Here is a 57,671-nt window from a genome sequence, read left to right on the forward strand (position 1 = left end):
GGGTCCGATCGGGACATATCCCGATTGGCGCGGGCTAAGTGCCGGCCGACTATGCACTTCTCCGACGGCGGCGATTCCCCTTGGTTCTGGTCGAGCATGGGATTCGGAGCCAGGCGCCGCCGCCGGGGGTCTCAAAGGGGACGTTGGGCTGGCTCGGCGGCGTATCGGCCGGGCCAGCCCTTTGCGCATCAGGGTCCGCCCCGCCGAGCGCCGCGGGTTTGTCAGGATAACCCGTCCCGGCTGCGCAAGGCAGATTCGCGCGGCACCACAGACGGGATCCGCCCCTTGCGCCATGTCCAGCTGCCCGCGATCGCCCTTGCCCTGCTCGTCGCGGCGCCGCGGCCGGCCGCGGCACAGCAGGCCCGCGCCGGCGCCCAGCGGGAAGCGGACGCGGCGCTCCAGGCGGAACGGGCGCGCGACCGCCGCTGGCAGAAGCTGCTGCCCTTCCGGGCCGAGGCGGCGCGCCGGCGCGGCTATGACCTGCCGCTGCCCTTCGGGGTGAGCGCGATGTACGTCCACAATGTCGAGGATCTCGCCTCGAGCGACCTGGCCGTGGCCTTCGCCAAGGGCGGGGCGGTGCCGGCGGGCACGACGCTGACCCCGGTGCCCTTCGTCACCACCGACGGGCTGCGCGGGCGCAGCGGCGGCGTGCAGTTCCGCGCCGACGCCTGGCTGCTGCCCAACCTCAACCTGTTCGTGAATGTCGGGCGCATGCAGGGGAGTGTCGATGTGGGAGTGGACATCGACCTGTCGCAGATCGCCCCCGCGGTGCTGTGTCGCAACGGGCGCTGCCAGCAGCATCTCGATTTCAAGGCGACGGTGGACAATGTGACGGTCACCACCGGCGCGATCGCGGTCTATGGCGGGCAGCACTGGTTCGGATCGGTGATGGCCTCGCACACCGAGAGCTTCGCCTCGAAGGAGCGGTCGGACATACGGACCAGCACCGCCGGCGTGCGCGTCGGGCCGCGCTTCCATCCCGGGCGCGGCACCGAGCTGACCGTCTATGGCGGCGGGCAATATCTCGATATCGATACCGTGATCGAGGGCGCGCTGGAGGCCGACGATCTGTTCGCCGACGGCGACGCGCTGGGGCTGCGCTATCGCACCCGGGCGTGGAACCCGACCAAATGGGCGGCGGTGTTCGGCTTCAACCTGCAGATCGCCAAGCGCTGGGCGCTGCAGGCCGAATATCAGGGAAGCAAGGGCAACAGCCGCGCGATCCTGGGCGCGGGCTTCCGCTTCTAGAAAGCCTCGGCGATGCCGAAATAGAGGCCGGGGCCGTGCAGCCCCATCGCGACGTCGAGCCGCAGATTGACGTCGTTGTCGCGGAACGGCCGGTAGCGCACGCCGGCGCCGATGCTCGGCAGCGCGTCGCCCTTGTCGAGGATATGGCCGAGCGACGGCGCGATGCCGCCCAGCCCGGCAAAGGCGACCGCGCCGAAGCGGCGATTGAACCGGTGGCGCACCTCGCCCTGCACCGCCCAGTCGACCCGGTCGCGGTAGCGCCCCGCCTCATAGCCACGCAGGTCGATGCCGGCGCCGAAGCTGCACAGGTCGTAGAAGGGCACATGACCGGTCACGCCGCAGGTGACGCCGCGCACCGCCAGCGTCGTGTTGCGGCCGGCGGGCATATAGGCATTGCCGGTGAGCTGCAGCTTGGTGTGGCCGAAGCTGTCGCCGAACGCGCGGGCGCCGAACATCCAGTTGGCCGAGAGGAACAGGCCGTGCGCCGGCAGCGTCTGGTTGTCGCGCGTGTCGTAGGACAGGAAGGGCCCGAGCATCGACAGCGCGCTCTTCAGCTCCGCCGCCGGCGGCAGGACGAAGCCGGGCGGCAGCGGATCCTCGGGATCCTTCGCGTCATAGTGCGAATATTTGTAGCGCAGCCCGACATAGCCGTGCGGGAAGGCGCGGACCTGGGCCTGGACCTGCACCGACAGGTTCTTGTTGGGCAGGTCGACCGAGGTGCCGGCGAAGCCCGCGGTATCGCCGGTGCCGAAATATTTGAGCGGCCCGTCGGTATAGGCGAGGATCGCGCGCAGGCGGAACCTGTCCTGCCCCAGCGTCATGTTGTGAAACGCGCCGATGCCCTTGGTGCCGCGATTGGTGTAGAGGATGCCGCCGCCCGACACCCAGTTCTGCGGCTCGTGCCTGGGATTGTAGAAGACGATCCCGCCGACCGCGAGGCCCGATCCCGAGCTGGGGTTGGAGATCGGCACCGGCACGATCAGCATGTCGCGCTTCTTCTCCTTCTTCTCCGCCGCCGGCGTGTCCGGATGCTCCACCGCCTCGGCCACCTGGGCGGCCTCGGTCGCCTTGGCCTCCGGCGCGTCCTGCGCAGCCGCGTGCGGCGGCGTGGCAAGCAGCGCGAGCGGGGCGGTCAGGCAGGCGTGGATGCAGTGGCGGCCCATAAGCGCGTGTCCCGTCGATCGAGGGAAGTCGCTGGAGGATAAGGGGCGGGCCGGGCCCCGCTATCGGGCAAAGCCACTAGGGGCGGGCGCGGCATTTGCTGGGATGGGGTGCTAGCGCAGCATGTGCGCGACCGCCCGCTGCGAGCGATGCGATGCGCGCCGCAACGCCGCGCCGGCGCCGGGCCGGCTTCGGCGCGCCTGCGCCGAGGCTGTCTCGACATAGGGGACGAGATCGTCGTCATCGGCACAGGGCCAGGCATCCTGCAGCGTGTCGAGCAGCGAGACGCCAGCATATTGGGTGCGCCGATCGGGCTCGGCGAGCATCAGCGTGAGGAAGGCTTCGCGCACCTCGGTGAGCGTCACGCCGACATCGGGAAGGCAGAAGCTGGTGCCGCCGCCATCGGTCATGCTCGCCTGGCCGATCATCAGCCCCTCGAACGAGCCGCGCAGATAGCTGGCGCAGAGCTGCGAGGGCTGGCCCTGTCCGCGGCACAGGTCCTCCAGCGCGCCACCGAGCATCGGGCCGCCGGCGCCGCGCTCGCGGGCCAGGTCCTGCGCCTGGGCGGGAAGGGCGGCGGCGCCTGCCAGCGCGAGCGCGAAAAGCCAGGTGCAACGCCGCGGTTCGGGACGCATCGGGACGGCCTCCTTCGATCTGGCTGGCGGATAAGCGTACCCGCCCCGCAATGTCGGTAGCCCGGTTATGGCCAAAGGCGGGCCGGCGGCTATCGGGATGGCTGCGGATATCCGGCCGGCGGAAATCCCGATTTTGCCTTGGGCCGGGCCGCGACTCACGCTTGCACGACCTGCGCTGCGAGCCTTCCGACGGGCGCCGTTTTGCGTCTCCTAGGGGTTTGTCCCATTTGCCCAGGGTACGAAATTTGGATGCTATCGTGGGGCGATTGCATGATTTTGTATGCACCCCGCTCCGCAGTAAAAGGTTATCTTAACGTTAACTATATCGAGTTATAATTATGTTTCGTCAGTACTTTAACCGATTGAAATAATCGGGACATACAATATTATCGCTGCGGGATTGTCTCTTCTTTCTTTAGGGGGAGGGAGGAAGGCAAATCCCTGTGTTTCGAACTTGTGAATCGGGGCAGCACATGTCGTATCTTCCGGGACAACCCGAAGACGCTGGTAATTCCGAGACCAGACGCGAAGCCGACCACGGGAAACGGCCGCCTGCGGGCGCTGCCGCCCTCACCGTGCGCTGCGACGCACGAAACCAGGTCTATGGCGCGCCGGCGCAGGTCGCGGTGGTCGATGGCTGGTGGAACATCCTGACCGTCAATGGCTCCTGGCTGGAGCAAGCGATGCTGCTGGGTCATGGCGAGCTGGTGAAGATCGGCGCCAACTTCAAACGCTATATCGAGGAGCTCGCCAGCCGGCAGGGGGAGACCAGCCGGGCGCTGCTCCAAGGGCTGCAGGCAGTGGAATCGCGCGCGCAGAACCACTTCGTCCATCTCTACCGTTCGACCACGGACGGGGTCTATTATCAGTTCTCGGTCGACTGCTTCGAAGTCGGCGGGCGGCGCTATGCGACGATCTCGCGTGTCAACGTCACCGAGCTGCACGACCTGCGCCAGCAGACGATCAAGCTGAGCTCGAACCTGATGCAGGCACAGGCGAGCCTGGTGCGCGCGCAGGACGACGAGCGCCGGCGCGTCGCCGCAGCACTGCACGACACTGCCGCGCAGCACTTGGTCGGCGTCAATCTCGGCCTCGCCCGGCTGCGCGAATTGAGCAAGGACCCGATCGTGGTCGCGATGGCCGAGGAGCTCAGCGGGCTGCTCGAGGAGTTCCACCGCGAGATCCGCGGCGTCACCTATGTGATGCATCCGCCCGAGGTGCGCCGCAGCGGGCTGCACGAGGCGGTGCGGCTGCTCTGCAGGGGCTTTGCCGATCGCAGCGGGCTGGACGTCGCGCTGCGCGTCTATGGCGAGGACCGGCGGCGGGGCACCGCGGTGGAATCGGCGATCTACCGGCTCGTCCAGGAAGCGCTGACCAATGTGCAGAAGCATGCCGGCGCCCACCAGGTGCGGATCCGCCTGATCAGCCGGGTGCGCGCCTTCTTCATCGTGGTCTGCGATGACGGCGTCGGCCTGCCCAAGGACCGCAGCCGCGCCCGGCTGGGCATCGGCCTGCCGGCGATGCGGCGGCGCGTGGAGGATCTGGGCGGCTGCCTGCACCTCAAGCCCGGCCTCGGCGCGCAGGGCACGACGCTGGCGGCGATGATCCCGCGCGACGGCGGCGCGGACTTCCTCCCTGCGCCGATGCTCGGGGTGCCGCTGGGCGCGAGCTGATCGCGCTGCCTGCCGCCTGGTGCGGCGGGTGCGGGGCTTTCCTAGGCCTGGATGATGTTGTTGCGCACCGCGAAGCGCACCAGTTCGGCAGTGGTGCGCAGCTTCAGCTTGTGCATGCACGAGGCGCGGTGAGTCTCGACCGTTTTCACGCTTATGCCCAGGATGTGGCTGATTTCCTTGTTGATCTTGCCCTCGGCGATCAGCTGGACGACCTCGCGCTCGCGGTGGGTGAGCGTGGCGTGCGCGGACGGCGAGGATTCCAGGAACCGTTCGAGCAGCGTCTCGGAGATCACCCCCGAGAAATAGGGCCGGTGGATCGACAGCGCGTCGACCGCGGCGAGCAGGTGCTTCTCGGTATCGGACTTGAGCACATAGCCGCGTGCGCCGGCGCGCAGCACGTCGAGCACCAGGTTCTCGCGATCGTGCATCGTGTAGACGAGCACTTCGACGCGCGGGTTCTCGCGCTTCAGCGCCGCGGTAAGATCGAGTCCGTTCAGCTCGGGCAGCGAATAGTCGATGATCGCGATGTCGGGCTTGGACGAGCGCGCCTCCTCCAGCGCGGCGCGGCCATTGGCGGCCTCGCCGACGATCACCAGGTTGGGCCGCGTCTCGAGCAAGGTGCGGACGCCGCGCCGCACGACGTCGTGATCGTCCGCGATCAGCACGCGCCGTGTTGCGCTGCTCATTTCGGTGCCGCGATGGGCGGGAGTGGATGTGTCATTACCGTGCCCCTGTTCGTGTCACAGTCTCGTCCGATTCCCGGCCCCTGCCTATCATGAAAAACCCTGACTAGCTGCGGGCTGTGGATAAGTGCGCGGGATGCGGCCGCTGGCTCTCCACCGTATCGGTACTGATACCGATGCCCGATCCGGGCATCCCCCAATATTAGCGCGTTCGAATATCGCGCAATTTCTGTCGGTCGTACCAAGGGAGACCGACCGATGAATGCCCATGACTTTGCACGAAGGACCGGCAGCGCGCTTATAGTCGGTCTTGCCCTCATGACGGCAGGGTGCACCGATACGCCCACCGTCAAGACCGACTATGACCAGACGGTCGATTACGCCAAATACCACCAGTATAGCTGGGTCTATACCGGCGTGCCCCAGGGCATGAACCCGCTGCTGTTCGACCGGGTGCGCGGTTCGATCGACCGCTCGCTGGCGGCGCGCGGCTATCAGCCAGTGGAGAAGGGCGATTTCGCGATCGCCTTCACGCTCGGCCGGCGCGACCGGGTCGAGGTGACCGATTTCGGCCCCTATGGTCCCTATTATCGCGGCTGGGGCTGGGGTGCCGGCTATCGCAACGTCGATGTGCGCAACGTGACCGACGGCACGCTGGTGATCGACCTGTACGATGTCGCCACCCGCAAGCCGATCTGGCACGGCGTCGCCACGCAGGAGATCGATCCCGGCAAGGTCGACCAGGCGAAGATCGACACTGCGATCGACGCCGTCCTCGCCAAGTTCCCGCCCCAGCCCGGGGCCCAATAACCCGCGCAGCGCGACCGCGCGGCCATGGGGCGGAGGGGGCAACCCGTCCGCCCCTCTTTTCGTGCGCCAGGGACGGGCATGCGAAAAGGGGCCGCGGTGTGAACGCGGCCCCTTCGTGCCTCCGGGTCCTATGGGGAGGAAGAGCGCCGGAGAGAGATAGCGCATGCCCCTCCACAAGCCGTGGAGCGCCAGGACATGGCGGCGGAGCTGCCCAGTTCCGCCGCCACGCCTCGGGCCGAGGAGAACGGGTGTCCGGGGGGGTGGGTCCGGTCTCGCTCAGCCCTGTGCACTACGCGCCTGTTGAGAGCGGGTTCGCTCGCAGTGCGTTGCCAATGTCGGCCTCCGGGGCTTGCGCAACAATCGGGCGGAACCCTCATATCGACAGGGAAATACCCTGAGCGCCGCGCGCCTCACGGTTGCCCGGCGGCAGCGGCGGGGCGGCGCGCCAAATGGCGTTTGAGCCAGGCAACATAGAGCGAGACGATGATCACGCCGTTGAGCAGGAACAGGATGATCGCCGCCTTCGCTCCCGGGCCGGCGCCGCTGGCATTGGCGATGGCAAAGGCGATGCCGGGATGGCGGATCGCCGCCGCGATCGCCAGCGCGCCGCGGTTCTCCGGATCCTTGCCGCCGAGCAGATGCCCCGCGACGATCCCCGAAGCGACGGTCAGCCCGAAGGCGAGGATCGTGAAGTTGCCGATCATGTGCAGATAGACCCGCCCCTGCAGCCAGAGCAGCAGCAGGACGAACAGCGCGAGGACAAGGGTCGAGACCAAGGTGATCGGCCCGGCCGCGCGCGCCGCGAAGCGCGGGGCGAGGGCGGCGAGCAGCAGGCCGATCGCGATCGGCAGCAGCGCCGAGATGAAGGCGATCATCGCGATCGTCGCCGCCGGCACCGTTGCCTCGACCCCGAAGACCCTGTCGATCAGCTTGAGCGACAGCGGCACCACGGGAATGGCGATGACGATCAGCAGCAGATAGGTCGCCAGGATATAGGAGCGTTGCGCCCCGGTCTTGAGTGCGTTGCCGGGAACGAGCGGGGCGAGCGGCGACACCGCCATCAGGATCAGCCCCGCCGCGATCGGCTGCGGCAGGTCGAGCGCCAGCGCGAGCAGCACGGCCGTTACCGGCACGACGACGTTCACCGCGAGGAAGGCGCGAACGGGCAGCCTGGGGTGGCGGATCTGCTCGACGACCTCGCGCCACGGGCATTGCATCGCCACCGCCATGATCATCAGGAACATGCTTCCCTGGACGAGCAGGGGCACGAGCTGCTTGGCATTCTCCATCGGGCGGGCTCCTGGTTGCGTGCGGGCAGCCTAGGGGAAACGGCGCGGATGCGGGCTCGGGGGAAATGCGCAGGGCGGCATGGGGTTTTTGCCGATGCGGCTCAGAACGCCTCGCCGATGCCGAAATAGACGGCATGCCCGTCGCGCCCGAAGGCAAGATCGAGCCGCAGGTTCACATTGTTGCTCTTCGACGCCTGGAAGCGCAGCCCCGCGCCGACCGAGGGCAGGATGTCGCTACGGCCGACGTCCTGCAGGCTCGAGGCGACGCCGCCCAGGCCGCCGAACGCCACGGCGCCGAACTTGCCGAACAGATGCTGGCGGAACTCACCCTGCACCGCCCAGCTCGCGCGATCGCGATAGCGGCCGGTCTCGTAGCCGCGCAGGTCGCCGCCCTGGCCGTACATGCACAGGTCGTAGAAGGGTACGCGCTTGGTGACGCTGCAGGTCGAACCGCGGACGGCGACCGTCGTGCCCCTGGCGAGCGCGCCATAGAGGCTGGCGCCGAGCTGCAGCTTGGCATGATCGAAGTCGCTGCCGAGGAACCTGGCATCGAACATCCAGGTGCCGGTGATGTAGGCGCCGCTGCGCGGATTGAGCGAACTGTCGCGGCTGTCATAGGTCAGCGAGGGGCCGATCGTCGCCAGCGTGCTCTTGAGCTCGAGCGGCGGCAGCGCGAGATCGGGATAGTTCGGGTGCGGGACCTCGGCCTTGGAATCGAGGTCGAGATACTGGATCCGCACGCCACCGTAGAAATATCGGGCGACGCGGACCTGCGCCTGGACGAGGCCGAGGATCGCCTTGTCCTCGAGGTCGACATGCGCGCCGCGGTTTCCCGCCGCGCTGCCGATGCCGTAGAATTTGAGCTTGGCGTCGCCATAGCCGCCGAACATCATGAAGCGGACGCTGTCATGGCCCAGCGACATGGTGTGGAAGGCGCCGATCGCCTTGGTGCCGGTGCTCGTCGCCATCGCGCCGATGCCGCTGATCCAGGGCTGGGGCGCGTGGTTGGGATTGTAGAACAGCACCGCGGCCACCGTTGCGCCGGTGCCGAGCGACGGGCTCGACAGCGGGATCGGCACGATCAGCAGATCGGCTTTTTTCTTCTTCTCGGGCTTGTCCGGCGCTGCCTGCGCCTGCGCGCTGGTCAGCGTCATCGCCTGGTCGTGGATCTGCTCCTGCGGGCGATCCTGCGCGGTTGCCGGGGTGGCAGCGAGCAGACAGGCGGGGAGGGCGGCCCGGGCCCGCAAGCTGCTCCATCCGCTCGTGCCGCGCATCTGGCCGTCCTTCGCTCGGGGGATTTCCGGAGCAAAGGATAGCCGGGGGCGGGGCGGCACCTATCGGGACAACCCCGCACGCCTGCGCCGGGCAAACCCGGCCTAGAAGATCCGCCGCACCGAGAGCAGTAGCGTCCGCCCGTCCGGATCGAGATAGGCGCCCTGATAGGCCAGCGGCGTGGCGCCGCTCGCGTCGCGCACCACTTGCCGCGTGTTCAGCAGGTTGGCGATCGACAGGCTCACCCGCGTGCCGCGTGCCCAGTCCTGGCCGCGGAAGCGATTGGCGAGATTGGCGAAGACGCGCAGCTCGAAGGTGGCGAGCGACCCGAAATGCAGGTCGCCGGCCGGACCGCTGCCGTCGACTTCCGCCGCGCTCTTCCAGTTGCCCGACAGCCGGATGCCGACGCCATTGTCGATCACGCCAGTGGCGAGCTGGACCTGGTGCCGCGCGCGCGGGGTGCCGCCCAGCGTGCCGCCGCGCATCAGGTCGATCGGTGCCATGCCGTCGCGCAGCGTGACCTGGTCGCGCAGGATCACGCTATGGTAGAGCGAGAGCTGGAAGCGCGCGCCATTGTCGCTGCCGCCGCCCGGGCCGCCGCGGAAACCGCCGGGCGGTGGGCCAAACCCGCCGGGGCCGTCGGGGCCTCCGCCGGGCGGCGAACCGAACCCTTCGGGCGGCAGTCCGCCCGGGGGCGGGCCGAAGCCGTCGGGCGGGCCATCGAAGCCGCCACCGGGGCGGCCGGGTCCGGAAGGATCGCGCAGCTCGCGGCCATTGACCACGATATCGCCCTCCTCGCCCGGCGGCGGGTGACCTTCGGCCCCCTCGGGCGGCCGGTCGGAGCGGGGTTCCCCGTTCGGCCGATCGCCCTCGGGCCGATCGCGCATCCAGGGCGGCCGGAAGCCCGGCGGGGGCGTCGGCCGCTTGGGTGCGCGCAGCACCTGCGTGAAGTTGATCCCCCAGCGCAGCTGCTCGCGATCCTCGCGCGCAATGTTCACCGCGCGCGTATCGATGCCGACGAGCTGGCCGGCCGCATCGCGCTCGAACCGGTCGGGGAAGGCCGCTTCGAGCGCGGCCGAGCCATCGGCGATGCTGACGATCACATTCTCGGTGCGGCTGTTGTTGTAATTGGCAGTGAAGCTGAGGTTGAGCTTGCTCCACGGCTTGGCGGTGAGGCCGAGCTTGAACACGTGGCGGTCGTCGGCCTTGAGCAGCGGATTGCCGCCCGCGATGCTGCGGATCGTCACCGTCTGGCCGGTCGCATAGTCATAGGCGCGGACATTTTCGGTGATCACCACGGCATCGCCGCGCTGGGCGAGAGTGGGGGCGACGCGATCCTCGTTCACCGCGGCGATCAGGCTGACGCCGGTCACCGGCGTCCAGTTCAGCCCATAGCCGAAGGTGCCGAGCGTGCCGTAGTCGGAAACGCGGGTGACCGCCGCGTTGAGGTTGGCGGTGAGCTTGCCGAGAAAGGGCAGCGCGCCCTTGGCCCGGCTGGCGATCGGCAGGTCGAGGCTGACCTGGCCGCCGGCATTGGTGCGCTGCGAATTCCCCGCCGACTGCATGCCGCCGAGCGTGGTGCGCGTATCGAGCGTGGCGAAATCGCCGCCGAGGCGCAGGCTCACCGACGCGTCGCCGGCGGGCAGCGCGAGCAGCTTGCCGTTGGCGAGCAGGCTGGCATTGCCGCTGTCGCTCTGCGACGTCGCCCGGTCGCGCGAGATCGTGCCGGCAGTGTCGCCGCGATCGGTGTCGCGGGTCGTGTCGCTGTGGGTGTAGCCCGCCACGGCCGAGAGCCGCCAATGCTTCGACAGGTCGGTGTTGAGCGTCACGCCGCCGCCCAGGCTGGCGGCGCGGCTGTTCTGCTCGAGCGGATCGGTGGAGGCGAAGCGCGTGACCGGGCCGCCTGGCGTGTCCTCGGTTACCGTGGCGAGGCCGTCCAGCGCGTCGCTGGTCGCGTAATTGCCCTGCACATTGACCGAGAGATTGGTCCTGGCGCCGAGCTGGTGCGCCATAGTGGCGTTGATGCCGTAGCTGCGCGTCGCCGGCTTGAGCGTGCGGGTGCCGCGGTCGTCCGCGGGGCCATCGGCACCCGGCGTCGCGGGGGTGGCGGGCACCAGGTTGCGCTCGCTTTCGAGCAGCGAGGCAGTGGACTTGGCGCGTGCCGCGACATTGACCCGGTCGTTGTCGCGGATGCGCGTATAGCTGAAGTCGCCGCTCTCGTTCTGGCCCTGGCCCTCGGTCGCCATGCCGCCGGCAAGGTTCGCCACCCGGCCCTCGAAACGGCGGCGCAGGATGATGTTCACCACCTTGCGCTGCGCGTCATAGCCATATTTGAGCGCGACTTCTTCGGGCAGGATATCGACGCGGACGATCGATTCCGTCGGCAGGTCGGCGACTTCGTTGACCCCCGAGATGCGCTTGCCGTTGACCAGCACCACCGGGCCGTCGTCCGAACGGCCCTGCGCGCTCGACGTCTGCTCGGCGATCGCATCGAGCAGCTCGCTCACCGTGCCGACGCCGTAGCCGTCGATATCGGCGCGGCCGAGCTGGTTCTCGGGCGGAATGTCGCCGATCACCGATCCCGGCGGCGCCTTGCCGGTGACGACGATCTCGTCTTCCTTCTGGGGCGCGGGCCTGTCCTGCGCCTGCGCGGCCGGAGCGAGCAGCACCAGCGCTGCGCCGGCGAGCAGGCGCGTGCGTCGATCGGTCATGACGCTCAGTCTTCGTCGCGGGGCGGGCGCCCCATCGGTCCGCCGCCGGGGCCGCCTTCAGGCCCGCCCGGGCCGCGGCGGTCGCGCGGTTCGAGAGCGCGCAGCTCGTCCATGGTCAGCGTGCCGTCATGATCGATGTCGGCGGCGTCGAACTTCTTGCGCTCATAGGCGAGCAGCTCGTCGAGCGAGACGCCATTATCGTAGTTGGTGTTGGCGTTGACGATCACCATTGCGCTCAATGGCTCGATCAGCCGGTGCAGCGCCCTCTCGTCGCCGTCGAGCTCGGGCGAGATCGTCTCGGAGACCGGCCCGCCGATATCGGCGACCGACTGGTTCTCGCTCGAGGCGACCGAGCCGAGGTCATGCTGCCAGGCGAAGAATTCCGCCGCGCTGATCGTGCCGTTGTGATCGGTGTCGATCCGCTCGAACCGCGCCTTGATGCGCGCATCGCGGCGCGCCTCGATCACCGACTTGAGCTCCTCGAAGGTGACCAGCCCGTCGCCATTCTTGTCGGCGATGCGGAACATCGCGGTCACGGCCTTGTCGAGCGCCTCCCGCTTGATCGGCTTCATCTGGCGCGGGCGCTCGCCGCCGGGGCCGCCGCCACCGGGAGGACCGCCACGGCCACGGCCGCCGCCCGGGCCACCTCCGCCGGGACCGCCACCGCCCGGGCCCATCTGGGCGTGGGCCGGCGCCGCAATCAGGGTCGCGCCCAGCAACAGGGCGCAGGTCAACAAGGGCGCGCGAACCGCGCCCGGCTTCGAATTCCGCATATTGTCCCCCGCGTCTCGAAAAATGTGCCGGGGCGCTTTTCGAAGGGCGGGTTCACGTGGGAATTTCGGTTTGTTGCAACGTCGAGAAGGAGTGGGCGGAGGAGCGCACTGCATGCCCTCCGCCCAAGGGCGTCATTTCTTCTGGAGCGCCTTGTAGTCGTCGATCCAGGCATAGTTGAACGCAGCGCTGCCGTCCGGATTGGTCTTCACCGTGCGGCCGGCGAACACGCTGTTGAGCAGCCAGGGCGTCGAATCCGGGCCGAAATTGTTGACCATCGACTGGCCCTGCTTGAAGCCATAGGTGGCCACCGCCAGCTTGCCGGTGTCGCGGAACATCTTCATCTGGTTGGCGAGGAAGTGCTTGCGGCTCTCGAACCAGGGGCTCTGCGCCAGGAACTCGTCCCATTGCTGCTTCGAGAAGGGCGTCTCCAGCGCGGCCTTGATGATCTGCCACACCTGGGCATTGGCCGGCGCGCCATATTTGGCGGCGAAGGCGGCGGGGATCGGGTCCTTCAGGTGCGACTTCCACCACCAGACCAGCGAGAATTCGAGCACCAGGAACTTCTGGTCGGCGCGCATCCGCGGCAGGATATAGTCGAGAAACGCCTTGGACTGCTCGATCATCATGTTGTGCGGGTGGATGTCGAGCCCCTCGAGCTCGGGCGTGCCCTTGACGAACTGCAGCCAGCGGTCGGTGGTCGGGTTGCGCCACTTCGGGTTCTCGGTCTGGTTGAGCGCGCCCATGTAGAGATGCGTCTTGCAGGCGCTGGCGCCGCAATGCTCGGCGCGGTACGCGATCGCCGCCTTGGCGAGCGCCTCGTAATAGGCGTTGAAGTTGGGATTCCAGTCCTGCATCCGGCTCTCGATGAAGGGCTCGTTGCCGATCACCAGGATATCCACCTTGCCCATCACTTCGGGCAGCACCGCCTCGAGCCGGGCGAGATCCTTCTTGAAGGTGTCGCTGTCCGCCTTGGGGAACTCGACGCGGTTGTAGGGGAATTTGAGCGTCAGCACGGTCTTGTAGCCGTGCTTCGACACGTCGAGGATCGTCTTGACTGCGCCATGCTCGGCGGCGGGACCGCGATCGAGCTGGAACATCGGCAGGAAGATGCGCACCCATTGGGTGTCGCTCTTCTGGAGGTCGCGATAGTCGACGTCCTCGAAATGCTCGTTGTAGTTGGCGCCGAGCGCACCCTGGGCCAGCGCCGCGCCGGGCAGGCTCAGCAGCGCCGCCGCGCCGATTGCCAGAAGCTTCCGCATCAAATCTCTCTCCCTTTCTGAAGGCGCTCGAACGGCGCTGCCGGTTCGGGCTGCTACCCTGCCGATCTGATTCGTATAAATCATATAATATGTTGATTAAGGCAAGGGCGTTCGAGAGATTGCCTTGAAGACGCGGCGCCTCACGGCCGGCTGCGGCCCGCCTTCTCGATCTTGTCCAGCCATGCCGCCATCTGCGCCGTCCGCGCCGGTTGCTTCTGGGCCAGGTCGACCTTCTCCGCCGGATCGAGCGCGACATTGTAGAGCTGGTGGACGGGCTGGGTGCCGATCGCGTTGCCGTGGAATTCGTGCGGCTCCACGCTGGCGCGGATCAGCTTCCAGTCGCCCGCGCGGATCGCCAGGATGCGCGCGCCGCTGCTTGCCACCTTGGTGCCGGTGGTGACCATCAGCTTGGTATCCTCGATCACATAGTCGCGGCCGTGGCTGGCGGTGCCCATCAGCGGCGCGAGCATATCGAAGCTGTCCACCGCGGCGTCGTCCGGGAAGCTGCCGCCGACCAGCCTAGCCATCGAGGCGAGGAAATCGACATGGTCGACGATCGCGGTGGAGACCTGGCCCGCCTGGACATGGCCCGGCCAGCAGGTGATCAGCGGCACGCGGGTGCCGCCCTCGTAGATGCTGTACTTGCCGCTGCTGAACGGCCCCGCCGGGCGGTGCTTGCCGGCCAGCTCGACCGCCTTGTCCTGATAACCGTCGAACAGGATCGGGCCATTGTCGCTGCTGAAGATCACCAGCGTGTCATTGGCCTTGCCGAGCGCCTCGAGCTTGCGCATCAGCTCGCCCACCGTCCAGTCGAGCTGCAGGATCGCATCGCCGCGCGGGCCCATGCCAGACTTGCCGACGAAGCGCGCATTGGGCGCGCGGGGCACGTGGGGCTCGTTGACCGCATAGTAGAGGAAGAAGGGCTTGTCCTTCTGGCCGGCGATGAAGTCGACTGCCTTGCCGAGCAGCACATCGCTCAGCTCCTCGTCCTTCCAGCGCGCCTTCTTGCCGCCGGTCATGTAGCCGATGCGGCTGATGCCGTTGACGATCGTGTTGGAATGCTCGGGATCGGCGCCGAACTTGAGCATCTCGGGATGATCGAAGCCGGTCGGCTCGTCGCCGATCTTGTCGTGATAGTCGACGCGGATCGGGTCGGCGGGATCGAGGTTCACCACGCGCCGGTTCTCGATCAGCACCGTCGGCACGCGGTCGAGCGTCGCGGGCATGAAGAAGCCATAGTCGAAGCCGATGTCGAGCGGGCCGGGGGCGATGTCCTGGTTCCAGTCGACCTTGCCGTCGCCGAGGCCCAGGTGCCACTTGCCGACCAGGCCGGTGGCGTAGCCGGCGTTGCGCAGCATCGTCGGCAGCGTGAACTTACCCGGGCGGATCAGCGCGGGCGCGTCGCCCGGCAGGATCTGCACGCCCGAGGCGCGCCAGGCATAGTCGCCAGTGAGCAGCGCGTAGCGCGACGGGGTGCAGGTCGCCGAAGGGGCGTGGCCGTTGACGAAGCGGGTGCCGCGCGCGGCCAGCCGGTCGATGTTCGGCGTGTGGATTGTCTTCGATCCGTAGCAGCTGAGATCGCCATAGCCGAGATCGTCGGCGTAGAGGATCAGGATGTTGGGCTTGCGCGCAGCCGCGGCGCGCGCCACGCTTCCCGGCAGGACCAGCGCCGCGGCACTTGCCAGCAACATCCCGCGGCGTGTCATCGCTGCCTTCACACATTCTCTCCCTTGCTGCCCATTTTGGCGAACTCGATACGATTTATCGTACATAGAGAAATTATCATACCACAAGCAAAGCCTTCTTTGGGCGCGCGCGCGGCTTCCCGCACAGTCGGGTCCTTCGCGTTCATATCGGACGCGGAGCGCATCGTCTCTTGCTCGCGGGGGCAAGGGAAAATATCGGGTTCCGTATCTTTTCGATAGGGATCAAAGGCTTGCGCGCGCGCACGCCGCCTGGTTGCGATGGGGATTTCGCCTGACAAGGGCGATGCCGGCCGGCCAACGCACCTTCCTGGAATCGCATCCGGATATCCATCCGGAATGGCTCATCTTGCCAGAGGTGTTTTAGTATGATAATTACGATAGATAAGTTCCAAAGAATAAGAATGGGGGAGGCTAAGTGACTAAGCGCAATTGGGTTTTTCTGCTCGCGACCAGCTCGGCTTTGGGTCTGGCTGTGATTCCGGGCGTGGCGTCCGCACAGGATGCCGAGCCGAATACCGCCGAAGTCGGCGTGCAGGAGCAGGATGCGCCGACGACAAACCAGATCGTTGTCAGCGGCATTCGCCGCAGCCTGGAATCGGCGCAGTCGATCAAGCAGGATTCGGATCAGATCATCGACTCGGTCGTCGCCGAGGACATCGGCAAGCTGCCCGACGTCACGGCATCGGAGTCGCTCGCCCGCATCACCGGCGTGACCGTGACGCGCGACGCCGGCGTGGCGCAGGGCGTCCGCATCCGCGGCCTGCCGGACCTCGCCACCACCTATAACGGCCGCGAAGTGTTCACCGCGGAAGGCCGCTTCGTCCAGCTGCAGGACTTCCCGTCGAACAGCATCGCGCGGATCGACGTCTACAAGTCCGCCAGCGCCGACCTGCTCGAGGCGGGCCTGGCCGGCCTGGTCGACGTCAAGTCGCGCAAGCCGTTCGATTTCAAGGGCACGCGCATCACCGGCTATATGGGCGGCGTGCACTGGTACCAGTCGCAGCGGCTCGGCGTCGAGGCGAACGGGCTGTTCAGCACGCGCTGGAAGACCGGCCTTGGCGAGATGGGCTTCCTGATCGAAGGCTCCTACGCCGACACCAAGTACATCGATTCCTCGCGCGCGGTGGCGCAGGACATCCGCAACCGCACCAACATCACCGGCATTCCGCAGCTGCGCTATCCGAACTTCGTCAACACCGACTATGGCTCGGCCACGCGCTGGCGCCCGAATGTCGACGCGGCGTTCCAGTGGCGGCCCAGCTCGACGCTCGAGATCTACCTCGACGGCCTGTTCCAGGGCTATCGCGCACGCGGTGACAGCCACAATCTCCAGGTCGTCTCGGGCGATCTCGCGACGCTGAGCAACATCGTGCTGATCCCGGGCACCAACCAGGCGGCGAGCTTCGACGCGGCGGCGAACACCGGCGCGGCGCCGACCGGCGCGATGAACGTCCAGACCCAGTCGACCGACACCTACCAGGCCGGCGGCGGCTTCATCTGGCGCAACGGCCGGCTGAAGATCACCGGGGACGCGGCCTATACCGAGTCGACCTTCATCAACCGCAACGTCGCGTTCAACTACACGCTGACCTCGACGCCGGCGCGCCACTTCGAGTTCGACACGGCGCAGGGCGTGGGCGGCGGCACCGTCACGCTGACCAACTACGACCTGTTCAATTCCGCCAACTACCGCTGGACCGGCCTGACCCAGACCGGCAACCGCGGCCACGGCGCAAGCTGGCAGGGCCGCCTGGACCTCGACTACAAGCTCGACCAGTTCGGCATCACCAACCTGCAGGCCGGCATTCGCTTCTCGAGCCGCGACGCGGACTCGTACAGCTATTCGCAGGCGACTGCGGCAGCCCCGGCCGGGCAGACCTATGCGGTGCTGTCGTCGCTGCTCGATATCGAGACGGCAGGGCGCGGCTTCCGCAACGACGATGCCAACTCGATCGTCACCTGGCTGGCGCCGACGCGCCAGAGCCTGGCCGACAATCTCGACACGCTGCGCACCCGCGTAGGCCTCGCCACCGGCGATCCGGTCTGGGGCTCGCCGGTGTTCACCAGCAACGAGAAGCTCTACACGGGCTATGTCCAGGCGCGGTACGCCTTCGAGATCGCCGGCGTGCCGATCGACGGCCTGTTCGGCGTGCGTGCGACCAAGGCGGATGTCTCGATCAACGGCCTGCGCCGCTCGACCACCGGCACCGGCGCGGCGGCAGTGACCACGGTCACGCCGATCTCGATCGCGTCGAGCAACGACGATTACCTGCCCAACATCAGCATGCGCATCAAGCTCGATCCCAAGCTGCAGCTGCGCATGGCCTATACCGAGACGCGCACGCGCCCCGGCTTCGGCCAGCTCAACCCGACGATCACGATCGGTGCGCTGCCGACCGGCAACACCTGCGCCGATCCGAACGGCGCGGACTGCATCCGCAGCGCCAGCGCGGGCAATCCGGACCTGAAGCCGACCACCTCGAAGAACTATGACGCCTCGGCGGAATATTACTTCAGCCGGAGCGGCGCGCTCACCGTCGGCGGGTTCTACAAGGACGTGAACGGCTTCATCAACACGTTCACCACCGACATCGCCGACGCGCAGTTCGGCCGGCTGCGCATGAGCCAGCCGCAGAATGGCGGCGCGGGCCGGATCAAGGGCGTCGAGGCCGGGGTCCGCAGCTTCCTGCGCGCGCCGTGGCTGCCCAACTGGCTGAGCAACTTCGGCGGGATGGTGAACTACACCTATCTCGACGCGAAGTCGGTGCTGGCGCCGAGCCTCGCCGCGACGCTGCCGGGCATGCAGCGCATCGCCGGCACGTCGAAGCACACGGTGAACCTGTCGGGCTGGTACGAGAACAAGTTCGTCTCGCTGCGCCTCTCGTACAACTACCGCAGCGACTTCATCGACAGCTATGGCCAGGTCGCCGACCCCGCCCTGGGCAACCCGGCGCCGCTCGGCCCGACGTTGCCGATCAAGGTGGACGCGCGCGGCACGATGGACTTCGCCGCGACGCTGTCGCCGACGGAGAACATCACGCTGAGCTTCAACGTCAACAACCTGGCCGGCGGCGCCTATCGCAACTACCGCACGTTCAACGCGGCGGGCCAGGCCTATGCGTGGCAGACCCGCTTCCTCGAGAGCGTGTACCGCGCAGGCATCCGCTTCCGGTTCTGATCTCGGTCAGCCATATCGGCAATTCGGTTCCCCGGCGGAGGCCGGGGCCCAGTTTCGGCGAAGTTGGTGAGGTTCGCGAACCTCTCGAACGACATTGCAGCTGGGCCCCGGGCCTTCGCCGGGGAACTGCGTTACGGGTTCCCGGCACGACCACATTGTTCGTTTTGATGAGGACGATATCGTGAAGCATTTCCTGGCCGCCGCGCTTGCCGCCACGTCGCTTGTTCCCGCCGTGGCGCTCGCCCAGCAGGCGCCGGCCAACCGTCCGCCGGCCGACGACATCTTCCTCGATCACCCCTCGCAGGACCGCAACGCCGTGGTGATGCCGGCACCCGATGCCAGGCCGGTAACGCCCTTCTTCGCGGTGCACGCGATCACCGATGCCTCGGTCGCCCAGGCCGAGGACGGGCGCTGGTTCGTCACCGGCACGGTGATCCGCGACGGGCGGCGCGACGGCATCCAGCTCTGGTCCTCGGCCGATGACGGCAAGAGCTGGACCGGGCTCGGCGTCGTCCACGGCGCCGGCCACCGCTATCTCGCGCCGGACATCCAGATCCGCGGGCAGACCGTCCAGCTCGCCTTCGCCGACGACAATGGCTGCGCCCATATCGCCCGCGGAACACTCGCCGATCTCAAGGCCGGCTTCACCGAGAGCCCGTGCCTGGTGCCCGACGTCGCTGACGTCTCCTCGTTCATCGACGAGGATGGCAGCGTCTATCTGCTGTGGGGCGGCGGTTATATCGCCAAGCTGGCGCCCGACTTCTCGAAGCTCGCCGACACACCGCGCTTCCTCAAGCCCGATCCCAAGCTGTTCGCGGTCGATCCGCCGGCGGGCAAGGACTGGCCGGTGCGGCTGCGCGTCGGCAAGGCCGGCGCCGCGATGTTCAAGGACGGCGACCAATATGTGATCACCGCCAGCGAAGTGACCGGGCGCATGCGCACCGCGACCGACGATCTCTACATGGCGAGCGGCCCGACGCCCTATGGTCCCTTCTCCAGGCGCTTCCTCGCCGTGCCGCATGCCGGGCAAAGCAACGTCGTGCGCACCCGTGGCGGCACGCTGGTGGCGAGCTACAATCCGCGCTGCGAGGACGATTTCGCGATGTTCTGCGAGCAGGTCGGCCTCGTACCGCTCGAGCGCGCCGAGGATGGGCGGCTGCGCCAGGCCGCCTCGGTGCTGACCGAGAACAGCGCCGTGGCCGATCGCCAGGCGCTGGTGACCGGCGAGACGATGCGCGACCCGTCCGCCACGCTCGGTGGCGACGGCGCCTATTATCTGGTCGGCACGCAGAAAGGCTTCGGCTTCCAATATCCCGAAGGCGGGGTGACGCTCTACAGCTCGAAGGACCTGAAGAGCTGGTCCTCGCAGAAGATGATCTTCGACTGGAAGGGGCTGGGCTACAGCTTCAAGGACGTCGCCGAGCTCTGGGCGCCGGAGATCCACTGGTCGGCGCGCGACAAGACCTATTATCTTGCCTTCTCGGTGATGGAGCGCGGGGTGGGCGGCAAGTCCTGGCTGTTCAAATCGACCAGCGGCAAGGCCATCGGCCCCTACGTCAACACCCGCGCCAGCTATGCCGTCGAGGGGATCGATGCCTTCCCGTTCGAGGACGAGAGCGGCTTCTACCTGCTCTGGGGTGGCGGCCGGATCGGCAAGCTCAACGCGAAGCGCGACGGCTTCGAGGGCGAGGTGAAGCGCCTGGTCGACACCGATGGCGAGAATGTCGGCTATGAGGGCAATGGCCTGATCAAGGTGAACGGCACCTATTTCCTCACCGGCGCCGAATGGAACGGCCCGCTGCGCACCGACGGGACGTACGACATGATGTACGGCACCTCGAAGTCGCTGATGGGGCCGTACTCGAAGCGCCGCCTCGCCGTGCCGCATGGCGGGCACGGCACCGCCTTCCGCGATGCCCAGGGCCATTTCTGGTACACGATGTTCGGCAACGACACGACCGCGCCCTGGCGCCGCCATTTCGGCCTGGTGCCGATCGAGATCTCCGACGACGGGATCCGCGTGCCGCCGGTCGAACGCTAACTCCGCGCCTCTCCAAGCGAGCCGTCTCCGTCTGGCTCGAACTCAGGCCCCGGTGCCCTGCAGGGGCCTTTTTGTTTCTTCCTACAACGCGGGTTCTGGCGACTCGCGAAGTGCCTGCGCTGGCGGGTTTGCGGGGGCCTTACGTTGACAAACTTCGCGGAAACGCGCCGCATCTCGCAACTTTCTTGCGCGCGCGTGATCCTATTTTTCCAACAAAAGCAAAGAGCGGCGGGCGGTAAACCCGCCGCTGGAGCCAAGCAGGCGAAATCCTACATTGCAAGGGTGTTACTCCCCTCCTGCAAGGGAGGGGTTGGGGTGGGTTGCGAGCGTAGCGAGCGCTGCGCACGGTCTCGACATAAAGAAAAGGCCGAGCATCGAGCCCGGCCTTTTCTAACCCACCCCTTGCCCCTCCCTTGCAGGGAGGGGAATTGAGAGGTCACTTAGAATTCGAACGCCTCGGTCGTGCGGCGTTCCGCCAGCAGGAAGGCGTCGGCGACCAGCCGCATCGGGCGGACATCGACTTCGCTGGTGCCGTTGGCGATGAACTCGGCGAAGCGGGCATAGAGGCGCGGATATTCCTGGTCCGCCTCGGTGCATTCGGCCTCGCCCGGCAGCTGGAGCACGCTGCCGCCGAGCGACAGGCGCAGCGTGCCGGCATCGGTGTCGACCTCGATGTCCCAGGTCTGCGGGCCGGCCTGCAGGAAATCGAACGAGGCGCGCCCCGTGGCATCGCCGCAGCGCAGGGAAAGCTCGGCGGCGAGCGGGCCGGCGCGGCCCTCGGGCACGTCCATCGTCGCGGCATCGACGAAGAGCGGGGCGGGGAGGATCGCCGTGGCGATCGACAGCGCGTTGATGCCCGGATCGAACACGCCGAACCCGCCCGGCGCCAGGATCCATTCCTGCCCCGGATGCCAGCGGCGAATGTCCTCGCGCCAGTCGATCCGCACCGCCTTGATCTCGCGCCTGGCCAGCCAGGCGCGCGCGGCGCCGACGCCGGCGGCCTCGCGCGAATGCCAGCTGGTGTAGAGCGTGACGTTCTTATCGCGCGCCAACTCGGCCAGCGCCTCGATCTCGGAGAGCGTGGCGGCCGGCGGCTTTTCGAGCATCACATGCTTGCCGGCCTCGATCGCGATGCGCGCGAGCGCGTGGCGGCCCTCAGGCGGGGTGCAGAACGAGACCGCGTCGAGCGCGGTGCCGCCGATCATCGCGGCGGTATCGACATAGTTGGGCACGCCGTCGACGCGGCCGTGGCGGCTGGCGATTGCCGAAAGCGTGAAGCGATCATTGCCCGCAATTGCCGGAAGATGCTGATCGCGCGCGATTTTTCCGATGCCAACCAGGCCCAGCCGAAAGCGGTTCACCCTTAACTCCCTTTTATACGATATATATGCTTCCTATCCGTCGCGAACCGCTCTATCAATATGCTCTGTGGTGACCGGGTCGCGTTAAGTGACCGGAGTGTGCAAGAGAGGGAATCTATGTCCGGGGGTGGTAAAGTCGAGGGTGAGCGCCTGCATCTGAGGTCGCGCGCCTGGTTCGACGATCCCTCGAACCCTGACATGACAGCGCTGTACGTGGAGCGCTACCTCAACTTCGGCATCAGCCTGGAGGAGCTCCAGTCGGGCCGGCCGATCATCGGCATCGCCCAGACCGGCAGCGACCTGACCCCGTGCAACCGCCACCATCTCGAACTCGCCAAGCGCGTGCGCGAGGGCATCCGGGATGCCGGCGGCATCGCGCTCGAATTCCCGACCCACCCGATCCAGGAAACCGGCAAGCGCCCGACCGCGGGCCTCGACCGCAACCTGCAATATCTCAGCCTGGTCGAGGCGATCTTCGGCTATCCGATGGACGGCGTCGTCATGACGATCGGCTGCGACAAGACCACGCCCGCCTGCCTGATGGCCGCCGCGACGGTGAACATCCCGACGATCGCGCTCTCGGTCGGCCCGATGCTCAACGGCTGGTTCAAGGGCGAGCGCACCGGCTCCGGCACGATCGTGTGGAAGGCGCGCGAGATGCTCGCGGCCGGCGAGATCGATTACAAGGGCTTCATCGAGCTGGTCGCCAGCTCGGCGCCGTCGACCGGCTGGTGCAACACGATGGGCACCGCGACGACGATGAACTCGCTGTGCGAGGCGCTCGGCATGTCGCTGCCCGGCTCGGCGGCGATCCCGGCGCCCTATCGCGACCGCGCGGAGTGCGCCTATCACACCGGCGTGCAGATCGTCGAAATGGTCCGCGCCGACCGCAAGCCTTCGGACATCCTGACGCGCGCGGCGTTCCTCAACGCGATCCGCGTCAATTCGGCGATCGGCGGCTCGACCAACGCGCCGATCCACCTCAACGCGATTGCCCGCCACATCGGCGTGGAGCTGACCCTGGCCGACTGGGAAGCGCATGGCGCCGACATTCCGCTGGTCGTGAACCTCCAGCCCGCCGGCAAATATCTGGGCGAGGACTTCTACCGCGCGGGCGGCGTGCCCGCGGTGATGGGGCAGCTGCTCCGCGCCGGGCTGATCGACGGCACCGCGCTGACCGCCAACGGCAAGACCGTCGCCGAGAATATCGGCAGTGCCGAGAGCCAGGATCCGGACGTGATCTTCCCGCACGAGGCGCCGATGAAGCCCGCCGCGGGCCTGACCGTGCTGTCGGGCAATCTGTTCGACAATGCGGTGATGAAGCTCAGCGTGCTCTCGGAGGAGTTCCGCGGCCGCTATCTCTCCGATCCCGCGCACCCAGGCATGTTCGAGGGCACCGCGATCGTGTTCGACGGGCCGGAGGACTATCATCGCCGCATCGACGATCCCGCGCTCGGCGCCGACGATCACTCGATCCTGATCATGCGCGGCGCCGGTCCGGTCGGCTATCCGGGCGGCGCGGAGGTGGTGAACATGCGGCCCCCCGTGGCGCTGATCCAGGCCGGCGTGCACGCGCTGCCCTGCCTGGGCGATGGCCGCCAGTCGGGCACGTCGGGCAGTCCCTCGATCCTCAACGCCGCGCCCGAAGCGGCGGTGGGCGGCGGGCTCGCGCTCGTCCAGACCGGCGACCGCATCCGCATCGACCTGAACAACCGCACCGCGGACATGCTGGTGGACGATGCGGAGCTGGCCCGCCGCCGCGCCGCGCTCGCCATCGATTATGTCCCCGAAAGCCAGACGCCCTGGCAGGAGATCCATCGCAACCTGGTCGGCCAGTTCGACGGCGGCGCGGTGTTCGAGGGCGCCGTGAAGTACCAGCGCATCGCGCAGAAATACGGCGTGCCGCGGGACAGCCACTGATGGCGCTCGTCCGGATCGTGGAGCGCGACCGGCGCGACGTGCTGGGGGAGGGGCCGCTCTGGTCCGCCCGCGAGAATGCGCTCTACTGGACTGACATCCTCTCGCACCGGCTCAACCGGCTCTCGCTCGCCGATGGCAGCATCCGCGGCTGGGTGTTCGACGACTATCTCGGCTGGGCGATCGAGCGCGAGCAGGGCGGCTTCGTGCTCGGCCTGGGCCGGCGCTTCCTGCGCTTCAACCCGCAGACCGGCGTGACGCGGGCGATCGCGTCGCCCGAGCCCGATCGCATCGAGAACCGCATCAACGATGCCAAGGCCGATTGCCGTGGTCGCATCTGGGCCGGGACGATGTCGATCAACTGCACTGATCCGACCGGCAGCTTCTACCGGCTCGATACCGACGGCATCGCGACGCGGGTCGACAAGCCCTATGCGATCGCCAACGGCCCGGCGATCGCCGCCGATGCGAGCTTCCTGCTCCACACCGACACGTCGCTGGCGACGATCTTCCGCTTCGACATCAACGACGACGGCTCGCTGGGGCCGCGCACGCCGTTCATCACCTTCGAGCCCGAATGGGGCAATCCCGACGGGATGACCTTCGATGCCGAAGGCTGCCTGTGGGTCGGCTGCTGGGGCGCGGGCTGCGTCACGCGCTTCACCCCCGAGGGCAAGCGCGAGCGCAGCATCGAACTGCCCGCGAGCCAGATCACAAGTTGCACCTTTGCGGGCGCGGATTTGGACCGCATGTTCGTCACATCAGCCAGCGATGGGGTGGACGAACCCCATGCCGGCGCCTTGTTCGAGGTTGATCCGGGCTGCCGCGGCCTGGCGACCCAGCTTTATCGCGGATGATCGGAGAGGACCCTATGACCCTGCACAAAAGCGCATTGCTGGTCGGCGCAGCGCTCGCCACCGTTCTGGCATCGAACGCCGATGCCGCGACCGCCAAGCGCGGCACCTTCGGCAAGCTGGCCGATGGCCGCACCGTCGGTTCGGTGACCCTGTCCAACGCGCGCGGCGTCTCGGCGAACATCATCGCCTGGGGTGCGACGATCCAGTCGGTGATCATGCCCGACCGCAACGGCAAGAAGGCCGATGTCGCGCTCGGCTATGACAATATCGACCAGTATATCTCGAAGCCGCAATATTTCGGCCCGATCGTTGGCCGCTTCGGCAACCGCCTGGCGGCGGGCCGCTTCAAGCTCGACGGCCAGACCTACCAGACCCCGATCAACAACGGGAAGAACGCGCTTCACGGCGGCACCACTGGCTTCGACAAGGTGCTGTGGGACGTTGTCTCGGTGAAGAACGGCCCGACCGCCTCGGTGACGCTGCGCTATGTCAGCCCGGACGGCGACCAGGGCTATCCCGGCACGATGACCGTCGACGCGACCTATTCGCTCGACGAGGCGAACAACCTGACGATCGAATATGTCGCGACCACCGACAAGGCGACGATCGCCAACCTGACCAACCACGCCTATTGGAACCTGTCGGGCGAGGGCAGCGCGAACGGCGCGATGGGGCATGTCGTGACGATCCCGGCGCAGACCTATCTGCCGACCGACGACGGCGCGATCCCGACCGGCGAGTTCAAGTCCGTCGCCGGCACCGTGTTCGATTTCCGCAAGCCGATGGCGGTGGGCCTGCGCGTGCGCGACGCGCGCGACCAGCAGGTCGTCTGGGCGCGCGGCTATGACCATAACTGGGTGATCGGGCGCGAGGTCACCAAGACCCAGCATCTGATGGCCAAGGTCTATGATCCCGCCTCGGGCCGCGGCTTCGAGCTGTGGTCGAACCAGCCGGGTCTGCAATTCTATTCGGGCAACTTCCTCGACGGCACCTCCTACGGCAAGTCGCGCCACGTCTATCGCGAGGGCGATGCGATCGTGATGGAGCCGCAGATCTTCCCGGATGCGCCTAACCAGAAGGGCTTCCCCAACGCCCGGCTCGATCCGGGCCAGACCTATCGCAACGTGATGACCTATCGCCTGACCACCGGTCAGGCGGCCAAGCGCTAAGAGGGCACGATGAAGCGTATCCTGATGTTCGTCGCCGCGATGCTCGCGGCGACTCCCGCGGTCGCGCGCGACCAATGGACTCCTGCGCAGGCGAATGCCTGGTACGCCAGGCAGCCCTGGCTGGTCGGCTCCAACTACACGCCGGCCAATGCGATCAACCAGCTCGAGATGTGGCAGCCCGAGACCTTCGATCCGGCGACGATCGACAAGGAGCTTGGCTATGCCGAGTCGATCGGCATGAACACGATGCGCGTCTTCCTGCACAATCTGCTCTGGGAGAATGACCCCGAGGGGCTGAAGAAGCGGATGGACGTGTTCCTCACGCTCGCCGCCAAGCACCATATCAAGCCGCTGTTCGTGCTGTTCGACAGCTGCTGGGATCCGAACCCGGTCGCCGGCCCGCAGCATCCGCCGATCCCGGGCGTGCACAATTCGGGCTGGGTCCAGGCGCCGGGCGCCGCGCGGCTCAAGGACGAGAGCCAGTATGGCAAGCTCGAGGGCTATGTGAAGGGCGTCGTCGGCGCCTTCGCCAACGATCCGCGCGTGCTCGGCTGGGACCTGTGGAACGAGCCGAACAATGGCGGCGGCGGCAACTACAAGCCGACCCCGCAGAAGAAGGAAATGGTCGCCAAGCTGCTGCCCCAGGTCTTCGCCTGGGCGCGCTCGGTGGACCCGAGCCAGCCGCTCACCTCGGGCGTGTGGATCGGCGAGCATTGGGACGACCAGTCCAAGCTCGACGCGACCGAGAAGACGCAGATCACCCAGTCGGACGTGCTGACCTTCCACGACTATAGCTGGCCCGAGACTTTCGAGAAGCGCGCGCGCCAGATGCTCAGCTATGGCCGTCCGGTGATCTGCACCGAGTATATGGCGCGCGGCAACGGCTCGACCTTCGACGGGTCGCTGCCGATCGCCAAGCGGCTGAACATCGGCATGATGAACTGGGGCTTTGTCGACGGGAAGACGCAGACGCGCCTGCCCTGGGACAGCTGGAAGAAGCCGTACACGCTCGACGAGCCGACGATCTGGTTCCACGAGGTGTTCCGCGGCGACGGCACGCCCTATCGCCAGGCCGAGACCGACCTGATCAAGCGGCTGGCGACCTCGCCCAAGGGCGTGGTCCCGGCGACCCCGGCTGCCAAGTGATGCGGCGGATGGTCCAGGCGGCGCTGGCGGGGCTCGTCCTCGCCGCGCTGCCGGCGCATGCCCAGGACGCGCCGTCCTTCTTCGACGGCGCCGATCCGGACTTCGAAGTCGCGGACGGGCAGTACTGGCTATACCCGACCTTTGGCGGCAAGACGCTGGTCGCCTGGCATTCCCCCGACATGAAGAACTGGGAAAAGGGGCCCGTCCTCCTCGACCATTCGATGATCCCGTGGATCGATGACGATCACGCACCCGAGCATCGCCTCTGGGCGCCCGACATGGTCCGCGCGAACGGCCGCTATTATTTCTATTACTCGATCGGCCCGCAGAACCCGACGCCGAGCCGCATCGGCGTGGCACGCTGCGAGGGGCCGGCGGGGCCGTGCAAGGACAGCGGCAAGCCGCTGGTAAACGACGGCGGCCACGGCTTCGAAGCGATCGATCCGGCGGTGTTCGTCGATCCCCGGACGAAGACGGCGTATCTCTATGCCGGCGGCAGCGCCGGCGCGACGCTGCGCGTGTGGATGCTCAAGCCCGACATGGTCAGCATCGACCATGAAGTGAAGGTGCAGACGCCGGCGCACTTCACCGAGGGCTCGTTCATGTTCGAGCGGAACGGGACCTACTACCTGTCCTATTCCTCGGGCAATTTCCGCGACACCACCTATTCGGTGCACTACGCCACGGCCAAGTCGCCCACCGGCCCCTGGACCTACCGCGGGCCGATCCTGGTCAGCGATGCCAAGTACAAGGGGCCCGGCCACCACGCCTTCCTGCGCGATCCCAAGGACGGGCGCTGGTACATCGCCTATCACCGCTGGGAAGGGCAGCCGCATGACGGCCCCTATACCGGCTCGCGCCGGGTGGCGATCACGACGGTCGCGTTCGGCAAGGACGGGTCGATCCTGCCGGTCAAGATGGACTGAGGCTGTTGGCTCCCCTCCCTGCAAGGGAGGGGTAGGGGGTGGGGCGAGCGCAGCGAGCTCCTTCCTCCGGTGGCGATAAAAGAAAAGGCCGGGCATCGAGCCCGGCCTTTTCTTTACCCACCCCTGGCCCCTCCCTTGCAGGAAGGGGAATTACCAGCGCTCAGCTCGCCGGCGTGCCCTCATGCGTGTTGATCAGCTCGAGCACGTCGGCGATCAGCGCGCGCATTGCGATGCGGGCGGCGTCGGGGTCGCGGGCCTTGATCGCCTCGAGCACATGGCCGTGATCGGCGACGTTCGCGGTGCGGCCCTTCAGCCGGTTGGTGAAGCGGATCGAGGTGCGCAGCGCGGTGCCGACCACGTCGCGGAACTGGACGTAGAAGGGGTTGCCCGAGGCGCGCAGGATCGAGACGTGGAAAGCGATGTCGGCCTCCAGCGTGTCGTCCAGGCCCTTCTCGGCGGCTTCCATGCGGGCCAGGCCCTCGCCGATGATCTCGATGTCGCTGTCGGTGGCGAAGCGCGCGGCGAGCGCGGCGGCTTCGGGCTCGATCGCGACGCGCAGCTGGTTGAACTGGATGAGCAGGTCGACCGAGAATTGCCGCTCGAGCAGCCAGCGCAGCACATCGGTGTCGAACAGGTTCCAGGACGAGGTCGGCTCGACCACCGTGCCCTGGCGCGGGCGGGCGCTCAGCAGGCCCTTGGCGGTGAGCATCTTCACCGCCTCGCGCGTCACCGAGCGGCTGACGCCATGCTGCTTGGTCAGCTCCGCCTCGGTGGGGAAGGGCTGGGTCTCGTAATGGCCGGTGACGATCGCGCGGCCGAGCCGGTCGAGCAGGCCATAGGTCAGGTTGCGCCCAAGCTGGGGACGCATTTCGTCATGCGACCTGGTTAGAGACGTTGCCACGCGCGGGTTTTCCTTTTCTATCGAGGCGACGATCGTCGCTTTGCCCTCTTGTTCTAGCTCTATCCCAAACTCCACGCTAGACAAGACCAATTAATACGATAAATGGACGATTCAGCCGCCCGGGAGCGCGCGGTGCTTAAGGGAGGGAGTGCCCGTGACGAGTCTGTCGCAAATCGACCTGATCGTGGTCGTCATATATGCCATCGGGATTTTCGGCCTGGCCCAATGGGTTAGCCGAGAGAAGGCAGGGCACGCCAAGGATACGTCCGACTATTTCCTCGCATCCAAGTCGCTGCCCTGGTGGGCGATCGGCGCGTCGCTGATCGCCGCAAATATTTCGGCCGAACAGATCGTCGGCATGGCAGGTTCGGGCTACAAGATCGGCCTCGCCATTGCTTCCTATGAGTGGATGGCGGCGCTCACGCTGCTGATCGTCGGCAAGTATTTCCTGCCGATCTTCCTCAAGAACCAGATCTACACGATGCCGCAGTTCCTCGAGCAGCGCTATGGCAGGATCCTGCCGGTGCTGATGGCGGTGTTCTGGCTCGCGCTCTACGTGTTCGTGAACCTGACCTCGATCATCTGGCTCGGCTCGATCGCAGTGCACAAGGTGGCGGGCGTCGACCAGACCGCGGCGCTGATCGCGCTCGGCGGCTTCGCCTTGCTCTACCAGCTCTATGGCGGCCTCAAGGCGGTAGCGCTGACCGACATCGTCCAGGTGACGCTGCTGGTGATGGGCGGCCTGATCGTCTCCTACCTGACGCTCGACCAGATCGGCGGCGGGCAGGGCATCCTGGCCGGCTTCCACACGCTCGCCAACGCGCATCCCGAGAAGTTCGACATGATCCTCTCGCCCGACAATCCCTTCTACAAGGACCTGCCCGGCATCGCCGTGCTCGTCGGCGGCATGTGGATCGCGAACCTGAGCTATTGGGGCTTCAACCAGTACATCATCCAGCGCGCGCTGGCGGCGAAGAACCTGGGCGAGGCGCAGAAGGGCATCACGCTCGCGGCCTATCTCAAGCTGCTGATGCCGGTGATCATCGTGCTGCCGGGCATCGCCGCGGTGATGCTCGCGCCGAACCTCGCGGTGGGCGACGAAGCCTATCCGACGATGCTCAAGCTGCTGCCGCCGGGCCTGCTCGGCCTCGTCTTCGCGGCGCTGGTCGCGGCGATCATCGCGTCGACTGCCTCCAAGATCAATTCGATCGGCACGATCTTCACGCTCGACCTCTATGCCAAGGCGCGCGGCATCAGCACGCGCGGCGAGCAGGGCGAGGGCAAGACCGGGCAGGAGAAGCACCTCGTCCTCGTCGGCCGCGTCGTCGCCGCCGTCGCGGTGGTGATCGCGATCCTCGCCGCCAAGCCGCTGATCGGCCAGTCGGACCAGGCGTTCCAGTTCATCCAGGAATTCTCGGGCTTCTTCACCCCGGGCATCACCGTGATCTTCCTGCTCGGCCTGTTCTGGAAGCCGGCGACCGAGGCGGGCGCGATCGTCGCGGCGGTCACTTCGGTGCTGCTGTCGGTCGTGCTGAAGTCGATCATCAGCATCGAGCATCCCGCGGTCTATATCCCGTCGGGGCTCAACGCCTGGCTGTTCCCGTTCATGAACCGCATGCTGTTCGTGTTCCTGGTCAGCCTGATGCTGGCGATGCTGGTGAGCCTGGTGTTCAAGGGCCGCGGCAACGCCAATCGCGTGACCATGGAAGGCGTCAGCTTCAAGACGCCGAACGTGTTCAACGTCGCCGGCGTGGGCGTGATCCTGATCCTCATCGCCCTGTACGCGACCTGGTGGTGAGCTTTTCCGGCACCTTCCTCGCCGTCGACTGGGGGACGACCAATAGGCGCGTCTTCCTGATCGACGGCGGACAGGTCGTCCGCACTGAGCGTGACGACCGCGGCGTGACCTCGGTCACCGACTTTGAAGCCGAGGCGGCGGGTATTCGCTCCCGCTTCGGGGACCTGCCGATGCTGATGGCCGGGATGGTCGGCTCGAACATCGGCTGGCGCGCGGCACCCTATGTGCCGGCGCCGGCCGGGATCGCGGACCTTGCCGCCAAGCTGCTGCGCATCGACGAGCGTACCGCGATCGTCCCCGGGGTCTCGGTGACCGGGCCGGCGGACGTGATGCGGGGCGAGGAAGTCCAGCTGCTCGGCGCCGTCGCCGCGGGGCTGGTGCCGGGCGACGCGCTGATCGCGCAGCCCGGGACGCACTGCAAATGGGCGGAGATGGAGGAGGGGCGCATCGCCGGCTTCACCACCGCGATGACCGGCGAGCTGTTCGCGCTCGTCCGCACGCACGGCCTGCTCGCCAGCCAGCTCGGCGGCGAGGTGACGCTGGGCCAGGCATTTCTCGACGGGGTGGAGGAGGGGCGCAAGCGCGACCTCGCCGCCTCGCTGTTCGGCATCCGCGCCGCCAAGCTGCTGGGGGTGCGCGACGACAACGACGCGGCGAGCTTCGCCAGCGGGCTGCTGATCGGCAGCGACGTCGCTGCGCGGCTCGAGCGGGCGGGGCACGACACCGTGCATATCCTCGCCGACCCGGTGCTGGGCGGGCTCTATGCCACCGCGGTCGAGGCGCATGGCCGTCGCGCCGCCCTCGTCGACAGCCACGCCGCCTTCGTTGCTGGCATTATCGCCATTGGGAGTAACTCGTGAGCCACATCGCCGCCTTCGACGCCGCCTTTGCCCGCTGCCCGCTGATCGCGATCCTGCGCGGAGTGACGCCCGACGAGGTCGAGGCGATCGGCGACGAACTGGTCGCGGCCGGCTTCACGCTGATCGAGGTGCCGATGAACTCGCCCGATCCGCTGGAGAGTATTTCGCGCCTTTCCAAGCGCTTCGGCGGCAAGGCGGTGATCGGGGCGGGGACGGTGCTGCGCGAGGAGCAGGTCGCCGCGGTCCAGGCCGCGGGGGGCACGATGATCATCTCGCCCAACGCCAACCTCAAGGTGATCGCGGCCAGCGCCGCGGCGGGCCTCGTCTCGCTGCCGGGGATCTTCACGATGAGCGAGGCCTTTGCCGCGCTAGATGCCGGGGCGACGGCGCTCAAGCTGTTCCCGGCCGAGGCGGCCTCGCCGGGGGTGCTCAAGGCGATGCGCGCGGTGCTGCCCAGGGAAGCGCGGGTGCTGCCGGTGGGGGGTATCTCCCCCGACACCATGGCGCCCTGGCTGGCCGCCGGTGCGCCGGGCTTCGGGCTCGGCTCGGCGCTGTACAAGGTGGGGATGGGCGCCGCCGAGGTGGGCGCCAATGCCCGGGCGTTCGTGGCGGCACTTCCGGACCGCTAAGCTTGCCACGTTCGCGCCCAGAGGCTTGTGCCGACGGCAATATTATATGATAAGTCATCTCAAAGGAGAGATGACATGGGGAAGCGCTATTTGCGGAGCGGCGCGCTGATCGGCGCGGCCTTGTGCCTGAATGCGGGCAGCGCGTGGGCACAAGCAGACAGTCCGGCGGCGGATGTTGGCAGCTACACCAACCCGCTGCTCCCGTCGGGCCCCGATCCCTGGATCACCCAGGTCGATGGGACCTATTACTACATGCACACCCAGCGCGACGGCATCACGCTGTGGCGCACGCGGAACATCGCCGACCTGGCGAATGCCGAGCAGAGGAAAGTGTGGACGCCGCCCAGGGAGGGGCCGAACGCGCACCTGATCTGGGCGCCCGAGCTGCACCGCATCGGCAAGAGCTGGTTCCTCTACTACACCGCCACTGCAAGCGGTTTCAGCGATGACGCCCACCGGGGTGTGTTCGTCCTGGAGAACAAGGCGTCCGATCCGCTGAGCGGGACCTGGATCGACCGCGGCAAGATCAACACCGCGCATGCCGGGATCGACGGCACCGTCTTCGCCTGGCGGGGCAAAAACTACTTCGTCTACTCGCCCTATCTCGGGCCGGACTCGGGGCTCGCCATCGCCGAGATGAAGAACCCCTGGACCTTGAAGGGCAGGGAGCAGGTGATCGCCATGCCCGACCAGCCCTGGGAACGGCTCGACGGCCGCCAGATCCTCGAGGGGCCGGAATTCCTGGCGGGTCCCAGGGGCGACCTGTTCCTGACCTATTCGGCCAGCCCGTGCTGGTCCGACGACTATGCGCTCGGACTGCTGCGCGCGGCGCCCGGGGCCAACCCGCTCGATCCCAAGGCGTGGAGCAAGTCGCCGACCCCGGTGCTGCACAAGGGCAACGGCGTGTACGCGACCGGACATAACGGCTTCTTCAAGTCGCCCGACGGCAAGGAGAGCTGGATCATCTACCACGCCAATGCGGCGGCGGGGATGAAGTGCACGCTCAAGCGGGCGCCGCACATCCAGAAGTTCGGCTGGACCGCCGACGGGCGGCCCGACTTCGGGCTGCCGGTGCCGGAGGGCGTGGCGCAGAAGGTGCCTTCGGGGACGCGGTGACCCTCGCTAAAGCCCTCTCCTGAAGGGGAGAGGCTTGAGAAGAAACAAAAAGAGCCGGCAGCCCTGGGGCAGCCGGCTCTCTTCGTTTTCGTCCGGAGTGTCCGGATCAGTCGATGTTCTTCGCGAGCCCCTGGTTGAACCACAGCGCGACCAGCGTGATCGCGGCGCCCGAGAGGAGGTAGCCGCCGGCGGCGAGCAGGCCGAAGCTGCTGCCGAGCCAGAGCGCGATCAGCGGGGCGAAGGCGGCGCCGACCAGCCAGGCGAGGTCCGAGGTGAGCGACGAGCCCGTATAACGGTGCGACTTCTGGAACAGCGACGACAGCGCGCCCGAGGACTGGCCGAACGAGACGCCGAGCAGCGCGAAGCCGAACAGCATGAACACGATCTCGCCCGCTTCGCCCGAGGAAAGCAGCTGCGGGGCGAAGCCGCTGAACACCGCGATGGCGACTGCCGAGCCGCCGAGCAGGGTGCGGCGGCCGAGCCGGTCCGCCAGCGCGCCCGAGACGATGATCGAAAGGGTGCCGACCACGGCGGCGGCGGCTTCGATCACCAGGAAGTCGACCGGGCTGTTCTGCGTGTAGAGGAACACCCAGGAGAGCGGGAACACCGTGACCATGTGGAACATCGCGAAGCTGGCGAGCGGCGCGAAGGCGCCCATCACGATGATCCGCCAATCGGTGCGCACCGTCTCGGTGACCGGGGCGGGCTGGAGCTCGCGGTCTTCGAACAGGCGGGCATATTCGGGCGTCACCACGATGCGCAGGCGGGCGAACAGCGCCACCACGTTGATCGCGAAGGCGACGAAGAAGGGATAGCGCCAGCCCCATGCGAGGAAGTCCTCGGCCGGCAGCTCGGTGACGAAGAAGGCGAAGAGCAGGCTCGCCACGATCAGGCCGAGCGGGGCGCCGAGCTGCGGGATCATCGCATACCAGCCGCGCTTGTTGTCCGGCGCGTTGATGGCGAGCAGCGAGGCGAGCCCGTCCCACGAGCCGCCGAGCGCGACGCCCTGGCCCATGCGGAACAGGCAGAGCAGCCACGCCGCGGTCATGCCGGCATCGGCATAGCCGGGCAGGAACGCGATCGCCGCGGTGGAGCCGCCGAGCAGGAACAGCGCGATCGTCAGCTTGGCGCCGCGGCCATAGGCGCGGTCGATCACCGTGAAGATCAGCGTGCCGAAGGGGCGGGCGATGAAGGCGAGCGCGAAGATCGCGAACGACCAGAGCGTGCCCTGGAGCGGATCGAGGAAGGGGAAGAACAACTTCGGGAAGACGAGCACCGAGGCGATCGCGTACACGAAGAAGTCGAAGAACTCGGAGGTGCGGCCGATGATCACGCCGATCGCGATTTCGCCCGGGTGGATGCCGTGACCATGCGCGGCATTGAGGACGCGTGCATCCCGTTCGGCTTCAAGGGTGGGGACGGTATCGCCGCTCATCGAATTGGAACTTTCTGCAACACGCGCCGCGCCAGCGCGTTTCCTAATGCCATGGAGGGCCGGGTACGTCCCGGCGCGGCGCTCTTGCGCCATAGCAGACAACGCGGGGATTGGACAAAATGTCCTATGTGCGGTGCAACATGAGACGCCTAGGCGCCCGGCATGCCTAGACCCCGTTTCCTCTCCGCTCGGCTTCGCGCCCTGCTGACCCTGCCGGCGCTCGCAGCGTTGTGCGGGTGCAACATGATCGTGCTCAACCCGGCGGGTGACGTCGCGCGCCAGCAGGGCGATCTGGTGATCGCATCAACGCTGCTGATGCTGCTGATCATCCTGCCGGTGATGGCGCTGACCATCCTGTTCGCCTGGCGCTACCGCGCCTCGAACAAGGAAGCGACCTATGAGCCGGACTGGGATCACTCGACCAGCCTGGAGCTGGTGATCTGGTCGGCCCCGCTGCTTATCATCATCTGCCTCGGCGCGATCACCTGGGTGAGCACCCATCTGCTCGACCCGTACCGGCCGCTCGCGCGCACCGGCCCGGGCCAGCCGGTGGCGGCGAACGTCAAGCCGCTCGAGGTGCAGGTCGTCGCGCTCGACTGGAAATGGCTGTTCATCTATCCCGAGCAGGGCATCGCGACGGTCAACGAGATGGCCGCGCCGATCGGCCGCCCGATTCGCTTCCGGATCTCGGCCTCGTCGGTGATGAACAGCTTCTACATCCCCGCGCTCGCCGGCCAGATCTATGCGATGCCGGGCATGGAGACGCCGCTCAACGCCGCGTTCGACAAGCCGGGCGTGTTCCAGGGCTTCTCGGCCAATTATAGCGGGCACGGCTTCTCCAAGATGCGCTTCAAGGCGCACAGCCTCGACCAGGCGGGCTTCGACGCCTGGGTGGCCGAAGTGAAGAAGGCGGGCGGCACGCTCGACCGCGCCGGCTATCTGAAGCTCGCGGTTCCGAGCGAGGGCGAGCCGGTGCGCCATTATGCCGGCGTCGAGACCGGGCTGTTCGACCGCGTGACCAACCTCTGCGTCGAGTCGGGCAAGATGTGCATGCACCAGATGACCGCGATCGACGCGCAGGGCGGCATGGGCAAGGCCGGGCTCTACAATGTCCGCCAGACCGCCGATGCCAAGGCGCAGGGCAGCCACATGCATGACGGCAAGAGCTTCGTCGGCCAGATCTGCGACGAGGACAAGCCGATGGCCGCGCGCGCGCAGGCCGCGCGGGTGAAGCTGGCGCCGCTCACCGGCGCCGGGCTCCGCCAGCCTTCGGCCAAGCCCACTCCTACCGCTCCCAGCGTTGCGTCCGAAACCCGGCCGCGTCCTCTCTCCTGATCGCGAACCCAGCTATGATCCCGCAACCCGCACCCGTTGGCCCGATCCTGGGCAAGCTCTCGCTCGACGCGCTGCCGCTGCACGAGCCGATCGTCGTGGCGACCTTCGCGGTCGTCGCGCTCGGCGGCATCGGCCTTTTCGCCGCGCTGACCTATTTCAAGCTCTGGGGCTATCTCTGGAAGGAGTGGTTCACCAGCGTCGACCACAAGAAGATCGGGATCATGTACATGATCCTGGGCCTGGTGATGTTCCTGCGCGGCTTCGCCGATGCGCTGATGATGCGCCTGCAGCAGGCGCTCGCGTTCGGCGGGTCCGAGGGGTACCTGAACGCGCACCATTTCGACCAGGTGTTCACCGCGCACGGCGTGATCATGATCTTCTTCGTGGCGATGCCGTTCGTCACCGGGCTGATGAACTACGTCGTGCCGCTGCAGATCGGCGCGCGCGACGTGTCGTTCCCGTTCCTCAACAACTTCAGCTTCTGGATGACCACCGGCGGCGCGGTGCTGGTGATGGCGTCGCTGTTCGTCGGCGAGTTCGCCCAGACCGGCTGGCTGGCCTATCCGCCGCTCTCCGAGCTGGCCTATAGCCCCGGCGTCGGCGTCGACTATTATCTATGGGCGCTGCAGGTGGCCGGCGTCGGCACGACACTCTCGGGCATCAACCTGATCGTGACGATCCTCAAGCTGCGCGCTCCGGGCATGGGCCTGATGAAGATGCCCGTCTTCACCTGGACGTCGCTGTGCACCAACGTGCTGATCGTCGCCTCCTTCCCGGTGCTGACCGCGGTGCTCGCGCTGCTCGGCCTCGACCGCTACGCCCATACCAACTTCTTCACGAACGACTTTGGCGGCAGCGCCATGATGTACGTGAACCTGATCTGGATCTGGGGCCACCCCGAGGTCTACATCCTCGTGCTGCCGCTGTTCGGCGTCTATTCGGAAGTCACCTCGACCTTCTCGGGCAAGAAGCTGTTTGGGTACAGCTCGATGGTCTACGCCACGATCGTCATCACGATCCTGTCGTACCTCGTCTGGCTGCACCACTTCTTCACGATGGGCTCGGGCGCCAGCGTCAACAGCTTCTTCGGCATCACGACGATGGTGATCTCGATCCCGACCGGCGCGAAGATCTTCAACTGGCTGTTCACCATGTATCGCGGCCGGATCCGCTTCGAGCTACCGATGATGTGGACGATCGCGTTCATGCTGACCTTCGTGATCGGCGGCATGACCGGCGTGATGCTCGCGGTGCCGCCGGCCGACTTCGTGCTGCACAACTCGCTGTTCCTGATCGCGCACTTCCACAACGTGATCATCGGCGGCGTGCTGTTCGGCCTGTTCGCGGCGATCAACTATTGGTGGCCCAAGGCGTTCGGCTTCAAGCTCAACAGCTTCTGGGGCAAGGTGAGCTTCTGGTGCTGGGTGCCCGGCTTCTGGATCGCCTTCATGCCGCTCTACATCATGGGCCTGATGGGCGTGACCCGCCGCATGCGCACCTTCGACGACCCCAGCCTGCAGATCTTCTTCATCATCGCCGCGTTCGGCGCGGTGCTGATCGCAGCGGGCATCGGCGCGATGCTGGTCCAGTTCGCGGTGAGCATCTGGAAGCGCGAGGAGCTGAAGGACGTGACCGGCGATCCCTGGGGCGGCCGCACGCTCGAGTGGGCGACCAGCTCGCCGCCGCCGGAGTACAACTTCGCGTTCACGCCGGTCATCCATGACCTCGACGCCTGGTACGACATGAAGGCGCGCGGGCATGCCCGGCCGGTGGACGGCTTCAAGGACATCCACATGCCGAGCAACACCGGCGCCGGGGTGATCCTGGCCGGCATCAGCACGCTGATCGGCTTCGCGCTGATCTGGCACATCTGGTGGCTGGTCGGGCTGGGCTTTGTCGGCCTGGTCGGCGGGGCGATCTTCCACACCTTCAACTACAAGCGCGATTTCGACATTCCCGCCGAAACCGTCGCCGAGACCGAGGCTGCGCGCACCCGCCAGCTCGCCGGAGCCTGATCGATGAGCACCACGACGATCCCCGCCGCGGACGAGCCGGTCCGCTTCTACGACCTGGACGAGCATCCGCACCCGGAAGGCTACAGCACGATGCTGGGCTTCTGGATCTACCTGATGAGCGACTGCCTCATCTTCGCGATCCTGTTCGCCACCTATGCCGTGCTCGGCGGCAGCTATGCCGCGGGGCCGGGCCCCAAGGAGCTGTTCGACCTGCCGCTGGTCGCGCTGAACACGGCGATGCTGCTGTTCTCGTCGATCACCTATGGCTTCGCGATGCTGGGCATGCAGCGCGGCAACAAGGGCCAGGTGCTGGTGTGGCTGGCGATCACGCTGTTCTTCGGCGGCTGCTTCCTCGGCATCGAACTCTATGAGTTCAACCATCTGATCCACGAGGGCGCGGGGCCGTGGCGCAGCGCGTTCCTGTCGAGCTTCTTCACACTGGTCGGCACGCACGGGCTGCACGTGACCTTCGGCTCGATCTGGCTGGTGACGCTGATGGTCCAGGTCGGCCGCTTCGGGCTGACCGCCGCCAACCAGCGCCGCCTGGCCTGCCTGAGCCTGTTCTGGCACTTCCTCGACGTCATCTGGATCGGCGTCTTCACCTTTGTCTACCTGATGGGAATGCTGCGATGAGCCACGACACCCATGACCACGGGGATCACGGCCACGGCGTCGAGATCCCGCACGGCTCGATGCGCGACTATGTGATCGGCTTCGTGCTCTCGGTGATCCTCACCGCGATCCCGTTCTGGCTGGTGATGGCGCGGCCGCTGTCGAACGAGGCGACCGCCGCGGCGGTGCTCGCGCTCGCGGCGGTGCAGATCGTCGTCCACATGGTCTATTTCCTCCACCTCAGCCCCAAGGCAGAGGGCGGCTGGTCGGTGACGGCGCTGCTGTTCACGATCATCGTGGTGGCGATCATGCTCTCGGGCTCGATCTGGGTGATGTACCACCTCAACGCCAACATGATGCCGCTGCACGACCCGAGCCAGCTGCCGTGACCGACGCCCGCCAGCCCCGCGCACGGTGGGGCATCGCCGCGGCGATGCTCGCCTGCGCGGTGCTGCTGGCGGGGCTGGGCATCTGGCAGCTCGAGCGGCGGGTGTGGAAGCACGCGCTGATCGCGGCGGTGGATGCCCGCATCCACGCCGCGCCGGTCGCCGCACCGGGCCCCGGCGAATGGGCCGGGATCAGCGCTGGCAACGACGCCTATCGCCGCATCACCGTCATCGGCCATTTCCGGAACGACCGCGTCACGCTGGTGAAGGCCGTCACCGAGCGCGGACCGGGCTATTGGGTGATGACGCCGCTGCAGGCGCGCGACTTCACCGTGCTGGTCAACCGCGGCTTCATCCCCGACGCGATGCGCAGGCAGGTGCCCGCCGGCCCCGACCAGGCGCAGGTCACCGGGCTGCTCCGCATCACCGAGCCGGGCGGCGGCTTCCTGCGCAGCAACGACCCCAAGGGCAGTCGCTGGTATTCGCGCGACGTGGCGGCTATCGCCTCCGCCCATGGGCTCAGCAACACCGCTCCCTATTTCATCGACGCCGACGCCACGCCCAATCCCGGCGGCTGGCCGGTGGGCGGGCTGACCGTGGTCCATTTCAACGACAGCCACCTCGTCTACGCGCTGACCTGGTTCGCGCTGTGCGGCATGGCGCTGTGGGCGGCGTGGTTCGTCACCCGGCGGCGCGAGGCCGGGGAATGATCTCCGCCGGGGGGCTGGAAGACACCGACCCCGGCCGGCGCAACATGTGGCTGCTCGTCCAGCTGCGCTGGATCGCGGTGGGCGGCCAGCTCGCCACGATCGGCTTCGTCCATTTCGTGATGGGCATCGACCTGCCGCTGATCCCGCTGTTCATGGCGCCGCTGGTGCTCGCGGGCATCAACCTCGGCACCTATCCGCTGCTCGACCGGCGCGACGCGATCACCAACTGGGAGCTGACCGTCGCGATGCTCGTCGACGTGGCCGCGCTCGCCTGGCAGCTCCACTTCACCGGCGGGCTGGCCAACCCCTTCGCCTCGCTGTTCCTGCTCCAGGTCGTCACCGGCGCGATGCTGCTCCAGCCCTGGTCGAGCTGGACGATCGTCGGCGCCGCCGGCCTGTCGCTCATCGCCATCGCGATCAGCCCGGTGCCGCTCGACCTGCCGCCCGGCCTCAACGACCCGTTCCGGCTCTATCTCGGCGGCAGCCTGATCTGCTTCGCGCTGATCGCGGTGCTGCTGGTGCTGATGATCACCCGCATCGCCCGCAACCTGCGCGACGGCGACGCCGCGCTCGCCGAGGTGCGCCAGCGCGCGGCGGAGGAGGACCATATCGTCCGCATGGGCCTGCTCGCCACCGGCGCGGCGCACGAACTGGGCACGCCACTCTCCTCGCTCTCGGTGATCCTGGGCGACTGGCAGCGCATGCCGCGCGTCGCCGCCGACAAGGACATGGCGCAGGACGTGGCCGACATGCAGGCCGAGGTGGCGCGTTGCAAGACGATCGTCAGCGGCATCCTGCTCTCCGCCGGCGAGGCGCGCGGCATCGCGCCCGAATTCACCACGGTGCGCCGCTTCCTCGACGCGGTGGTCGCCGAATGGCGGGCGAGCCGGCTGACCGGCACGCTCGACTATGCCGACGGGTTCGGGCCCGACGTGGCGATCGTCTCCGACCCGACGCTGCGCCAGGTGCTCGCCAATGTGATCGACAATGCCGTCGAGGCATCGCCCGACTGGGTGGGGGTAAGCTCGCTGCGCGACGGCGACGACCTGGTGATCGAAGTCGCCGATCGCGGCCCGGGCTTCGCGCCCGAGATGCTCGCCCATTTCGGCCAGCCCTATCGCTCGAGCAAGGGCAAGCCGGGCGGGGGGCTGGGGCTGTTCCTGCTCGTCAACGTGCTCAGGACGCTCGGCGGCACCGCCAGCGCCGAGAACCGGGCCGAGGGCGGCGCGCTGGTCCGCATCCGGCTGCCGCTTGACGCGATCGCCCGGGCGGCGGAGGAATCCAGGCCATGACCGGCTCCCGCAAGCTGCTGATCGTCGAGGATGACGAGGCCTTTGCCCGGACGCTGCGGCGCTCGTTCGAGCGGCGCGGCTATCTGGTCGAGGTCGCGGCCAGCCATGAGGAGCTGGCGGTGCTGCTCGAACGCTTCCGCCCCGGCTTCGCGGTGGTCGACCTCAAGCTCGGCGGCGCATCGGGGCTGCTCTGCGTGCAGACGCTGCGCGCGATCGACGCCGACATGCGGATCGTCGTGCTGACCGGCTTCGCCAGCATCGCCACCGCGGTGGAGGCGATCAAGCTCGGCGCCTCCTACTATCTCGCCAAGCCCTCCAACACCGACGACATCGAGGCGGCGTTCGACCGCGAGGGCGGCGACCCCGACGCCCCGCTCGCCAGCCGGCCCTCGACGATCAAGACGGTGGAATGGGAGCATATCCACCAGACCTTGGTGGAGGCGGACTTCAACATCTCCGAGGCCGCGCGGCGGCTGGGGATGCACCGGCGGACGCTGGCGCGGAAGCTGGAGAAGCGGCAGCTGCGGTAGGGGTGGAGCGGCCGGCATTGGGCCGTAAGCGGACTGGCACATACTGGGCGACCGACCGTGCCGAGCGGCCACTCATTCAATTATCTCGCGAACCGCCAAGATCCGATTTTCTCGACATGCACGGCAGCGTGAGCGCGTCCCAAAGAGATTTTTGGTATCGGCATCCACAGGTTCGAACCCTTCCCGCTCCAGACCATCAAACAAAAGCATTTTTTAACAAGAGCATAAGAGGCCAGTTCTTTGGATTGTGGAGCAGGTTTGTATGCCTGCGGTGATTGCGGTGGCAGACCTCACGGATTGCGTTGTGAAAGCCTCAACCGTACCACTGTCGAATGATCACACGGCTGGAAATAAGCGGCTTCAAGACCTTTGAAGATTTCGAAGTGGATCTTCAGCCTTTCGCCGCGCTCGTGGGGCCGAATGCTAGCGGAAAATCCAATCTGTTTGACGCGTTGCGCTTCGTGTCCCTCTTGGCGAAGCACGACATCCGACACGCAATGCAGGGCCTGAGGGGTGAGCCGGAGGAATTGTTTCGGCGAACGCCTGAGGGCGCGGCAGATAGAATGATCTTCGCCGTCGAGGTACTTGTTCCTCGAAGGGGATCAGATGCGTTCGGCACCGAGTACGACGTTCCCGCCCAAAGGCTGCGTTATGAGCTTGAACTAGGCATCCTCATGGGCCGCGACGGAATGCCTAGGCGGGTCCAGGTGGTTCGAGAATTTTGTAGGCCGATAGCGAAGAGCGAGGACAAAGCTCGGGCCTTTCTCAGATCCATCAAGATCAACTACACTCGAGTTTCCCCTTTCATAAGAATGAATGAGGAAAAGGACGCAATTGAGGTGAGGCAGGACGGGCGGCAAAAGCACGGTCGCCCTGTCACACTATCATTGAAAGAGGCTTCTCGCACCGCTCTTTCGACGATCACGACCGCCGAGTTTCCGCACCTTTATGCGGTCCGTGAAGCACTCTCCAATATCAGCTTCCTGGAAATTAATCCGCAAGCTGCGAGGTTGGACAACGACAGATTTGATGAGCCTCGCCTCAAGCCAGACGCTTCGAACCTGGCGGCTGTTCTCGCACGTTTGAAAGAGGAGACAGGTAGTCAAAACCGTCCCGATGGCGCTTTGGCTGACATTGCCGCTGATTTGGCATCGCTGATCCCGTCGGTGTTGCGGCTGGAGAGCCTCAGCGACGTCGCGCAGCGTCAGTACGCATACAACATCTGTTTCACTGACGATTTGTCATTCAGCTCTCGCGTTATTTCCGATGGGACGCTTCGCTTGCTGGCGTTGCTAACCCTCCTCAATGATCCCGAGCGGCAAGGGACCCTTTGCTTCGAAGAGCCAGAAAATGGCGTCCATGAGGGACGCATTCCGGCGCTGGTCCAGTTTTTGCGGCAATCTGCGGTTGTTTCAGACGATCCTGAAATTCCGTCCTTTCAAGTATTGATAGCCACCCATTCACCCAAGGTTATGGCCTGCCTGAAGGATCATGAAATTGTCGCGGCTGACGTTGTGTCAATTGTCGGACCTCACACAAAGAAGCGAACCGTTCGAACGCGGATGCGGACGGGCGTTCAACCGCTAGGAGACCTTTACGATCCCGAGCGCCATTTGGTACGCGCGGAGATTGAAACACTCCTGCAACGCTCCGTCGACGCAGCATGACTTACCTCAGTTGGGCGGCCATGCACGAGGGGGCAACTGATCAAGCTTACTTTGACATCGTCATTCCGCTTCTGATGGAAGACCTCGTACGCGCGAGGGGGGTTCGCAATGTCACCGTGCCTCTGGCTTCAGCGATTGATCTTGGAAAGTCCAGTAGAGCGGTGGCTGACGTCGCCGAGGAACTGTGCCGGGAGCGCGATGCTTTCCACATCGCCTTCATACACGCTGATACCGGCGGCCGGGCTCTGGAAGCCAATATGGGGCATCGATCTGAAGCGTACCGGCACGCGGCATTTGAGTTGTGCGGGTTTCCTCTAGAGCGTTGCGTAATCATCGCTCCGCGTCATGAGACCGAAGCATGGATGCTTGCGGACCGGGAAGCAGTCGGCGGGGCATTGGGATACAACGGTGACTTGGGCGCGCTGGGTCTGCCTGCAGATGCGCGCGAGGCTGAGCGACTTGTTGACCCAAAAGCCACCCTCAACCGGGCGATTAGTGAGGTGCGGGGGAGGAGGTCTCCGCCTGACGTGCATCAAATAATTCCCGCCATCGCTCAGCGGCAAAGGCTGGATAGGTTAAGAGCCTCCGCATCCTTTCGAAGATTCGAAGACGAACTAGCGCGCGCGATGATCGGGTTGGGCTGCATTCAGTAGGGCCCGCATTCGAGCTTAAAAAAGAGCAGCGCCAAAAGGCCAGCTTCTCTAAGCGTTGGATCGCAGCGCGGCCCGGCTTGGAGCACTCCGCGTTGTCGTCAGCGGTCGGGCCGCTTCCCGGTAATGGTTGTAAATGCGGTATGAATGAACAGCAGTTTTAGGGGTCGCCGCAGGCGGGGCCGAATGACCGAAATTAGGGCGCAAAGCCGGCTTGGCTATCCCCCCATTCAAAATCATCACGTCTAATTGATCCACACCTTGGGGCGCCCTAGCCGAAATACGGCTACCTCCTATATACTCCGTCATCCGCCCGGGGGCCGAAAGGAACGTGCCATGAAGAAGATCTCGATCGCTTTGCTCGGCGCGAGCTTGCTTGCAGCGCTGCCCGCCGCCGCGCAGGACAACGCCAAGGGCGAGGCCGAGCTTGCCAAGGCCATTGCCGGGCGCACTGCCGGCAAGCCGGTGGACTGCATCTTCCAGCGCGACATCCGCTCGGCGCGGATCATCGACGGGACCGCGATCGTCTATGAGATGAACGGCGGCCTGCTCTATGTGAACCGTCCGCGCAGCGGCGCCTCGTCGCTCGACTGGAACAACATCATGGTCACCGACACGCATTCGTCGCAGCTGTGCAGCATCGACACGGTGAAGCTGATCGACAGCGGCATGCGCATGCCGGTGGGCTGGGTGGGGCTGGGCGACTTCGTGCCCTATCCGCGGCCGCCCAAGGGCTGAGCCTGGCCGCTTGCATGCCGGCGCGCGGCTGAGCGCGCCCGGCATGCGGGATCGCCCGCGCTGCTCCGTCCCGACATAAAGCCGTTGTCGGGTGGTGATCATGCCGCGTACCCCAGCCCGGGCCTGGGCCGAGTTTCCGCATTTCGAGCCGCTGCACCTCGTCGCGCCGCCGCAGCCGGTCTGGACGGCGCGGCTCGCGCTGGCGACGCGGAGCTGGGCGACCAATCCCGCGCTGCTCGCCGCGCTGCTACTGGTCGTCGCGATCGCGGCGCGGGCGGCGCAGTTCGGCAACCCGGTGGTGCAGGTCGACGACGAGTTCTACCTGCTGACCGGCGACCGGATGCTCCACGGGGCGCTGCCCTATGTCGACATCTGGGACCGCAAGCCGATCGGGCTGTTCCTGATCTATGCCGCGATCCGCCTGCTCGGCGGGGCGGGAGTGCTGCAATACCAGCTCGTCGCGACGCTGTTCGCCGTGGCGACGGCGCTGGTGATCGCGCGGATCGCGCGGCAGGTGGCGAGCCCGCACGGCGCGGCTGCGGCGGGGGTGGTCTATATCCTCGCGCTCGGCGTGTTCGGCGGCGAGGGCGGCCAGTCGCCGGTGTTCTACAACCTGTTCGTCGCGCTCGCCGCCTGGACGATGACCGCCGTGGCGCGCCGGAGCGACTTCGGGGCGCGCGGCTTCGGGCTGGGCCTGCTGGCGATGCTGCTCGTCGGCGCGGCGATGCAGGTGAAGTACAGCGCGGTGTTCGAGGGGCTGTTCTTCGGGCTGGCGCTGCTGTGGCTGGGGCGGGAGCGCGGCGTGGCGCCGGGCGTGCTGCTGGCGATGGGCGCGGGCTGGGTGGCGGCGGCGCTGCTGCCGACGCTAGCGGCCTGGGGCAGCTACGCCGCGATCGGGCAGGGCGATGCGTTCGTCCAGGCCAATTTCCTGTCGATCCTCGACCGCGGCTCTGACGGCGTGGGCATCACGCTGAAGCGGCTCGGCTGGATGCTGCTTGCCCTCGCGCCGCTCGCGGTCGCCGCCGGGCTGGGGTGCGGGATGCTGCGTTCGGCGCAGGAGGATGTCCGCCGGCTGCTCCAGGGCTGGGCGATCGCGGCGATCGGCGGCGTGCTGATCTTCGGCACCTATTTCGACCATTATGCGCTGCCGCTGCTCGTGCCGCTCTGCGTGCTCGCCGCTGCCTGGTTCGGCGACGGTGCGGGCGGGCTGGTGATCGCCTCGGCGCGCAGCCGGTGGCGGATTCCCGGCGGCGCGGCGGTGATGCTGCTGCTCGGCGCGGTGTCGCTGTGCATCGTCAACGACAACCGCCGCGACCGGGGCTGGGGGCCGCAGATGGAGCGGGTGGCGGACTATCTCCGGCCGCGGCTGCACGACTGCCTCTATGTGTTCGACGGCGAGCCTTCGCTCTACCGGCTGACCGGCAGCTGCCTGCCGACGCGCTGGCCGTTTCCCGCCCACCTCGCGCTGGGGCGCGAGTCGCGGGCGCTCGGCGTCGATCCGCTGGTCGAGGTGCGGCGGATCATGGCGGCGCGCCCGCAATTCGTTGTCGCCAGCACGCCCGACGCGGAGGGGCTGACGCCCGCGGTGCTCGGCCATGTGCGCGGGGTGCTGGCGCGCGACTATGTGCCCGTGCTGGCGGTGCCGGTGGGCAATCGCAGCCGGATCGTCTATCGGCGGCGCCCCGGTGCCTGAGCTCCTTTCCGCCGCCGCAATTATGCCATCGCGCAGCCAAGGCTTGGCAAGAGAAGCGCACAATGCTTTGGCCGACGGCATGATCGCAACCTCGCCGACCAGCGGCCTCCAGCGCGTGCTCGAGAACGAGCGGCCGCGGCTGCTTCGTTTCCTCGCCGCGCGCGGGGCGGGGGACGATGCCGAGGACGTGCTCCAGGATCTGTGGCACAAGCTCGCCGGCGCCGAGGCGCGGCCGGTGGCGGATCCGGTCTCCTACCTGTTCCGCGCGGCCGAGAATGTGCTGCGCGACCGCCAGCGCGCCGCGATCAGCCGCGGCCGGCGCCAGCATGAATGGCAGGACCTCGCCGCGGGCGACTCGGCGCCCGAGGGCGAGCGCGTGCTGATCGCGCGCGAGCGGCTGCGCGAGGCCGAGGCGACTCTGCTTGCGCTCGGGCCGCGAGTCGATCAGGTTTTCCGGCGCTATCGGCTCGAGGGGCACGGGCAGGCAGCGATCGCTCGCGACATGGGGATAAGCTTGAGCTCGGTGGAGAAGGATCTGCAAAAGGCCTATCGGGCCATTGCCGAGCTGAAGGGCAAGTTCGATGCGGAATGAGCGCATCGGCTCCGTCCTGAGGGCGAGGTGGGCATGAACGGGGTTTCGCAAGACATCGCAGAGGATGCCCGCAACTGGGTGATCCGGCTGCAGGATACGGCATTTGCCGATTGGGACGCGTTCGCCGACTGGCTCGAGCGCGATCCCGCGCACCTGGCTGCCTACAATGTCGCGATCGAGACCGACGATGCGATGGCCGCGCTGTTCCGCACCGCGCCGTCGGCGGACGAGCCGGTGCAGGACCTCGAGCCGGTCGCGCGGCCGCAGCGGCGGCTCGCCTGGATCTCGGGCGGCGCGGTGGCGGCGGCGCTGGCGCTGATCGTCGGCTGGACGAGCCTGAGCGGGCCGGCCGCGCAGCATTATGCCACCGGCCCCGGCGAGCGCCGCGAAGTCGCGCTGGCCGATGGCTCGAAGATGATCCTCAACGGCGCCACCCAGGTCGCGCTGGTCGACAAGCGCGAGGCCGAGCTGGTCGCGGGCGAGGCGCTGTTCGAAGTGCGCCACGACGCGGCGCATCCCTTCATCGTCAAGACCGGCGACGCGGTGCTGCAGGACGCGGGCACGGTGTTCAACGTGGTGCGCGACGAGAGCGGGCTGCGCGTCTCGGTGGCCGAGGGCGCGGTGATCTACCAGCCCCAGGCCGACGCGGTGCGGCTGTCGCCCGGCGACGCGCTCAGCGTGCCGGCCGCCGGCAAGCCCGAGGTGACGCGCACGCTCGCCGCCGATGTCGGCAGCTGGCGCGGCGGGCAGCTGGTCTATCGCAACGTCTCGCTCGAGCGGGTGGCGGCCGACGTGTCGCGCAATCTCGGCATCCCGGTCCGCGCGGGCAGGGGCGCGGGCGACATCGCCTTCACCGGCACGATCTCGACCCAGGGCGGCCCCGGCGCGGTGATCGAGCGCATCGCGGCGCTCACCGGCACCCGGGCGACGCGCGCCGGCAAGGGCTGGACGCTGGACGCGATCAACGGTGCGCCGCGCTGAGCTGATCCTCCCGATCGCGTTGCTCGCCGCTCCGCCTGCGCTCGCGCAGGACGAGCGCCACAGCGTCTCCGTGCCCGCCGGTCGCCTCGATGCGGCAGTGTTCACGCTCGGCCGCCAGACCGGCAGCAGCATCGGCCTGCGCGACCCTGCCTTCGGGGCGGTCAGGGTGCGCGCGCTCAAGGGCCGGCACAGCGTCGACGGCGCGCTGGCGGAACTGCTCAGGGGCACCGGCACGCGCGCGCGCCGCGTCGCGCCCGGCACCTGGCTGATCGAGCGCGCCCCGCCGCCGCCGCCCCGGCCGCGCGCGGCACCGCCCCAGGCGGAGGAGCCGGATGCGCCGCCGGCCGAGATCCTGGTCACCGGCAGCAAGCGCGACGTGCCGCTAAAGGCCTATCCGGGCGGCGTCCAGATCGTCGAGGGCAGCGACATCCCGGTCTCGCAGGGCGGGCAGGGCAGCGACGTGATCGCCAACCGCGTCGCCAGCCTGGCCTCGACGCATCTCGGGCCGGGGCGCAACAAGCTGTTCATCCGCGGCATCGCCGATTCGAGCTTTGTCGGGCCGACCCAGGCGACGGTGGGCCAATATTGGGGCAACAGCCGCATCACCTACAGCGCGCCCGATCCCGACCTGAAGCTCTACGATATCGGCCGGGTCGAGGTGCTGGAGGGGCCGCAGGGCACGCTCTACGGCGCCGGATCGCTGGGCGGCGTCGTCCGCGTGGTGCCGCGCGCGCCCGACGCCTGGGCGAGCGGCGGCCATGTCTGGGGGGGCGGCGCGCTGACCGAGCATGGCGCACCGAGCTGGGACCTGGGCGGCATCCTCAACCTGCCGATCAAGGAGGGCGAGCTGGCCGCCCGCGCGCTCGTCTTCACCGCGCGCGACGGCGGCTATATCGACGACCGCGAGCGCGGGCTGAACGACGTCAACAGCGTGCGCACCACCGGCGGGCGCGCAGCGCTGCGCTGGAATGTCGACGGCTGGACGGTCGACCTGGGCGGCGTCGGCCAGAGCATCAAGGGCCGGGACGCGCAATATGCCGACGGCCAGGGCGACGGGCTCACCCGCGCGAGCACGATCGCCCAGCCGTTCGAGAATAATTTCTGGCTGGGCGAGCTGGTCGCCCGCAAGCGCTGGGGAGATATCGAGCTGAGCTCGGCCGCCGCCTATGCCCAGCAATATGTGTCCGAAGTGTTCGCCGGCGCCTCGGTCGTCAACGTCAACCAGGCGTTTCCGCTGCCGCCCGCCAATTCGCAGCTGATCGGCTACCAGCAGGTCAACCGGGTCAACATGCTCACCACCGAAACGCGGCTTTCCCGCAGGGGGCCGCGCGGCACCGGCTGGCTGATCGGCGTGAGCCTGCTCGAGAATCGTGGGCAGGTGAACCGCAGCTTCGGCAGCCGCCGCTTCGCGCTGACCGGCGTGCGCAACACCGTCGCCGAGGCGACGCTGTACGGCGAAGGCACGGTCGAGCCGGTGCGCGGCGTGACGGTCACCGCCGGCGGGCGGCTGACCCGCTCGCATCTGACCGGCAATTCCGAGGACGCCGATCGCTCCTATGCCTTTCGTGAGGATCCGGGCGCCAAGGCCGCGCGCACCGAGACGCGCTTCCTGCCGTCCGCCGCGATCGCCTATCAGCCCTTTGCCGGGCTCACCCTGTTCGGCCGCTTCGAGCAGGGCTTCCGTCCTGGCGGGCTGGCGGTGCGCCGCGACATCATCCAGCGCTTCCAGGGCGACCGGCTATCCACTGTCGAAGCGGGCACGCGCTATACCGCCGACGGGCTGAGCCTGACCGCGAGCGCATCGATGACCTGGTGGACGAGCATCCAGGCCGACCTGATCGACGGCTTCGGCTTCCCGACCACCGCCAATATCGGCGACGGACGCGTGCTCTCGCTGGGCCTGGCCGCGCGCTGGAAGGCGGCGCCGGGGCTCGACTTCGACGCGTCGCTCTATCTGAACGGCTCGAAGGTCACCAACCCGTCCCAGGCGGTGTTCCCGCTGGTCGAGGGACCGTCCGACTTCAACCGGCTGCCCAATGTCGCCGATGCCAGCGGCCGGCTGGGCGCCGCCTATCGCACCGCGCTGGGAGGCGGCGACACCGAATTCTCGGCCACTTCCTATCTGCGCTATGTCGGCAAATCGACGCTCGGTATCGGGCCGGTGCTCGGCAAGACGCAGGGCGACTATGTCGATACCGGGCTGGAGCTGCGCCTGGCGCGCGGGCGGCGGGCGCTGACGCTCTCGGCCACCAACCTGCTCGACACCCGCGGCAACCGCTTCGCGCTCGGTTCGCCGCTGCTGATCCGCGACGAGAAGCAGGTGACGCCGCTGCGCCCGCGCACAGTGCGGCTCGGGCTGGAAATCGGGTTCTAAGGGATACCCCTCCCTTTCAGCGAGGGGAGCAGAAGGGGCAGATGCGCCGCAAAATTTTTCCAAAATCTGTTGCGGGATCGCCACAGGGAATCCGTCTTCCCCATGCCCCCGAGGCAAGCCGCGCAAGTCCGTCCCCCGGCACGCGCGGCCTGCTCTCGAACCCCCCGGGAGGGCGCGCCCTGTGTACTGTGCCCCGGCGCGCTCCTCCCGGGGCCTTGACGAGCCTCAGCAAAGGGATCGCATGAAGCTCTTCCTCGACAGCGAGATCGCCCGCTTCGCCCGGGTCGCGCCCGGCACCGATCTCGCGCTTGCGGTGGTGATCCCGACCTTCAACGAACGCGCGAACGTGCCGCTGCTGATAGAGAAGCTCGATGCTGCGCTGGCGGGGCGGAGCTGGGAAGCGATCTTCGTCGACGACGACAGCCCGGACGGGACGGCGGATATCGTCCGTGAACTGGGCCGCAGCGACAGCCGCGTGCGCGTGATCCAGCGGATCGGGCGGCGCGGGCTCTCCTCCGCCTGCATTGAGGGCATGTGCGCCACCGCCGCGCCGCTGGTGGCGGTGATCGACGGCGACCTGCAGCATGACGAGACGCTGCTGCCGAAGATGCTCGACGCGCTGGAAGGCGATGCCGCGCTCGACCTGGTGATCGGCTCGCGCTTCGTCGCGGGCGGCGGCACCGGGGAATGGGACAGCGACCGGGTGGCGAAATCGGCGCTGGCGACGCGGCTCTCGCGCCGGGTGCTCAAGGCCGACCTGTCCGACCCGATGAGCGGCTTCTTCATGATCCGTACGGAGGTGGTGCGCGCGCTGGTGCCGCGGCTATCGGCGATCGGCTTCAAGATCCTGCTCGACCTCATGACCGCCTCGCCCCGGCCGCTGAACTTTCGCGAGCTGCCCTATGTGTTCCGCACCCGGGCGCTGGGCGAGAGCAAGCTCGATCATGTCGTGGCGATGGAATATCTGATCGCGCTCTATGACCGGATGTTCGGCAAGGTCGTGCCGGTGCGCTTCGCGATGTTCTCGAGCATCGGCGCGCTGGGCGCCGCGGTGCATTTCGCGGTGCTGGCGGCGTGTTTCGAAGGGCTGGCCTGGCCGTTCGTCGGCGCGACATTGCTGGCGGTGATCGCGGCGATGAGCTTCAACTTCCTGCTCAACAATGCGCTGACCTATCGCGAACAACGGCTGAAGGGCTTTGGGCCGATGCTGCGCGGCTGGGCGGGGTTCTGCGTGGTGTGCGGGGTGGGCGCTGCGGCGAATGTCGGCGTCGCGGGGTTCCTCCACGATGTTCAGCATGGCGACTGGCGGTTCGCGGCGATGGCGGGGATCGCAGTGGCGGCGGTGTGGAATTTCGCGCTGTCGTCGCGGTTTGTGTGGGGGCGGTACTAGTATTTCTAACTCCCCTCCCTTGCAGGGAGGGGAAATACTAAGCCACCAGCTTCAGTTTCCCCCGGCGCGCCGCGCTGCGCGAACCGCCGCCGATCAGCGTCTGCAGGTCGATCATGCCGCGGGCCAGGCCGAGGCCCGGAGGCGCGCCGATATAGCGCGCGGTCCAGACCGGCGAGAATTTGTCCTTGTAGGCGCGCAGGCCCTCGAAGCCGTAAAAGGCGTCGCCGTGGCGATAGAGCAGCGCGCCGATCCGCGCCCAGATCGGCGCGAGGCGGCGCGATTCGATGCCCGACAGCGGCGCCATGCCGAGGTTGAACCAGCGATAGCCCTGGTCGCGGCCCCATTGCATCAGCTGGACGAAGAGGAAGTCCATCGTGCCGTACGGCATGTCGGCGAGGTGGCGCATCAGGTCGACCGACAGCTCCTCGCGATTCTCGGTCGCCCAGACATTGGCGAAGGCGACGATCGCGCCGCCGCGGCGGACGAGCGCGCAATCGAAGCGGCCGACATAGGCGGGGTCGAAGCGGCCGACCGAGAAGGCCTTCTCGCTATTGCCCTTGTCGCGCATCCAGGTGTCCGACACCGCACGCAGCTCGGCCATGATGCCGGGCACCTGCGCGGCGGGGACGATCTCGAAGCTGGCGCCTTCACGCGCGGCGCGGCGTTCCGAATGGCGCAGCGAGCGCTTCTCCGGCCCCTCCATCGTGAAGCCGGGGAGCGAGACGCGGGCTTCCTCGCCATATTTGACGAGCTGGAGGCCGAGATCGATCGCGATCGGCAGCGCCTCGGCGGAGATCTGGTAGAGCAGCAGCCGGCCCTGCGCCGCGTCCGCCATCTCGCGGATCAGCCAGAGCAGGTCGCCCCATTCCGCGCGCGGACCGACGGGGTCGCCCATCACGATCCAGCTCTGTCCCTGGACCTGGTACATCAGCAGCGTCTCGCCGCTCGCCGAGCGCAGGAAGCGCTTGTCGCCGGTATAGGCGAGCATCGCATCGGTGCGGTTGGCATGGGCGAGCGCGGTGCGCGGCAGCTCGGTATCGGGGGCATGCTCCTCGCGCCGGGGCTTGGCATAGCCGAACCACTGGGTGACCGCGACGCAGGTCAGCGCCACTGCGGTGGCGAAGCTGGCACGCAGGAAGCGCGAGGCGTCGCCGCGCCAGGCGAACTCCCACCAGAGGTCGTCCTGATAGGGCACATGCTTGAAGGCGAAGAAGCCGATCCAGGTCGCCAGGCCGACCGCGACCGCGACCGAGAGCAGCGCGCGGGTGGACAGCACGCTGGTGAGCGCGGTCTTGCGGTAGAAGGCGGTACGCGAGAGCTGGAGCAGGCCGGCGATGACCAGCAGGATCGCGGCTTCCTCATAGTCGACGCCCTTGAGCAGCGAGAACAGCGCTGCGGCGAGGAGGAGCGTGCGGCAGAGGTGGAAGGCAGCGTCGAGCCGGCGATAGAGCGCAGGCGCGATCAGCAGCAGCGCGGTGCCGGCCAGGCTGGCGGCGATGTGCGATGCCTCGACAAAAGGCAGCGGCACGAAGCTATGGAGGACGCGCAGGCGCGCCGGGATGGCGGGCAGCGAGCCCGAGACGAGCAGCACGATCCCGCCGACGAAGACGATCGCGGCGAGGAAAGTCGGGGCGAGCCCGTGCATCGCGAGGCCGGCGGCGCGGATCGCGGCGAGCGGCTTCCTGAGCTGGCGGCGCTCGTGCACCGCGAGCAGCGCGCCGGCGACGAGCAGCGGCAGGACATAATAGATCAGCCGGTAGAGGATCAGCGCGGCGAGTATCGTCGACGGGTCGGTGCCCGGCAGCACGGCGAGCATCACCGCCTCGAACACGCCGACGCCGCCGGGGACATGGGTGACCAAAGCGGCGATGATCGCCAGCGCATAGCCGAGGAAGAAGGCGGGGAAGGCCTGCGCGCTGGCGCCGGGCACGAGGATCAGCAGCGCGGCGCTGGCGAGGGCGAGGTCGATCGCCGAGGTGGCGATCATCCCGAGCGCCTGGCTCAGGCTGGGCAGGCGGAAATGCCAGCGCGACAGCTTCAATTCGCGCGGCTTCCCGCGCAGCAGCGCGAGCGCGCAGAAGGTCGCGCCGAGAATGGCGGCGCCGAGCAGATGCTGCGCGGTGGTGGAGACGGCGACGCCGCCGAGCGCGAGCGGCGTCCGGTGCAGCGCGAGCGCGGCGCCCGCCATCACGACGACGCCCGACCAGAAGGTGGCGCTGGCGGTGGCGACGACCTTGACGATGTCCGCGGTCTCGAGCCCCGCCGCGCTGTAGACCCGGTAGCGCGCCGAGCCGCCGGTGAGCAGCGCGAAGCCGAGATTGTGGCTGAGCGTGTAGCTGGTGAACGAGGCCAGCGCCGCGGTGCGATAGGGGAGCGGGCGCCCGACGATGCGCAGCGCCAGCACGTCGTACAGCGTCAGCATGAGATAGCTGCCCGCGGTCAGCGCCAGCGCGCCGGCGATCTGCAGCGGGCCGATCGCGTGGAAGGCGTGGCGCACGTCGCGCCAGCGCACTTCGTGCAGCAACCCGTGCAGCGCCGCGCAGGCAAGCGCGACGACGGCGGCGACGGCGCCGAGCTGCAGCGCGGTCCTCGTGCGGGCGGACATGGTCACGGCCTCAGCCGCGGTTCCAGACCTGCGACTTGCAGATCCAGCCGCCGAGGATGCAGCCGCTGATCTTCAGCGCGTTCGGCCCCTGCTGCTCGATCTTGGAGTAGAAGGTCTGGCCCATGTCGGGGACATAGACCTGGCCCTGCCACTTGCCGTTGCCGGTGGGGTGATAGTCGCGCAGCAGCTCGGTGCCGATGAGCTTGTCGACGCCGCTGTCCTTGGCGTCCTTGGTCGCCTGGTCGTTGGCCCAGACTACCCAGCCGCACAGCTTGTCGCCGCATGCGCCCGTCTTCACCTTGACGCTGCCGCGCGGGTTCACCCAGGTGCCGACGACGCCGGTAGCGGCTGCGGCGGCGGCGGGGGCCTGGGCAGAGGCCTGTACCGCGCCGAGCAGCATGGTACCCAGGCCGATGCCGGCCAGGATCTTGCCGAAACGCATGGAAATGTCTCCTAGTCTCTCTCTCGTGCTGCCCTTTGCGCCCGCGTGCCTGTCGGGCGGGTGGGGGGAACCCTACAGTTTTGTAATGTGCGAAATCGCGCCCCGGAGCGCGCGGTAGAGCGCGTCGGGATCGCGGTGGAGCATGTGGCCGCCGGGCAGCGCGATCCGGCGCATGTTGGGCTGGGTGAGCATCGGGCAGAGGCTGTCGGTCTCCTCGACGCCCTGGACGCAGACGGCGGGCACCCAGGTGAGCTGGCGCCCGGTGGGCAGCGCCATCGCATCGGGCTTGGCCCAATTGAACAGCTCGGACGGGGAGGCGCGGTAGAAGACCGTGTCGGTGGGGACTACCAGCGCGACCATCTTGACCCTGGCGCGCAGGTCCGCGGGCAGGCCGGTCAGCCCGACATGCATCATGTCCGCGCCGAAGGACTGGCCGACCAGCACCAGCCGGTCTGCGTGCCCGAAGGCGAGCGCGCGGCGTGCGGCATCGGCGATCAGCGCCTGGATCTCCGCGGGGGTGCGCTGGTGGCGGAAATAGGCGAGCGAGCTGACGCCGACCACGGGTATCCCGTCCGCGGCGAAGCGCTGCGCGATGTCGGGGCCCATGCCGATCTTGAAGCCCATGTCGCCCGAGACCAGCACCACCGCCAGACTGCGCGCGGCCGGGGCGGCGGGGCGCTTGGGGGCGATGTCATAATATACCGGCCCGCCGAAATAGCCGATATAGCCCAGCCAGCCGGCGAACCCGCCGAGCAGCAGGGCCAGCAGGGCCAGGGCAAGCGTGATACGGCGCATCGCGAACTCCTTGAAACTGTGCCGCATCTAGAGCGCGCCGGCTCGCCGGGCGGTGACCGGATCATGACCAAAGCTTAACGTGACTTGGCCGGGCACCGAGGGCATTTCCAGGCTGCAATGACGACCAGCGACATCCAGGACAGCGCCCTTGCCAAGGCTGCGCGCGGACCCGACGGGTTCGTGCTGATCCTCGTCCTGTCGTTCGCGCTCAGTGCCGTGGTGATCCTCGGCTGGGCGTGGCGATCGGGGATCAACCACTTCTTCTCGGCCCAGAATGGTGCCAATTTATTCCCGGGCTTCACGGCCGAACAGCCGGGCGGCACGCCGCACGGGCTGGTCGTCACCAGCCTGCGCTCGGGCAGCGAAGCGGCGCAGGACGGTGTGGAAGTGGGCGATGCGATCCTCGCCATCGACGGCCGCGCGACCAACACGCTCGACCAGGCCCGCCGCTATCTGCGCGACGACCACCAGCCTGCGCTATCGCTCGACTTGATGCATCAAAAGCAGCTACGACATGTCAGGCTCTTGCGAAGCGCGAGTGGAGAAAATGGGGCACAAGTTGCTGGTGGTGGAGGATGACGAGCCTACCGCCGCTTACATCGCCAAGGGAATGACCGAAGAGGGGTTCACGGTCGACCGCGCCGACAATGGGCGCGACGGCCTGTTCCTCGCCAGCGACGGCAGCTACGACGCGATCGTGCTCGATCGCATGCTTCCCGGCATGGACGGCATGGCGGTGCTCGGCGCCCTCCGGGCCGCCAAGATCGAGACGCCGGTGATCATCCTCTCCGCGCTCGGCACGCCCGACGACCGGGTCGGCGGGCTCACCTCGGGCGCCGACGACTATCTGGTGAAGCCCTTCGCCTTTGCCGAGCTGCTCGCCCGCGTGCGGCTGCTGCTGCGCAAGAGCGGCGCGGCCGAGACGGCGGTGACCAAGCTCAGCTCGGGCGATCTCGAGATGGATCTGCTCTCGCGGCGGGTGAAGCGCGGCGCCAAGGTGATCGACCTGCAGCCGCGCGAGTTTCGCCTGCTCGAATATTTCCTGCGCCACCCGGACCAGGTGATCACCCGGACGATGCTGCTCGAAGGCGTGTGGGACTATCATTTCGATCCCGGAACCAACGTGATCGACGTGCATATCAGCCGCCTGCGCAAGAAGCTCGACGATGGCGGCGAGCCGATCCTCCACACCATCCGCGGCGCCGGCTATCGCCTCGGCCCGGCGGACTGAGATGCGGCTGCGCTGGGGGCAGCTGGCGCGCTCGGTAACGGCGCGCTTCGTCATCGTGGCGTTCCTGGTGCAGCTCACCGTCACCGGCGGCATCCTGCTGTTCGTCCAGCAATCGAGCGAGCGCGCGCTGGCTGCCGAGCAGAAGGCGCTGGTTGCCGAGCTGCGCGACGACCTCGTCTCGGCCTGGCGCGCCGGCGGCGATACCGCGCTGCGCCGGATCATCGACGTGCGGCTGCAACAGGCGCATGCCAGCCCGCCGGTGATCCTGCTCGCCACTGCCGGCGAGGACCCGATCCGCGGCAATCTGGGCGACTGGCCCACGGTGATGCCGGCGGAGACCGACTGGCGCGCGATCGAGCTCTATCGCACCGGCAGCGACCGGCCCGAGCTGATGGGCGTCTCCTCGACGACGCTGCCCAATGGCGAGCGCCTGCTCGCAGGGCACGTGATCAGCGCGAGCGTGCGGCTGGCGCGGGTGAACGAGGAGGCGATCACTGCGGCGCTGGTGATCGGCGTGTTCTTCGCGCTGCTGAGCGCGCTGCTGATCGGCCGGGTGCTCTCCAACCAGATCCAGGGCGTGGTGGTCACTGCGCGCGAAGTGGGCGAGGGGCGGCTGGGCCGGCGCGTGCCGACCAGCGGCAGCGGCGATGCGTTCGACGCGCTCGGCCAGTCGGTCAATGCGATGCTCGACCGGATCGAGGCGCTGGTCTCGCAGCTGCGGATGATGACCGACGGGCTGGCGCACGACCTGAAATCGCCGGTCACCCGGATCAAGGTGGTGCTCGAGCGGGCGATCCTTGAGACCGACGACGAGACGGCGCTGGCGGCGCTCGAGCGCGTCTCGGGCGAGGCGGAGACGCTGCTCGGCATGCTCTCGACGGCGCTGCTGATCAGCCGGGCCGAGGCAGGGATCGGGCGCGACCGCTTCGTCGATACCGACCTTGCCGCGCTGCTCGAGGATCTCGCCGAAGTCTATGGCCCGCTCGCCGAGGATCGCGGTTTCGAGGTGGTGGCGGAGGCCGAACCGGGGCTGCACGCGCTGCTCCACCGCGAGCTGATCGGCCAGGCGCTCGGCAAT

At 67.6% G+C, this 57,671-nt stretch carries 47 protein-coding genes (1 of these 47 running past the window's edge); 32 read left to right on the plus strand and 15 right to left on the minus strand.

What is annotated here, in order from left to right; genetic code table 11:
* The first annotated feature begins 285 nt into the window (after positions 1-285).
* Positions 286-1,248: a porin family protein gene (locus tag ABLE38_RS12760; RefSeq protein WP_348974604.1), complete on the plus strand. Its 963-nt coding sequence runs from the start codon at positions 286-288 to the stop codon at positions 1,246-1,248.
* Here the strand turns inward: ABLE38_RS12760 and ABLE38_RS12765 are convergent.
* Complete coding sequence (locus ABLE38_RS12765; RefSeq protein ID WP_348974605.1) at positions 1,245-2,411, minus strand: BamA/TamA family outer membrane protein; 1,167 nt, start codon at positions 2,409-2,411, stop codon at positions 1,245-1,247. The genes ABLE38_RS12760 and ABLE38_RS12765 overlap by 4 nt on opposite strands.
* A 111-nt stretch (positions 2,412-2,522) precedes the next feature.
* Positions 2,523-3,044, minus strand: a complete 522-nt coding sequence (locus ABLE38_RS12770; protein WP_348974606.1) for a Rap1a/Tai family immunity protein — start codon at positions 3,042-3,044, stop codon at positions 2,523-2,525.
* 575 nt (positions 3,045-3,619) lie between these two features.
* On the opposite strand from ABLE38_RS12770, the gene ABLE38_RS12775 reads away from it, so the two are divergent.
* Positions 3,620-4,717 (plus strand): ATP-binding protein, encoded by a 1,098-nt coding sequence (locus ABLE38_RS12775; RefSeq protein ID WP_348974607.1) that lies wholly within the window; start codon positions 3,620-3,622, stop codon positions 4,715-4,717.
* Between the two features lie 41 nt (positions 4,718-4,758).
* On the opposite strand, the gene ABLE38_RS12780 is transcribed toward ABLE38_RS12775, so the two are convergent.
* Positions 4,759-5,403: a response regulator transcription factor gene (locus tag ABLE38_RS12780; RefSeq protein WP_348974608.1), complete on the minus strand. Its 645-nt coding sequence runs from the start codon at positions 5,401-5,403 to the stop codon at positions 4,759-4,761.
* Positions 5,404-5,718: 315 nt separating this feature from the next.
* Here ABLE38_RS12780 and ABLE38_RS12785 point away from each other — a divergent pair, with 315 nt between their 5' ends.
* Positions 5,719-6,210, plus strand: coding sequence for a DUF4136 domain-containing protein (locus tag ABLE38_RS12785; protein WP_348974609.1), 492 nt, complete (start codon positions 5,719-5,721; stop codon positions 6,208-6,210).
* Positions 6,211-6,620: 410 nt separating this feature from the next.
* On the opposite strand, the gene ABLE38_RS12790 is transcribed toward ABLE38_RS12785, so the two are convergent.
* The 6 genes from ABLE38_RS12790 to ABLE38_RS12815 form a co-directional block, all read right to left on the minus strand.
* Positions 6,621-7,499 carry a hypothetical protein gene (locus ABLE38_RS12790; RefSeq protein ID WP_348974610.1) on the minus strand — a complete coding sequence of 293 codons (879 nt, stop codon included), beginning with the start codon at positions 7,497-7,499 and terminating at the stop codon, positions 6,621-6,623.
* Between the two features lie 101 nt (positions 7,500-7,600).
* The gene (locus ABLE38_RS12795) at positions 7,601-8,746 is read right to left on the minus strand and encodes a BamA/TamA family outer membrane protein (RefSeq protein WP_348974611.1); all 1,146 of its coding nucleotides are present in this window, start codon (positions 8,744-8,746) and stop codon (positions 7,601-7,603) included.
* Positions 8,747-8,875: 129 nt separating this feature from the next.
* On the minus strand, positions 8,876-11,482 hold the full coding sequence (locus ABLE38_RS12800) for a TonB-dependent receptor (protein WP_348974612.1): 2,607 nt from the start codon (positions 11,480-11,482) through the stop codon (positions 8,876-8,878).
* A 5-nt stretch (positions 11,483-11,487) separates the two neighbouring features.
* Positions 11,488-12,255: an EF-hand domain-containing protein gene (locus tag ABLE38_RS12805; protein ID WP_348974613.1), complete on the minus strand. Its 768-nt coding sequence runs from the start codon at positions 12,253-12,255 to the stop codon at positions 11,488-11,490.
* Between the two features lie 132 nt (positions 12,256-12,387).
* Entirely contained in the window at positions 12,388-13,515 is a 1,128-nt protein-coding gene (locus tag ABLE38_RS12810; RefSeq protein WP_348974614.1) for a hypothetical protein, read from the minus strand.
* Positions 13,516-13,655: 140 nt separating this feature from the next.
* Positions 13,656-15,206 (minus strand): arylsulfatase, encoded by a 1,551-nt coding sequence (locus ABLE38_RS12815; RefSeq protein WP_348974615.1) that lies wholly within the window; start codon positions 15,204-15,206, stop codon positions 13,656-13,658.
* Positions 15,207-15,705: 499 nt separating this feature from the next.
* Between ABLE38_RS12815 and ABLE38_RS12820 the strand changes: the two genes are divergently transcribed.
* Both ABLE38_RS12820 and ABLE38_RS12825 read left to right on the plus strand, forming a co-directional pair.
* Positions 15,706-18,399: a TonB-dependent receptor gene (locus ABLE38_RS12820; protein WP_348974616.1), complete on the plus strand. Its 2,694-nt coding sequence runs from the start codon at positions 15,706-15,708 to the stop codon at positions 18,397-18,399.
* 181 nt (positions 18,400-18,580) lie between these two features.
* Positions 18,581-20,440, plus strand: coding sequence for a family 43 glycosylhydrolase (locus ABLE38_RS12825; protein ID WP_348974617.1), 1,860 nt, complete (start codon positions 18,581-18,583; stop codon positions 20,438-20,440).
* A gap of 440 nt (positions 20,441-20,880) precedes the next feature.
* On the opposite strand, the gene ABLE38_RS12830 is transcribed toward ABLE38_RS12825, so the two are convergent.
* A complete protein-coding gene (locus ABLE38_RS12830) occupies positions 20,881-21,801 on the minus strand; it encodes a Gfo/Idh/MocA family oxidoreductase (RefSeq protein WP_348974618.1) in 921 nt (306 codons plus the stop codon).
* 117 nt (positions 21,802-21,918) lie between these two features.
* On the opposite strand from ABLE38_RS12830, the gene ABLE38_RS12835 reads away from it, so the two are divergent.
* From ABLE38_RS12835 to ABLE38_RS12855, 5 genes are read left to right on the plus strand one after another with little or no spacing between them, the layout of a single operon-like run.
* Complete coding sequence (locus ABLE38_RS12835; protein ID WP_348974619.1) at positions 21,919-23,721, plus strand: IlvD/Edd family dehydratase; 1,803 nt, start codon at positions 21,919-21,921, stop codon at positions 23,719-23,721.
* The gene (locus ABLE38_RS12840) at positions 23,721-24,575 is read left to right on the plus strand and encodes an SMP-30/gluconolactonase/LRE family protein (protein ID WP_348974620.1); all 855 of its coding nucleotides are present in this window, start codon (positions 23,721-23,723) and stop codon (positions 24,573-24,575) included. The genes ABLE38_RS12835 and ABLE38_RS12840 overlap by 1 nt, the downstream gene beginning before the upstream one ends.
* Before the next feature lie 14 nt (positions 24,576-24,589).
* Complete coding sequence (locus ABLE38_RS12845) at positions 24,590-25,744, plus strand: aldose epimerase family protein (protein ID WP_348974621.1); 1,155 nt, start codon at positions 24,590-24,592, stop codon at positions 25,742-25,744.
* Between the two features lie 9 nt (positions 25,745-25,753).
* Positions 25,754-26,890, plus strand: coding sequence for a cellulase family glycosylhydrolase (locus tag ABLE38_RS12850; protein ID WP_348974622.1), 1,137 nt, complete (start codon positions 25,754-25,756; stop codon positions 26,888-26,890).
* Positions 26,890-27,816 (plus strand): family 43 glycosylhydrolase, encoded by a 927-nt coding sequence (locus ABLE38_RS12855; RefSeq protein ID WP_348974623.1) that lies wholly within the window; start codon positions 26,890-26,892, stop codon positions 27,814-27,816. The genes ABLE38_RS12850 and ABLE38_RS12855 overlap by 1 nt, the downstream gene beginning before the upstream one ends.
* A gap of 160 nt (positions 27,817-27,976) precedes the next feature.
* Here the strand turns inward: ABLE38_RS12855 and ABLE38_RS12860 are convergent, their stop codons facing one another.
* Positions 27,977-28,684 (minus strand): FadR/GntR family transcriptional regulator, encoded by a 708-nt coding sequence (locus ABLE38_RS12860; protein WP_348974624.1) that lies wholly within the window; start codon positions 28,682-28,684, stop codon positions 27,977-27,979.
* Positions 28,685-28,871: 187 nt separating this feature from the next.
* Here ABLE38_RS12860 and ABLE38_RS12865 point away from each other — a divergent pair, with 187 nt between their 5' ends.
* From ABLE38_RS12865 to ABLE38_RS12880, 4 genes are all read left to right on the plus strand, one after another.
* Positions 28,872-30,515, plus strand: a complete 1,644-nt coding sequence (locus ABLE38_RS12865) for a sodium/solute symporter (protein ID WP_348974625.1) — start codon at positions 28,872-28,874, stop codon at positions 30,513-30,515.
* Positions 30,506-31,375, plus strand: coding sequence for a 2-dehydro-3-deoxygalactonokinase (locus tag ABLE38_RS12870; protein ID WP_348975211.1), 870 nt, complete (start codon positions 30,506-30,508; stop codon positions 31,373-31,375). The genes ABLE38_RS12865 and ABLE38_RS12870 overlap by 10 nt, the downstream gene beginning before the upstream one ends.
* Entirely contained in the window at positions 31,372-32,004 is a 633-nt protein-coding gene (locus ABLE38_RS12875) for a 2-dehydro-3-deoxy-6-phosphogalactonate aldolase (protein ID WP_348974626.1), read from the plus strand. The genes ABLE38_RS12870 and ABLE38_RS12875 overlap by 4 nt, the downstream gene beginning before the upstream one ends.
* Positions 32,005-32,079: 75 nt before the next feature.
* Entirely contained in the window at positions 32,080-33,120 is a 1,041-nt protein-coding gene (locus ABLE38_RS12880; RefSeq protein WP_348974627.1) for a glycoside hydrolase family 43 protein, read from the plus strand.
* A gap of 106 nt (positions 33,121-33,226) precedes the next feature.
* Here the strand turns inward: ABLE38_RS12880 and ABLE38_RS12885 are convergent, their stop codons facing one another.
* Positions 33,227-34,555, minus strand: a complete 1,329-nt coding sequence (locus tag ABLE38_RS12885; protein WP_348974628.1) for an MFS transporter — start codon at positions 34,553-34,555, stop codon at positions 33,227-33,229.
* A gap of 162 nt (positions 34,556-34,717) precedes the next feature.
* Between ABLE38_RS12885 and cyoA the strand changes: the two genes are divergently transcribed.
* From cyoA to ABLE38_RS12960, 15 genes are all read left to right on the plus strand, one after another.
* Positions 34,718-35,890 carry a ubiquinol oxidase subunit II gene (gene cyoA, locus ABLE38_RS12890; RefSeq protein ID WP_348974629.1) on the plus strand — a complete coding sequence of 391 codons (1,173 nt, stop codon included), beginning with the start codon at positions 34,718-34,720 and terminating at the stop codon, positions 35,888-35,890.
* A gap of 14 nt (positions 35,891-35,904) precedes the next feature.
* A complete protein-coding gene (gene cyoB, locus ABLE38_RS12895) occupies positions 35,905-37,905 on the plus strand; it encodes a cytochrome o ubiquinol oxidase subunit I (RefSeq protein WP_348974630.1) in 2,001 nt (666 codons plus the stop codon).
* Positions 37,906-37,908: 3 nt separating this feature from the next.
* Positions 37,909-38,538: a cytochrome o ubiquinol oxidase subunit III gene (gene cyoC / locus ABLE38_RS12900; RefSeq protein WP_348974631.1), complete on the plus strand. Its 630-nt coding sequence runs from the start codon at positions 37,909-37,911 to the stop codon at positions 38,536-38,538.
* A complete protein-coding gene (gene cyoD / locus ABLE38_RS12905) occupies positions 38,535-38,906 on the plus strand; it encodes a cytochrome o ubiquinol oxidase subunit IV (protein ID WP_348974632.1) in 372 nt (123 codons plus the stop codon). Before cyoC ends, cyoD begins: the two co-directional genes overlap by 4 nt.
* Before the next feature lie 44 nt (positions 38,907-38,950).
* Positions 38,951-39,613 carry an SURF1 family protein gene (locus ABLE38_RS12910; RefSeq protein WP_348975212.1) on the plus strand — a complete coding sequence of 221 codons (663 nt, stop codon included), beginning with the start codon at positions 38,951-38,953 and terminating at the stop codon, positions 39,611-39,613.
* Positions 39,610-40,905, plus strand: coding sequence for an ATP-binding protein (locus ABLE38_RS12915; protein WP_348974633.1), 1,296 nt, complete (start codon positions 39,610-39,612; stop codon positions 40,903-40,905). The genes ABLE38_RS12910 and ABLE38_RS12915 overlap by 4 nt, the downstream gene beginning before the upstream one ends.
* Positions 40,902-41,435 carry a response regulator transcription factor gene (locus ABLE38_RS12920; protein ID WP_348974634.1) on the plus strand — a complete coding sequence of 178 codons (534 nt, stop codon included), beginning with the start codon at positions 40,902-40,904 and terminating at the stop codon, positions 41,433-41,435. Before ABLE38_RS12915 ends, ABLE38_RS12920 begins: the two co-directional genes overlap by 4 nt.
* 332 nt (positions 41,436-41,767) lie before the next feature.
* Positions 41,768-43,102 (plus strand): AAA family ATPase, encoded by a 1,335-nt coding sequence (locus ABLE38_RS12925; RefSeq protein WP_348974635.1) that lies wholly within the window; start codon positions 41,768-41,770, stop codon positions 43,100-43,102.
* Positions 43,099-43,755 carry a hypothetical protein gene (locus ABLE38_RS12930; protein WP_348974636.1) on the plus strand — a complete coding sequence of 219 codons (657 nt, stop codon included), beginning with the start codon at positions 43,099-43,101 and terminating at the stop codon, positions 43,753-43,755. Before ABLE38_RS12925 ends, ABLE38_RS12930 begins: the two co-directional genes overlap by 4 nt.
* Before the next feature lie 333 nt (positions 43,756-44,088).
* Positions 44,089-44,490 (plus strand): hypothetical protein, encoded by a 402-nt coding sequence (locus ABLE38_RS12935; RefSeq protein WP_348974637.1) that lies wholly within the window; start codon positions 44,089-44,091, stop codon positions 44,488-44,490.
* Positions 44,491-44,590: 100 nt separating this feature from the next.
* Positions 44,591-46,183 carry a hypothetical protein gene (locus ABLE38_RS12940; protein ID WP_348974638.1) on the plus strand — a complete coding sequence of 531 codons (1,593 nt, stop codon included), beginning with the start codon at positions 44,591-44,593 and terminating at the stop codon, positions 46,181-46,183.
* Between the two features lie 79 nt (positions 46,184-46,262).
* On the plus strand, positions 46,263-46,775 hold the full coding sequence (locus ABLE38_RS12945) for an RNA polymerase sigma factor (RefSeq protein WP_348974639.1): 513 nt from the start codon (positions 46,263-46,265) through the stop codon (positions 46,773-46,775).
* A gap of 33 nt (positions 46,776-46,808) precedes the next feature.
* Positions 46,809-47,756 (plus strand): FecR domain-containing protein, encoded by a 948-nt coding sequence (locus ABLE38_RS12950; protein ID WP_348974640.1) that lies wholly within the window; start codon positions 46,809-46,811, stop codon positions 47,754-47,756.
* Positions 47,743-50,130, plus strand: a complete 2,388-nt coding sequence (locus ABLE38_RS12955) for a TonB-dependent receptor (RefSeq protein ID WP_348974641.1) — start codon at positions 47,743-47,745, stop codon at positions 50,128-50,130. The genes ABLE38_RS12950 and ABLE38_RS12955 overlap by 14 nt, the downstream gene beginning before the upstream one ends.
* A gap of 241 nt (positions 50,131-50,371) precedes the next feature.
* Positions 50,372-51,520 (plus strand): glycosyltransferase family 2 protein, encoded by a 1,149-nt coding sequence (locus tag ABLE38_RS12960; RefSeq protein ID WP_348974642.1) that lies wholly within the window; start codon positions 50,372-50,374, stop codon positions 51,518-51,520.
* A 37-nt stretch (positions 51,521-51,557) separates the two neighbouring features.
* Here ABLE38_RS12960 and mprF read toward each other — a convergent pair whose 3' ends face one another.
* The 3 genes from mprF to ABLE38_RS12975 all read right to left on the minus strand — a co-directional run bounded on the left by mprF (position 51,558) and on the right by ABLE38_RS12975 (position 55,362).
* On the minus strand, positions 51,558-54,125 hold the full coding sequence (mprF, locus tag ABLE38_RS12965; RefSeq protein ID WP_348974643.1) for a bifunctional lysylphosphatidylglycerol flippase/synthetase MprF: 2,568 nt from the start codon (positions 54,123-54,125) through the stop codon (positions 51,558-51,560).
* 10 nt (positions 54,126-54,135) lie between these two features.
* Positions 54,136-54,567, minus strand: coding sequence for a DUF2147 domain-containing protein (locus ABLE38_RS12970; RefSeq protein ID WP_348974644.1), 432 nt, complete (start codon positions 54,565-54,567; stop codon positions 54,136-54,138).
* Between the two features lie 72 nt (positions 54,568-54,639).
* On the minus strand, positions 54,640-55,362 hold the full coding sequence (locus tag ABLE38_RS12975) for an AcvB/VirJ family lysyl-phosphatidylglycerol hydrolase (RefSeq protein WP_348974645.1): 723 nt from the start codon (positions 55,360-55,362) through the stop codon (positions 54,640-54,642).
* Positions 55,363-55,479: 117 nt separating this feature from the next.
* Between ABLE38_RS12975 and ABLE38_RS12980 the strand changes: the two genes are divergently transcribed.
* The 3 genes in view from ABLE38_RS12980 to ABLE38_RS12990 are tightly spaced (at most 1 nt apart) and all read left to right on the plus strand, a layout consistent with a single transcriptional unit that may run on beyond the window.
* On the plus strand, positions 55,480-55,941 hold the full coding sequence (locus ABLE38_RS12980; RefSeq protein ID WP_348974646.1) for a PDZ domain-containing protein: 462 nt from the start codon (positions 55,480-55,482) through the stop codon (positions 55,939-55,941).
* On the plus strand, positions 55,910-56,593 hold the full coding sequence (locus ABLE38_RS12985; RefSeq protein ID WP_348974647.1) for a response regulator transcription factor: 684 nt from the start codon (positions 55,910-55,912) through the stop codon (positions 56,591-56,593). The genes ABLE38_RS12980 and ABLE38_RS12985 overlap by 32 nt, the downstream gene beginning before the upstream one ends.
* A gap of 1 nt (position 56,594) precedes the next feature.
* On the plus strand, positions 56,595-57,671 hold the 5' portion of the coding sequence (locus ABLE38_RS12990) for a HAMP domain-containing sensor histidine kinase (RefSeq protein ID WP_348974648.1). It continues 285 nt past the right edge of the window; the window shows 1,077 of its 1,362 coding nt (coding positions 1-1,077); it begins with the start codon at positions 56,595-56,597; the stop codon falls past the right edge of the window.

The organism is Sphingomonas sp. KR3-1 (genome assembly GCF_040049295.1).
Taxonomy (GTDB): Bacteria; Pseudomonadota; Alphaproteobacteria; order Sphingomonadales; family Sphingomonadaceae; genus Sphingomonas.

What these genes read in the sequence shown, in the direction of transcription:
- ABLE38_RS12950 (WP_348974640.1), top strand. Translation starts at nt 46,809, where the DNA reads ATGAACGGGGTTTCGCAAGACATCGCAGAGGATGCCCGCAACTGGGTG.
- ABLE38_RS12810 (WP_348974614.1), bottom strand. Translation starts at nt 13,515, where the DNA reads ATGCGGAAGCTTCTGGCAATCGGCGCGGCGGCGCTGCTGAGCCTGCCC.
- ABLE38_RS12910 (WP_348975212.1), top strand. Translation starts at nt 38,951, where the DNA reads ATGCTCGCCTGCGCGGTGCTGCTGGCGGGGCTGGGCATCTGGCAGCTC.
- cyoB (WP_348974630.1), top strand. Translation starts at nt 35,905, where the DNA reads ATGATCCCGCAACCCGCACCCGTTGGCCCGATCCTGGGCAAGCTCTCG.
- ABLE38_RS12855 (WP_348974623.1), top strand. Translation starts at nt 26,890, where the DNA reads ATGCGGCGGATGGTCCAGGCGGCGCTGGCGGGGCTCGTCCTCGCCGCG.
- ABLE38_RS12920 (WP_348974634.1), top strand. Translation starts at nt 40,902, where the DNA reads ATGACCGGCTCCCGCAAGCTGCTGATCGTCGAGGATGACGAGGCCTTT.
- ABLE38_RS12930 (WP_348974636.1), top strand. Translation starts at nt 43,099, where the DNA reads ATGACTTACCTCAGTTGGGCGGCCATGCACGAGGGGGCAACTGATCAA.
- ABLE38_RS12805 (WP_348974613.1), bottom strand. Translation starts at nt 12,255, where the DNA reads ATGCGGAATTCGAAGCCGGGCGCGGTTCGCGCGCCCTTGTTGACCTGC.
- ABLE38_RS12940 (WP_348974638.1), top strand. Translation starts at nt 44,591, where the DNA reads ATGCCGCGTACCCCAGCCCGGGCCTGGGCCGAGTTTCCGCATTTCGAG.
- ABLE38_RS12800 (WP_348974612.1), bottom strand. Translation starts at nt 11,482, where the DNA reads ATGACCGATCGACGCACGCGCCTGCTCGCCGGCGCAGCGCTGGTGCTG.
- ABLE38_RS12915 (WP_348974633.1), top strand. Translation starts at nt 39,610, where the DNA reads ATGATCTCCGCCGGGGGGCTGGAAGACACCGACCCCGGCCGGCGCAAC.
- ABLE38_RS12960 (WP_348974642.1), top strand. Translation starts at nt 50,372, where the DNA reads ATGAAGCTCTTCCTCGACAGCGAGATCGCCCGCTTCGCCCGGGTCGCG.
- ABLE38_RS12880 (WP_348974627.1), top strand. Translation starts at nt 32,080, where the DNA reads ATGGGGAAGCGCTATTTGCGGAGCGGCGCGCTGATCGGCGCGGCCTTG.
- ABLE38_RS12970 (WP_348974644.1), bottom strand. Translation starts at nt 54,567, where the DNA reads ATGCGTTTCGGCAAGATCCTGGCCGGCATCGGCCTGGGTACCATGCTG.
- cyoD (WP_348974632.1), top strand. Translation starts at nt 38,535, where the DNA reads ATGAGCCACGACACCCATGACCACGGGGATCACGGCCACGGCGTCGAG.
- ABLE38_RS12860 (WP_348974624.1), bottom strand. Translation starts at nt 28,684, where the DNA reads ATGCGTCCCCAGCTTGGGCGCAACCTGACCTATGGCCTGCTCGACCGG.
- ABLE38_RS12815 (WP_348974615.1), bottom strand. Translation starts at nt 15,206, where the DNA reads ATGTTGCTGGCAAGTGCCGCGGCGCTGGTCCTGCCGGGAAGCGTGGCG.
- ABLE38_RS12935 (WP_348974637.1), top strand. Translation starts at nt 44,089, where the DNA reads ATGAAGAAGATCTCGATCGCTTTGCTCGGCGCGAGCTTGCTTGCAGCG.
- ABLE38_RS12845 (WP_348974621.1), top strand. Translation starts at nt 24,590, where the DNA reads ATGACCCTGCACAAAAGCGCATTGCTGGTCGGCGCAGCGCTCGCCACC.
- ABLE38_RS12785 (WP_348974609.1), top strand. Translation starts at nt 5,719, where the DNA reads ATGACGGCAGGGTGCACCGATACGCCCACCGTCAAGACCGACTATGAC.
- ABLE38_RS12885 (WP_348974628.1), bottom strand. Translation starts at nt 34,555, where the DNA reads ATGAGCGGCGATACCGTCCCCACCCTTGAAGCCGAACGGGATGCACGC.
- ABLE38_RS12790 (WP_348974610.1), bottom strand. Translation starts at nt 7,499, where the DNA reads ATGGAGAATGCCAAGCAGCTCGTGCCCCTGCTCGTCCAGGGAAGCATG.
- ABLE38_RS12780 (WP_348974608.1), bottom strand. Translation starts at nt 5,403, where the DNA reads ATGAGCAGCGCAACACGGCGCGTGCTGATCGCGGACGATCACGACGTC.
- ABLE38_RS12945 (WP_348974639.1), top strand. Translation starts at nt 46,263, where the DNA reads ATGATCGCAACCTCGCCGACCAGCGGCCTCCAGCGCGTGCTCGAGAAC.
- ABLE38_RS12850 (WP_348974622.1), top strand. Translation starts at nt 25,754, where the DNA reads ATGAAGCGTATCCTGATGTTCGTCGCCGCGATGCTCGCGGCGACTCCC.
- mprF (WP_348974643.1), bottom strand. Translation starts at nt 54,125, where the DNA reads ATGTCCGCCCGCACGAGGACCGCGCTGCAGCTCGGCGCCGTCGCCGCC.
- ABLE38_RS12835 (WP_348974619.1), top strand. Translation starts at nt 21,919, where the DNA reads ATGTCCGGGGGTGGTAAAGTCGAGGGTGAGCGCCTGCATCTGAGGTCG.
- ABLE38_RS12840 (WP_348974620.1), top strand. Translation starts at nt 23,721, where the DNA reads ATGGCGCTCGTCCGGATCGTGGAGCGCGACCGGCGCGACGTGCTGGGG.
- cyoA (WP_348974629.1), top strand. Translation starts at nt 34,718, where the DNA reads ATGCCTAGACCCCGTTTCCTCTCCGCTCGGCTTCGCGCCCTGCTGACC.
- ABLE38_RS12980 (WP_348974646.1), top strand. Translation starts at nt 55,480, where the DNA reads ATGACGACCAGCGACATCCAGGACAGCGCCCTTGCCAAGGCTGCGCGC.
- ABLE38_RS12765 (WP_348974605.1), bottom strand. Translation starts at nt 2,411, where the DNA reads ATGGGCCGCCACTGCATCCACGCCTGCCTGACCGCCCCGCTCGCGCTG.
- ABLE38_RS12975 (WP_348974645.1), bottom strand. Translation starts at nt 55,362, where the DNA reads ATGCGCCGTATCACGCTTGCCCTGGCCCTGCTGGCCCTGCTGCTCGGC.
- ABLE38_RS12770 (WP_348974606.1), bottom strand. Translation starts at nt 3,044, where the DNA reads ATGCGTCCCGAACCGCGGCGTTGCACCTGGCTTTTCGCGCTCGCGCTG.
- ABLE38_RS12985 (WP_348974647.1), top strand. Translation starts at nt 55,910, where the DNA reads ATGGGGCACAAGTTGCTGGTGGTGGAGGATGACGAGCCTACCGCCGCT.
- ABLE38_RS12925 (WP_348974635.1), top strand. Translation starts at nt 41,768, where the DNA reads ATGATCACACGGCTGGAAATAAGCGGCTTCAAGACCTTTGAAGATTTC.
- cyoC (WP_348974631.1), top strand. Translation starts at nt 37,909, where the DNA reads ATGAGCACCACGACGATCCCCGCCGCGGACGAGCCGGTCCGCTTCTAC.